Source organism: Flavobacterium sp., from assembly GCF_025352425.1.
Classification (GTDB): domain Bacteria; phylum Bacteroidota; class Bacteroidia; order Flavobacteriales; family Flavobacteriaceae; genus Flavobacterium.
Genome location: NZ_JANXTI010000026.1, coordinates 1 through 56,358 on the forward strand (window position 1 = coordinate 1; position 56,358 = coordinate 56,358).

At 37.6% G+C, this 56,358-nt stretch carries 61 protein-coding genes, 2 pseudogenes and 1 riboswitch (1 of these 64 only partly in view); of the genes and pseudogenes, 29 read left to right on the forward strand and 34 right to left on the reverse strand.

Translation table 11 applies throughout. The features are described from left to right. On the reverse strand, window positions 1-194 hold a 194-nt coding region (locus Q0Q99_RS02855; protein WP_367174966.1), incomplete at its 3' end, for an aconitase family protein. Between the two features lie 80 nt (window positions 195-274). On the opposite strand from Q0Q99_RS02855, the gene Q0Q99_RS02860 reads away from it, so the two are divergent. The 7 genes from Q0Q99_RS02860 to tsf all read left to right on the forward strand — a co-directional run bounded on the left by Q0Q99_RS02860 (window position 275) and on the right by tsf (window position 5,953). After that, entirely contained in the window at window positions 275-1,084 is an 810-nt protein-coding gene (locus Q0Q99_RS02860; protein WP_293891147.1) for a ferritin-like domain-containing protein, read from the forward strand. A gap of 235 nt (window positions 1,085-1,319) precedes the next feature. Continuing rightward, the gene (locus Q0Q99_RS02865) at window positions 1,320-2,060 is read left to right on the forward strand and encodes a ferritin-like domain-containing protein (RefSeq protein WP_293891150.1); all 741 of its coding nucleotides are present in this window, start codon (window positions 1,320-1,322) and stop codon (window positions 2,058-2,060) included. 25 nt (window positions 2,061-2,085) lie between these two features. Then, window positions 2,086-2,895, forward strand: coding sequence for a ferritin-like domain-containing protein (locus tag Q0Q99_RS02870; RefSeq protein WP_293891152.1), 810 nt, complete (start codon window positions 2,086-2,088; stop codon window positions 2,893-2,895). Between the two features lie 174 nt (window positions 2,896-3,069). Beyond that, entirely contained in the window at window positions 3,070-3,525 is a 456-nt protein-coding gene (gene rplM, locus Q0Q99_RS02875) for a 50S ribosomal protein L13 (protein WP_293891155.1), read from the forward strand. Next, window positions 3,525-3,911, forward strand: coding sequence for a 30S ribosomal protein S9 (gene rpsI / locus Q0Q99_RS02880; RefSeq protein ID WP_293891158.1), 387 nt, complete (start codon window positions 3,525-3,527; stop codon window positions 3,909-3,911). Before rplM ends, rpsI begins: the two co-directional genes overlap by 1 nt. Before the next feature lie 164 nt (window positions 3,912-4,075). Next, window positions 4,076-5,005: a 30S ribosomal protein S2 gene (gene rpsB, locus Q0Q99_RS02885; RefSeq protein WP_293891161.1), complete on the forward strand. Its 930-nt coding sequence runs from the start codon at window positions 4,076-4,078 to the stop codon at window positions 5,003-5,005. A 117-nt stretch (window positions 5,006-5,122) separates the two neighbouring features. Beyond that, window positions 5,123-5,953 (forward strand): translation elongation factor Ts, encoded by an 831-nt coding sequence (tsf, locus tag Q0Q99_RS02890; protein ID WP_293891164.1) that lies wholly within the window; start codon window positions 5,123-5,125, stop codon window positions 5,951-5,953. Between the two features lie 282 nt (window positions 5,954-6,235). Here tsf and Q0Q99_RS02895 read toward each other — a convergent pair whose 3' ends face one another. After that, the gene (locus Q0Q99_RS02895) at window positions 6,236-8,353 is read right to left on the reverse strand and encodes a M3 family metallopeptidase (protein WP_293891167.1); all 2,118 of its coding nucleotides are present in this window, start codon (window positions 8,351-8,353) and stop codon (window positions 6,236-6,238) included. Between the two features lie 99 nt (window positions 8,354-8,452). On the opposite strand from Q0Q99_RS02895, the gene Q0Q99_RS02900 reads away from it, so the two are divergent. Beyond that, window positions 8,453-9,103: a queuosine precursor transporter gene (locus tag Q0Q99_RS02900; RefSeq protein ID WP_293891170.1), complete on the forward strand. Its 651-nt coding sequence runs from the start codon at window positions 8,453-8,455 to the stop codon at window positions 9,101-9,103. Beyond that, entirely contained in the window at window positions 9,093-9,653 is a 561-nt protein-coding gene (locus Q0Q99_RS02905; protein WP_293891173.1) for a DNA-3-methyladenine glycosylase I, read from the forward strand. The genes Q0Q99_RS02900 and Q0Q99_RS02905 overlap by 11 nt, the downstream gene beginning before the upstream one ends. Here Q0Q99_RS02905 and aat read toward each other — a convergent pair. The 3 genes from aat to Q0Q99_RS02920 form a co-directional block, all read right to left on the reverse strand. Further along, on the reverse strand, window positions 9,616-10,293 hold the full coding sequence (gene aat / locus Q0Q99_RS02910) for a leucyl/phenylalanyl-tRNA--protein transferase (RefSeq protein WP_293891176.1): 678 nt from the start codon (window positions 10,291-10,293) through the stop codon (window positions 9,616-9,618). The genes Q0Q99_RS02905 and aat overlap by 38 nt on opposite strands. 113 nt (window positions 10,294-10,406) lie before the next feature. Continuing rightward, window positions 10,407-10,784 carry a DUF3127 domain-containing protein gene (locus tag Q0Q99_RS02915; protein WP_293891179.1) on the reverse strand — a complete coding sequence of 126 codons (378 nt, stop codon included), beginning with the start codon at window positions 10,782-10,784 and terminating at the stop codon, window positions 10,407-10,409. Window positions 10,785-10,786: 2 nt separating this feature from the next. After that, window positions 10,787-11,662: a flavin reductase family protein gene (locus Q0Q99_RS02920; protein WP_293891182.1), complete on the reverse strand. Its 876-nt coding sequence runs from the start codon at window positions 11,660-11,662 to the stop codon at window positions 10,787-10,789. A gap of 76 nt (window positions 11,663-11,738) precedes the next feature. Here Q0Q99_RS02920 and Q0Q99_RS02925 point away from each other — a divergent pair, with 76 nt between their 5' ends. Next, window positions 11,739-12,884 (forward strand): HAMP domain-containing sensor histidine kinase, encoded by a 1,146-nt coding sequence (locus Q0Q99_RS02925; protein WP_293891185.1) that lies wholly within the window; start codon window positions 11,739-11,741, stop codon window positions 12,882-12,884. 63 nt (window positions 12,885-12,947) lie between these two features. On the opposite strand, the gene Q0Q99_RS02930 is transcribed toward Q0Q99_RS02925, so the two are convergent. Together Q0Q99_RS02930 and greA are read right to left on the reverse strand one after the other, a co-directional pair. Next, window positions 12,948-13,337, reverse strand: a complete 390-nt coding sequence (locus Q0Q99_RS02930; RefSeq protein WP_293891188.1) for an HIT family protein — start codon at window positions 13,335-13,337, stop codon at window positions 12,948-12,950. Window positions 13,338-13,346: 9 nt separating this feature from the next. Further along, window positions 13,347-13,823 (reverse strand): transcription elongation factor GreA, encoded by a 477-nt coding sequence (greA, locus tag Q0Q99_RS02935; RefSeq protein ID WP_293891191.1) that lies wholly within the window; start codon window positions 13,821-13,823, stop codon window positions 13,347-13,349. Window positions 13,824-13,985: 162 nt separating this feature from the next. On the opposite strand from greA, the gene Q0Q99_RS02940 reads away from it, so the two are divergent. Next, window positions 13,986-14,411, forward strand: a complete 426-nt coding sequence (locus Q0Q99_RS02940) for a hypothetical protein (RefSeq protein ID WP_293891194.1) — start codon at window positions 13,986-13,988, stop codon at window positions 14,409-14,411. On the opposite strand, the gene Q0Q99_RS02945 is transcribed toward Q0Q99_RS02940, so the two are convergent. The 7 genes from Q0Q99_RS02945 to Q0Q99_RS02975 form a co-directional block, all read right to left on the reverse strand. Further along, entirely contained in the window at window positions 14,408-16,588 is a 2,181-nt protein-coding gene (locus Q0Q99_RS02945) for a TonB-dependent receptor (protein ID WP_293891197.1), read from the reverse strand. The two genes, Q0Q99_RS02940 and Q0Q99_RS02945, sit on opposite strands and share 4 nt — an antisense overlap. 82 nt (window positions 16,589-16,670) lie before the next feature. Continuing rightward, window positions 16,671-16,765: riboswitch (TPP riboswitch) on the reverse strand. A gap of 99 nt (window positions 16,766-16,864) precedes the next feature. After that, window positions 16,865-17,266, reverse strand: coding sequence for an alternative ribosome rescue aminoacyl-tRNA hydrolase ArfB (gene arfB / locus Q0Q99_RS02950; protein ID WP_293891200.1), 402 nt, complete (start codon window positions 17,264-17,266; stop codon window positions 16,865-16,867). Then, the gene (locus tag Q0Q99_RS02955) at window positions 17,256-18,857 is read right to left on the reverse strand and encodes a DUF4301 family protein (protein ID WP_293891203.1); all 1,602 of its coding nucleotides are present in this window, start codon (window positions 18,855-18,857) and stop codon (window positions 17,256-17,258) included. The genes arfB and Q0Q99_RS02955 overlap by 11 nt, the downstream gene beginning before the upstream one ends. Further along, window positions 18,824-19,441 carry a nicotinamide riboside transporter PnuC gene (pnuC, locus tag Q0Q99_RS02960; RefSeq protein WP_293891206.1) on the reverse strand — a complete coding sequence of 206 codons (618 nt, stop codon included), beginning with the start codon at window positions 19,439-19,441 and terminating at the stop codon, window positions 18,824-18,826. The genes Q0Q99_RS02955 and pnuC overlap by 34 nt, the downstream gene beginning before the upstream one ends. Continuing rightward, window positions 19,441-20,151, reverse strand: a complete 711-nt coding sequence (locus Q0Q99_RS02965) for a geranylgeranylglyceryl/heptaprenylglyceryl phosphate synthase (protein WP_293891209.1) — start codon at window positions 20,149-20,151, stop codon at window positions 19,441-19,443. The genes pnuC and Q0Q99_RS02965 overlap by 1 nt, the downstream gene beginning before the upstream one ends. 46 nt (window positions 20,152-20,197) lie before the next feature. After that, window positions 20,198-20,542 (reverse strand): hypothetical protein, encoded by a 345-nt coding sequence (locus Q0Q99_RS02970; RefSeq protein ID WP_293891212.1) that lies wholly within the window; start codon window positions 20,540-20,542, stop codon window positions 20,198-20,200. 43 nt (window positions 20,543-20,585) lie between these two features. Beyond that, on the reverse strand, window positions 20,586-20,900 hold the full coding sequence (locus Q0Q99_RS02975) for a hypothetical protein (RefSeq protein ID WP_293891215.1): 315 nt from the start codon (window positions 20,898-20,900) through the stop codon (window positions 20,586-20,588). Window positions 20,901-21,028: 128 nt separating this feature from the next. Between Q0Q99_RS02975 and ahcY the strand changes: the two genes are divergently transcribed. Both ahcY and Q0Q99_RS02985 read left to right on the forward strand, forming a co-directional pair. Then, entirely contained in the window at window positions 21,029-22,345 is a 1,317-nt protein-coding gene (ahcY, locus tag Q0Q99_RS02980; protein WP_293891218.1) for an adenosylhomocysteinase, read from the forward strand. A 598-nt stretch (window positions 22,346-22,943) separates the two neighbouring features. Continuing rightward, complete coding sequence (locus Q0Q99_RS02985; protein ID WP_293891221.1) at window positions 22,944-23,378, forward strand: hypothetical protein; 435 nt, start codon at window positions 22,944-22,946, stop codon at window positions 23,376-23,378. A 131-nt stretch (window positions 23,379-23,509) separates the two neighbouring features. On the opposite strand, the gene Q0Q99_RS02990 is transcribed toward Q0Q99_RS02985, so the two are convergent. Then, window positions 23,510-23,650 (reverse strand): hypothetical protein, encoded by a 141-nt coding sequence (locus Q0Q99_RS02990; RefSeq protein WP_293891224.1) that lies wholly within the window; start codon window positions 23,648-23,650, stop codon window positions 23,510-23,512. 388 nt (window positions 23,651-24,038) lie between these two features. Here Q0Q99_RS02990 and Q0Q99_RS02995 point away from each other — a divergent pair, with 388 nt between their 5' ends. Further along, window positions 24,039-24,593, forward strand: coding sequence for a hypothetical protein (locus Q0Q99_RS02995; RefSeq protein ID WP_293891227.1), 555 nt, complete (start codon window positions 24,039-24,041; stop codon window positions 24,591-24,593). A gap of 240 nt (window positions 24,594-24,833) precedes the next feature. Here Q0Q99_RS02995 and rpmA read toward each other — a convergent pair whose 3' ends face one another. Both rpmA and rplU read right to left on the reverse strand, forming a co-directional pair. Next, the gene (gene rpmA / locus Q0Q99_RS03000) at window positions 24,834-25,094 is read right to left on the reverse strand and encodes a 50S ribosomal protein L27 (RefSeq protein WP_293891230.1); all 261 of its coding nucleotides are present in this window, start codon (window positions 25,092-25,094) and stop codon (window positions 24,834-24,836) included. A 24-nt stretch (window positions 25,095-25,118) separates the two neighbouring features. Then, complete coding sequence (gene rplU, locus Q0Q99_RS03005; protein WP_293891233.1) at window positions 25,119-25,604, reverse strand: 50S ribosomal protein L21; 486 nt, start codon at window positions 25,602-25,604, stop codon at window positions 25,119-25,121. Window positions 25,605-25,829: 225 nt separating this feature from the next. On the opposite strand from rplU, the gene Q0Q99_RS03010 reads away from it, so the two are divergent. Continuing rightward, a complete protein-coding gene (locus tag Q0Q99_RS03010) occupies window positions 25,830-27,185 on the forward strand; it encodes a pitrilysin family protein (RefSeq protein WP_293891236.1) in 1,356 nt (451 codons plus the stop codon). Window positions 27,186-27,194: 9 nt separating this feature from the next. Continuing rightward, entirely contained in the window at window positions 27,195-29,249 is a 2,055-nt protein-coding gene (locus tag Q0Q99_RS03015) for a pitrilysin family protein (RefSeq protein ID WP_293891239.1), read from the forward strand. A gap of 48 nt (window positions 29,250-29,297) precedes the next feature. Here Q0Q99_RS03015 and Q0Q99_RS03020 read toward each other — a convergent pair whose 3' ends face one another. Further along, a complete protein-coding gene (locus Q0Q99_RS03020; protein ID WP_293891242.1) occupies window positions 29,298-30,164 on the reverse strand; it encodes a DMT family transporter in 867 nt (288 codons plus the stop codon). Between the two features lie 199 nt (window positions 30,165-30,363). On the opposite strand from Q0Q99_RS03020, the gene Q0Q99_RS03025 reads away from it, so the two are divergent. Further along, on the forward strand, window positions 30,364-30,738 hold the full coding sequence (locus tag Q0Q99_RS03025; protein WP_293891245.1) for a heavy metal-associated domain-containing protein: 375 nt from the start codon (window positions 30,364-30,366) through the stop codon (window positions 30,736-30,738). A 49-nt stretch (window positions 30,739-30,787) separates the two neighbouring features. Here the strand turns inward: Q0Q99_RS03025 and gldD are convergent, their stop codons facing one another. Genes gldD through mutY form a run of 4 tightly spaced genes read right to left on the reverse strand, consistent with a single transcriptional unit; the run spans window position 30,788 to window position 34,190 of the window. Then, entirely contained in the window at window positions 30,788-31,345 is a 558-nt protein-coding gene (gene gldD / locus Q0Q99_RS03030) for a gliding motility lipoprotein GldD (protein ID WP_293891248.1), read from the reverse strand. Beyond that, window positions 31,346-32,641, reverse strand: a complete 1,296-nt coding sequence (locus Q0Q99_RS03035; RefSeq protein ID WP_293891251.1) for a gliding motility-associated protein GldE — start codon at window positions 32,639-32,641, stop codon at window positions 31,346-31,348. A gap of 25 nt (window positions 32,642-32,666) precedes the next feature. Beyond that, complete coding sequence (locus Q0Q99_RS03040; RefSeq protein WP_293891254.1) at window positions 32,667-33,104, reverse strand: single-stranded DNA-binding protein; 438 nt, start codon at window positions 33,102-33,104, stop codon at window positions 32,667-32,669. 45 nt (window positions 33,105-33,149) lie between these two features. Continuing rightward, window positions 33,150-34,190, reverse strand: a complete 1,041-nt coding sequence (mutY, locus tag Q0Q99_RS03045) for an A/G-specific adenine glycosylase (protein WP_293891257.1) — start codon at window positions 34,188-34,190, stop codon at window positions 33,150-33,152. Between the two features lie 133 nt (window positions 34,191-34,323). Here mutY and Q0Q99_RS03050 point away from each other — a divergent pair, with 133 nt between their 5' ends. Together Q0Q99_RS03050 and Q0Q99_RS03055 are read left to right on the forward strand one after the other, a co-directional pair. Beyond that, the gene (locus Q0Q99_RS03050) at window positions 34,324-34,617 is read left to right on the forward strand and encodes an HU family DNA-binding protein (RefSeq protein ID WP_293891260.1); all 294 of its coding nucleotides are present in this window, start codon (window positions 34,324-34,326) and stop codon (window positions 34,615-34,617) included. A 310-nt stretch (window positions 34,618-34,927) separates the two neighbouring features. Then, window positions 34,928-36,475, forward strand: a complete 1,548-nt coding sequence (locus Q0Q99_RS03055; RefSeq protein ID WP_293891263.1) for a ribonuclease E/G — start codon at window positions 34,928-34,930, stop codon at window positions 36,473-36,475. Window positions 36,476-36,649: 174 nt separating this feature from the next. On the opposite strand, the gene Q0Q99_RS03060 is transcribed toward Q0Q99_RS03055, so the two are convergent. From Q0Q99_RS03060 to Q0Q99_RS03080, 5 genes are all read right to left on the reverse strand, one after another. Further along, window positions 36,650-36,982 carry a hypothetical protein gene (locus tag Q0Q99_RS03060; protein WP_293891266.1) on the reverse strand — a complete coding sequence of 111 codons (333 nt, stop codon included), beginning with the start codon at window positions 36,980-36,982 and terminating at the stop codon, window positions 36,650-36,652. Between the two features lie 460 nt (window positions 36,983-37,442). After that, the gene (locus Q0Q99_RS03065; protein WP_293891268.1) at window positions 37,443-38,066 is read right to left on the reverse strand and encodes an alpha-ketoglutarate-dependent dioxygenase AlkB; all 624 of its coding nucleotides are present in this window, start codon (window positions 38,064-38,066) and stop codon (window positions 37,443-37,445) included. Window positions 38,067-38,076: 10 nt separating this feature from the next. After that, window positions 38,077-39,438: an exonuclease domain-containing protein gene (locus Q0Q99_RS03070; protein WP_293891270.1), complete on the reverse strand. Its 1,362-nt coding sequence runs from the start codon at window positions 39,436-39,438 to the stop codon at window positions 38,077-38,079. 92 nt (window positions 39,439-39,530) lie between these two features. Next, window positions 39,531-39,872, reverse strand: a complete 342-nt coding sequence (locus Q0Q99_RS03075) for a hypothetical protein (protein WP_293891272.1) — start codon at window positions 39,870-39,872, stop codon at window positions 39,531-39,533. 184 nt (window positions 39,873-40,056) lie between these two features. Beyond that, window positions 40,057-40,848: a DUF4239 domain-containing protein gene (locus Q0Q99_RS03080; RefSeq protein WP_293891274.1), complete on the reverse strand. Its 792-nt coding sequence runs from the start codon at window positions 40,846-40,848 to the stop codon at window positions 40,057-40,059. 254 nt (window positions 40,849-41,102) lie between these two features. Between Q0Q99_RS03080 and Q0Q99_RS03085 the strand changes: the two genes are divergently transcribed. The 6 genes and pseudogenes from Q0Q99_RS03085 (at window position 41,103) to Q0Q99_RS03105 (ending at window position 44,651) form a co-directional block, all read left to right on the forward strand. After that, window positions 41,103-41,627: an IS1595 family transposase gene (locus tag Q0Q99_RS03085; protein WP_293891277.1), complete on the forward strand. Its 525-nt coding sequence runs from the start codon at window positions 41,103-41,105 to the stop codon at window positions 41,625-41,627. Continuing rightward, window positions 41,599-41,969, forward strand: a pseudogene (locus Q0Q99_RS12875) (IS1595 family transposase). Before Q0Q99_RS03085 ends, Q0Q99_RS12875 begins: the two are co-directional and overlap by 29 nt. Window position 41,970: 1 nt before the next feature. Continuing rightward, complete coding sequence (locus Q0Q99_RS03090) at window positions 41,971-42,915, forward strand: P63C domain-containing protein (RefSeq protein WP_293891280.1); 945 nt, start codon at window positions 41,971-41,973, stop codon at window positions 42,913-42,915. Window positions 42,916-43,127: 212 nt separating this feature from the next. After that, a complete protein-coding gene (locus Q0Q99_RS03095; RefSeq protein WP_293891283.1) occupies window positions 43,128-43,868 on the forward strand; it encodes a hypothetical protein in 741 nt (246 codons plus the stop codon). 358 nt (window positions 43,869-44,226) lie between these two features. Further along, window positions 44,227-44,391, forward strand: a complete 165-nt coding sequence (locus Q0Q99_RS03100) for a hypothetical protein (protein ID WP_293891286.1) — start codon at window positions 44,227-44,229, stop codon at window positions 44,389-44,391. 17 nt (window positions 44,392-44,408) lie between these two features. Continuing rightward, window positions 44,409-44,651 (forward strand): hypothetical protein, encoded by a 243-nt coding sequence (locus tag Q0Q99_RS03105; protein ID WP_293891289.1) that lies wholly within the window; start codon window positions 44,409-44,411, stop codon window positions 44,649-44,651. A 134-nt stretch (window positions 44,652-44,785) separates the two neighbouring features. Here Q0Q99_RS03105 and Q0Q99_RS03110 read toward each other — a convergent pair whose 3' ends face one another. Together Q0Q99_RS03110 and Q0Q99_RS03115 are read right to left on the reverse strand one after the other, a co-directional pair. Beyond that, entirely contained in the window at window positions 44,786-45,208 is a 423-nt protein-coding gene (locus tag Q0Q99_RS03110; RefSeq protein WP_293891292.1) for a DUF1810 domain-containing protein, read from the reverse strand. Between the two features lie 10 nt (window positions 45,209-45,218). Then, entirely contained in the window at window positions 45,219-45,893 is a 675-nt protein-coding gene (locus tag Q0Q99_RS03115; protein ID WP_293891295.1) for an SOS response-associated peptidase, read from the reverse strand. Window positions 45,894-46,133: 240 nt separating this feature from the next. On the opposite strand from Q0Q99_RS03115, the gene Q0Q99_RS03120 reads away from it, so the two are divergent. Together Q0Q99_RS03120 and Q0Q99_RS03125 are read left to right on the forward strand one after the other, a co-directional pair. After that, the gene (locus tag Q0Q99_RS03120; protein WP_293891298.1) at window positions 46,134-46,697 is read left to right on the forward strand and encodes a helix-turn-helix transcriptional regulator; all 564 of its coding nucleotides are present in this window, start codon (window positions 46,134-46,136) and stop codon (window positions 46,695-46,697) included. Between the two features lie 112 nt (window positions 46,698-46,809). Then, window positions 46,810-47,223 carry a hypothetical protein gene (locus Q0Q99_RS03125; protein ID WP_293891301.1) on the forward strand — a complete coding sequence of 138 codons (414 nt, stop codon included), beginning with the start codon at window positions 46,810-46,812 and terminating at the stop codon, window positions 47,221-47,223. Between the two features lie 61 nt (window positions 47,224-47,284). Here the strand turns inward: Q0Q99_RS03125 and Q0Q99_RS03130 are convergent. Both Q0Q99_RS03130 and dinB read right to left on the reverse strand, forming a co-directional pair. Further along, window positions 47,285-50,331, reverse strand: a pseudogene (locus tag Q0Q99_RS03130) (DNA polymerase III subunit alpha). 51 nt (window positions 50,332-50,382) lie between these two features. Continuing rightward, on the reverse strand, window positions 50,383-51,594 hold the full coding sequence (dinB, locus tag Q0Q99_RS03135) for a DNA polymerase IV (RefSeq protein WP_293891304.1): 1,212 nt from the start codon (window positions 51,592-51,594) through the stop codon (window positions 50,383-50,385). A 97-nt stretch (window positions 51,595-51,691) separates the two neighbouring features. Between dinB and Q0Q99_RS03140 the strand changes: the two genes are divergently transcribed. Beyond that, window positions 51,692-52,462 (forward strand): XRE family transcriptional regulator, encoded by a 771-nt coding sequence (locus Q0Q99_RS03140; protein WP_293891307.1) that lies wholly within the window; start codon window positions 51,692-51,694, stop codon window positions 52,460-52,462. 23 nt (window positions 52,463-52,485) lie between these two features. On the opposite strand, the gene Q0Q99_RS03145 is transcribed toward Q0Q99_RS03140, so the two are convergent. Together Q0Q99_RS03145 and Q0Q99_RS03150 are read right to left on the reverse strand one after the other, a co-directional pair. Next, complete coding sequence (locus Q0Q99_RS03145; protein ID WP_293891310.1) at window positions 52,486-53,238, reverse strand: SIMPL domain-containing protein; 753 nt, start codon at window positions 53,236-53,238, stop codon at window positions 52,486-52,488. 50 nt (window positions 53,239-53,288) lie between these two features. Continuing rightward, window positions 53,289-53,732 carry a nucleoside deaminase gene (locus Q0Q99_RS03150; RefSeq protein ID WP_293891313.1) on the reverse strand — a complete coding sequence of 148 codons (444 nt, stop codon included), beginning with the start codon at window positions 53,730-53,732 and terminating at the stop codon, window positions 53,289-53,291. A gap of 37 nt (window positions 53,733-53,769) precedes the next feature. On the opposite strand from Q0Q99_RS03150, the gene Q0Q99_RS03155 reads away from it, so the two are divergent. Then, window positions 53,770-55,569 (forward strand): 1-deoxy-D-xylulose-5-phosphate synthase, encoded by a 1,800-nt coding sequence (locus Q0Q99_RS03155; RefSeq protein WP_293891316.1) that lies wholly within the window; start codon window positions 53,770-53,772, stop codon window positions 55,567-55,569. Here the strand turns inward: Q0Q99_RS03155 and Q0Q99_RS03160 are convergent. Further along, window positions 55,566-56,358, reverse strand: the 3' portion of a protein-coding gene (locus Q0Q99_RS03160) for a deoxyguanosinetriphosphate triphosphohydrolase (RefSeq protein ID WP_293891318.1). It continues 542 nt past the right edge of the window; the window shows 793 of its 1,335 coding nt (coding positions 543-1,335); its start codon lies off the right edge, out of view — the gene reads right to left on this strand; it ends in the stop codon at window positions 55,566-55,568. The genes Q0Q99_RS03155 and Q0Q99_RS03160 overlap by 4 nt on opposite strands.

The following is a 56,358-nucleotide window of genomic DNA, read 5'->3' on the forward strand; positions in this document are numbered from 1 at the left end:
GGCACAATCCAGACTTCTACATCTGAGGCTTTTTGTTTGCCTTTAACAAACTCAGCTACCATGCGTAAATCTTCAATTCGGCTGTTGGTGCAACTGCCTATAAATACATAATCAACTTTATGACCTTTCATATTGCTGCCATCCTGCAAACCCATGTACTGTAAGGCTTTCAGGTAAGATAACTTTGGTTCAATATATCAATAAATTCATATTTGATAGACCAATAAACAATATTAAAAATCAAATTATTTAATTACACCCAACGGGTTATATCATGAATATTTCAAAAATATTAGAATGCTTTAGTGACGATAAACTAATGAAATCACCAAGCAACAGAAGAGAAAGTTTTAGCAATTTTGGACAAATTGGAAAAACAGTAGCTTTAGCATCAATTCCGTTTGGGCTTTCTGCTTTTTCAAATAAAGCATTTGCTGCAGACATTACTCCAACTCCAAGTACCCCAATAGGTGCACTGCAATTAGCATTGACGTTAGAATATCTTGAAAATGAATTCTATCAAATGGGATTAGCTTCCAATGTTATTCCACCCGGAGAAAACGGAGGAAGAGACTTAAAAGTTTTTCAGCAAATTGCCGACCATGAGGCAGATCACGTTGCTTTTCTGATTGCAGGATTAGGAGGAACAGCAAGCGCAAACTTTGTGGCAAAACCTACTTTTGATTTTACAGTTGGAGGATTGTTTGACCCATTTAATGATTATCCAACATTCCTGGCATTAGCACAGGCATTTGAAGATACCGGAGTAAGAGCTTACAAAGGACAGGCAGCCAATTTAATATCGACACCCGATTTACTTACCGCAGCATTGCGAATTCACTCTGTTGAAGCACGACATGCATCAGAAGTTCGAAGATTAAGAGGACAAAAAGGCTGGATTGTACGTAATGACAGAGGAGGGCTTCCCGCTCAAGCACAAGGATCTTATAATGGAGAAGAGAATGTGATACAAGCTGGTTACAACACTGCCGCTCTTTTTGGCGTAGATGCCGGAACCGAATCGTTTGATGAGCCATTAACTACACAAGAAACGGTTAACATAGCTAATTTATTTATTGTATAATTTATATTTAAGCTTAATCAAAGCCAACTTGCTCTTAAGCAAGTTGGCTTTTTTTGTTATCAAAGATTTCATTTTCGAAGCTAAAATTTCAATAGATACGCTACCATAGTCTTGCGTGGTAATTATACAAAAATACTAAATAGTTGTGTAAGCAAAGCATTTCGTTTAATCAGAACTTTACAAACATTCCTCAAAAATTAAAACTTAATATTATTTACAATCAAAAATTTAAATTATGGAAAACAAAGTAAAAATTTGCAAAGTGAGACCTTCTTTTACCAGTAGAAGAAGTTTTCTAAAACTCAGTGGACTCACAGTAGTTGGCGCAGGTGTATTAATGGCAACCGGATGCAGTAGTAATAGTGATGACAATAACCCGCATTATCCGGGACTCAGAAATGGGGTTTTTGATTTAGGAGAGGGCGATTTCGGGGTTTTGACCTATGCATATGCATTGGAACAATTGGAGGCAGATTTTTACACTAAAGTCGTAAATGCAACGGGATTCAATTCAAACTTTTCGCTTGAAGAAAGGACTGTCCTAACAGACTTGTATAATCATGAAGTGATTCACAGAGAATTTTTTAAAGCAGCTTTGACTGGTGCTTTACCAAATCCAACAAGCCAATTATTACCAACACTTGCATTTGATTATGGAACTTTAAACTTCAGCAATCGTACTCAGGTACTTGCCACCGCAAAAGCATTGGAAGACACAGGAGTTGCAGCATATAATGGTGCTGGAAAACTTCTTACTAATCCAGATTATTTATTATTAGCAGGGAAAATTGTTTCTGTTGAAGCCAGACATGCCTCTGCTATCAGAAGTTTGATTAATCCAAATTCAAAAGATTTTGCAGGAGATGATATTGTGAATACTGATACCGGATTGGATACTGTAAAAGATCCTTCGCAGGTTTTAGCTATTGCCGATGGATTTATCACCACTAATTTTACTGCTTTGTATTTACCTTAATTATTAAAAACTAAAAATATATATTATGAATATTTCAAAAATACTAGAATGCTTTAGTGACGATAAATTAATGAAGTCACCGAGCAACAGAAGAGAAAGTTTTAACAGTTTCGGACAGATTGGAAAAACGGTTGCTTTGGCCTCAATTCCATTCGGACTTTCTGCATTTTCAAATAAAGCATTTGCTTCAGATATTACTCCAACTCCAAATACGCCAATAGGTGCACTGCAATTAGCATTGACGTTAGAATATCTTGAAAACGAATTCTATCAAATGGGATTAGCTTCAAATGTTATTCCACCCGGAGAAAACGGAGGAAGAGACTTAAAAGTTTTTCAGCAAATTGCCGACCATGAGGCAGATCATGTTGCTTTTCTGATTGCAGGGTTAGGCGGAACCGCTAGCGCTAACTTTGTGGCAAAACCTACTTTTGATTTTACTGTCGGAGGATTATTCGATCCATTTAATGATTATCCAACATTCCTGGCATTAGCACAGGCCTTTGAAGATACCGGAGTGAGAGCTTACAAAGGGCAGGCGGGCAATTTAATATCCACGCCTGATTTATTAACAGCTGCTTTACGAATTCATTCTGTTGAAGCACGACATGCGTCGGAGGTTCGAAGATTAAGAGGTCAAAAAGGCTGGATTGTTGGAAATGACCGTGGAGGACTACCTGCTCAGGCACAGCCAGTTTATAACGGAGAAGAAAATGTCCTACAAGCTGGTTATAACACCTCCGCTCTTTTTGGTGTAAATGCCGGAACCGAATCGTTTGATGAACCATTAACTACACAAGAAACAGTTAACATCGCAAACTTGTTTATAGTATAAAACTATCATCTTCAAAAAGCCAACTTAGTTCCTTATTAAGTTGGCTTTTTTTGTTTTATATGGCATTGATTTTCAATTAGAAATAAAAATTAAAATCAAGTTTGCATATATGATAAATAATTGTACTTTTGCACTCCCTTTATTGGGAATGGAATGTTTAATTAAAAAAATATTATGGACGCATTAAGCTACAAGACACAATCTGCAAGCAAGGCCACTGTTACAAAAGAGTGGATCATTGTAGATGCTGATGGTCATAACTTAGGTCGTTTTGCTTCAAAGGTCGCTATGATTCTTAGAGGTAAATACAAGCCAAGTTATACACCTCACGTCGACTGTGGAGATAACGTAATTGTTATCAACGCAGAGAAAATCAACCTTACAGGTAACAAGTTGGATGACAAAACGTACATCAGACACACAGGTTATCCGGGAGGACAAAGAACTTTGACTGCAAAGGTTTTGCAATCAAAAAACCCTGCTTTGCTAATTGAAAAAGCAGTGAAAGGGATGTTGCCAAAAAATAAATTGGGAGCCGAGCTTTTCAGAAATTTAAATGTTGTTGTAGGAACTGAGCACAAACAAGGTGCGCAAAAACCTAAAACAGTTAACCTAAACGATCTTAAGTAATGGGAGTTATTCACAAAATCGGTAGAAGAAAATGTGCTGTGGCACGTGTTTACGTTTCAGAAGGAACTGGAAAGATTACTGTAAACAAAAGAGAATTTGAAAACTATTTCCCAACAGCTACTTTACAGTACAAAGTGATGCAGCCAATGTCTATGACAGAAAACGCAACTAACTTTGACGTAAAAGTAAATGTATTTGGTGGTGGGTCAACAGGGCAAGCAGAAGCTGTGAGAATGGCAATTGCAAGAGCAATGTGTGAAGTGGAAGCTGATAACAGAGCTATCCTAAAACCAGAAGGATTACTAACAAGAGATCCAAGAATGGTAGAACGTAAAAAATTCGGTCAGAAAAAAGCACGTAAGAGATTCCAATTCTCTAAACGTTAATATTTTCAGATTATTATTTTACAAATTAAAATTGAATTTAAACAAAGTTGTCGATATTCCTTAAGGGGAATTAGTTTAGCATCGAAATGCAGTCCAAAGTCTTAATATAATTAAGCGAAAAAGGTGACGCATTGCTAATCAAACGGAACGTAAACTATTACACAATGGCAAACAAAATTGAAGTTAAAGATTTATTAGAAGCAGGTGTTCATTTTGGACACATGACTCGTAAGTGGGATCCAAACATGGCCCCTTACATCTATATGGAACGTAATGGAATTCACATTATCAACCTATACAAAACAGCAGCAAAAATTGAAGAGGCTAATGAAGCCATGAAAAAAATTGCCGCATCAGGTAGAAAAATACTTTTCGTAGCTACCAAAAAACAAGCAAAAGACATCGTTGCTGAAAAAGCACTAGCCTGTAACATGCCATACATCACTGAAAGATGGCCAGGTGGTATGTTGACAAACTTCGTTACTATCCGTAAAGCCGTTAAAAAAATGGCTACTATTGATAAAATGAAGAAAGACGGAACCTTTATGACATTGTCTAAAAAAGAACGCCTTCAGGTTGATCGTCTTCGTGCAAAATTAGAGAAGAACTTAGGTTCTATCGCTGACATGTCAAGACTTCCTGCTGCATTATTTGTAGTGGATATCAAAGCTGAACACATCGCCATAAAAGAAGCACAAAAATTAAACATTCCAGTTTTTGCAATGGTTGATACTAACTCTGATCCACGTGAAGTAGATTACGTTATTCCATCCAATGATGATGCTTCAAAATCAATTGATAAAATTTTATCTCTAGTAACTGCTGCAGTTATTGACGGATTGGCTAACAAAACTTCTGATAAAGAAGGTGATGAGGCACAGGAAGTTGACGCAGTGGCTGAAGTTACTACACAGGAAGTTGTAGCGGAAGCTGCGGCTCCAGTTGTCGAAGAAGCGGCTCCGGTTGCTGAAGAGACCGCTGCTCCTGAAGTAGAATCTGTTGTAGAAGAAACTCCAGAAGTGGAAACAGTTGTAGAAATGGAAGCTGCTCCGGAAGTAGAAGCAGAAGCTACTGAACCTAAAACTGAAGAATAAAATAAAATAATTACGAATTATGAATTACGGATTACGAATTATTTCACTCGTAATTGACAATTTGTAATTCGTAATTTCATTTTAAAAGAATTTTAAAAACTTAAAATAAAAAATATTATGTCAACAATCACAATTACTGCTGCAGACGTAAATAAATTAAGAACAATTACCGGTGCAGGAATGATGGACTGTAAAAAAGCTTTGGTAGAAGCTGAAGGAGATTTTGATTTAGCAATTGAAAACCTTAGAAAAAAAGGTCAAAAAGTTGCTGCAAACCGTTCAGACAGAGAATCTACAGAAGGTGCAGCTATTGCAGTTGTTAATGCAGATAAAACTTCTGGTGTTGTTATCACATTAAACTGTGAAACTGACTTCGTTGGAAAAAATGAAGGTTTTGTAAAATTGGCTACTGATTTAGCTAATTTGGCTATTAACTTCGATACAAAAGAAGCTTTCTTAGCTGCAGATTACAACGGACTTACTGTTGCTGAAAAATTAATCGAGCAAACTGGTGTTATTGGAGAAAAAATTGAAATCGCCTCTTTCGAAAGATTGTCTGGTGCTTTTGTTGGTTCTTACATCCACGCCGGAAATAAGATTGCTACCTTAGTTTCATTGTCTACAAACGTTGCCGGTGCAGAAGAAGCTTCAAGAAACGTTGCGATGCAGGCTGCTGCTATGTCGCCAATCGCTTTAAATGAAGCTGGAGTTGATGCAGATATCATCGCTAAAGAAATTGAAATCGCTAAAGATTTACTTCGCCAAGAAGGAAAACCGGAAGCAATGATTGAAAATATCGCTAAAGGTAAATTAGGTCGTTTCTTTAAAGATAATACTTTGGTAAACCAAGACTATATTAAAGATAGCTCAATGAGCGTTGCCAACTATATTAAATCTGTTGATGCAGGTTTGACTGTAACTGGTTTCAAAAGAGTTGCTTTAGGATAATCATTATTTAATAAGGTCACAAGGAAACCCGAGCCATTTGGTTCGGGTTTTTTATTTTTTAGCAGCACACGTTTAGCCTTCTTTTCACTTCTGTTCCCGCTGTCCGCGCTACACGGTAGCTTGCTCCCATCGGGGCTAAAGACACGCAAGGTTTTCACAAGAAAACATCCCATTTCTAAATCCTCAAACATTAAAAAATCCCGTCAGTTATTTGACAAGTTATTTTGTACGAAGTTGAAATAAAAAAACCCGATTCAAACGAATCGGGTTTTTTATTTACTATTATTTCTTAACCACCGGAAAACCTCTCGCTCGCATCAATGCGTCCGTTGTAACATTTCTGCCACGGAATTTTCTATAAGCAATTTCAGGGTCAATTGTATTTCCAATACTGAAAACATAATCATGTAATCGTTTAGCAACTGCTTTATCATACAAACCATCTTTGGTTTCGGTAAAAGCTTCTGTAGCATCTGCACTGATTGCATCTGCCCACAAATAACCATAATAACCCGCAGCATAAGCATCGTCTGAAAAGATGTGTCCAAACTGTGGAATACGATGACGCATCACGATTTCTTTTGGCATTTTTAAGGCATCTAAAGTTTCTTTTTCGAATTGTTTTGGATTAATATTCGGGTTTTCCAACAAGTGTAATTTCATATCTACCAAAGCACTCGCAATCGTTTCTACAGTGGAAAACGCTTCGTTAAAGGTTGCTGCTCTGTTATTTCTTTCTACCAAAGCCATCGGCATTGGCTCACCTGTTTTATAATGCAACGCAAACTGATTCAACACCTGTGGCGTGGCTAACCAACGTTCCATGACCTGTGAAGGAAATTCTACATAATCTCTTGGGACATTGGTTCCTGATAAACTTGGATAAGTCACATCCGAATTCAAACCGTGTAAGGCATGTCCGAATTCATGGAATAACGTACTTGCATCTTCCCATGAAATCAATATTGGTTCTCCAGCTTTTCCTTTAATGAAATTGCAGTTGTTAGAAACAATGGTAATCACATCACCATTCACCCTACTTTGTTCTCTGGTAGCATTCATCCATGCACCCGATCGTTTTCCTTTGCGCGCATACGGATCAAAATACCAAAGACCAACAATTTTTTTCGTGTCTTTATTGTAAACTTCCCAAACTCTCACATCGGGATGAAAAACCGGAACATTGCTAACTTGTTTAAACCCTAAATGAAAAATTTCTCCCGCAACCCAAAATACTCCTTCACGCAATTTTTCCAATTGTAAATACGGCTTCAAATCATTTTGATCCAAATCATATTTTGCTTTTCTAACTTTTTCAGAATAATAGCGGTAATCCCAAGGTTCTATTTGAAATTTTCCGCCGTCGGCGTCCACCATCTTTTGCATGTCAGCAACATCCTGATGCACTTTTTCTACTGCCGGCGTCCAAACCGACATCATTAAATCTAAAGTTTTTTGTGGATTCTGCGCCATTGTATTTGACAAACTCCAATCAGCAAAAGTTTTAAAGCCCAATAGTTTAGCTTTCTCTGCACGCAATTTTAAAATTTGCACTAACGTAGTGTTATTATTATTGGCGTTGTCATTATCGCCTCGACTGGTAAAAATCTGAAACGCTTTTTCCCTTAAATCCCTGCGGTTCGAAAAGGTTAAAAATGGTTCGATAGAAGAACGCGTATTGGCAATGCAACCGATTACGCTAAGTTTTCTTTCTTTGGCATCAGATATCGCGGCATTTTTTAATTCATCCGGTAAACCGTCAAAATCGGCTTCGGTTTTTAATTCCAGATAATAATTGCTTTCGTCTGCCAATTGATTTTGGCTAAATTTGGTAAATAAACCAGCCAATTCCTGATTGATTGCGGCAATTCGTGTTTTGCTTTTCGCAGTCGCTTTGGCACCTTCACGAACAAAGTTGGAATAATACAACCAAACTAATCGTTGTTGTTCTTTGGTTAATTTTTTCTTATCCTGAGAATTGTAAACTTTTGAAATTCTGGCAAACAACTTCGAATTTTGATAAACTTTGTTCCCTAGATCATATATCTTAGGCGTCATTTCGGTTTCGATAGGCGCAAATTCCGGGCTGTTCATATTGGAACTGTAAATCCCAAAAACAGCATAAATTTGATTAAATTTCTTACCTGTTTTTTCCAACGCCACAATAGTGTTAGTAAAGGTTGCCGGTTTTGGATTATTAACGATTTTTTTGATTTCATTCAATTTCTCCTGCATGGCAAACTCCAGTGCAGGTTTCAAATCTTGCAGTTTGTAATCTGTAAATGCGGGAACGCCACCATAAGGTCCTGTCCAATCATTCAAGAAAGAATTTCGATTTGCTTGTGCATTTACTGTAATTATCGGGGCAATCATAATCAATGTTAAAATTATTTTTTTCATTATTTATTTGTTTTTATCAAAAGTATGAAAAATAAATTCATCTCACTCCTATCATAATCATAAACCAAAATTGTATAAATTTGAGAAAAATACAGCCCTATGTTTCAATCCAAGAAAGACACGGTTTATGTCGTACTTGCCGGAATATTTATAACGAATGCTGTTGTCGCGGAACTCATCGGCGGTAAGTTAATTGATGTCGGCCCGGCCGTAATGAGTATTGGCATACTGCCCTGGCCAATTGTTTTTGTCACTACAGACTTAATCAATGAATATTTCGGAGAAAGAGGCGTTCGCAAACTTACTATAATCACGGCTTGTTTGATTGCCTATACTTTTATCGTTTTGTTCTTTGCGATGAAAATTCCGTCTACCGGAATAAGTTCCGTTTCTGCCACGCAGTTTAATTCCGTTTTTGGTCAGAGCCAATTGATTATTGTTGGAAGCATTACCGCATTTCTAATTTCACAAATAATTGACGTCAGTATTTTTCATTTCTTCAAAAGGCTAACAGGCAACAAAATGATTTGGCTTCGAAGTACCGGCTCAACGGTTATTTCACAACTCTTTGATAGCTTTATCGTTTTGGGAATTGCGTTTTGGTTGCCTGGAATTATGGACACAAAAACATTCTTGCTATCTGCAATGACCGGCTACACGGTGAAACTTGTTATTGCGGTTTTAATGACTCCAATGATATACTTAGGCCATGGTTTAATTGAAAAATATATTGCTAAAGATGTCAACTAAAATACGATGCGCCTGGTGCGAAAAAGATGATTTGTATAGGGATTATCACGATAACGAATGGGGGAATCCGGTGTATGATGATGATAAACTTTTTGAGTTTTTGGTTTTGGAAACCTTTCAGGCTGGACTTAGTTGGTACACGATTTTGAAAAAACGTGATAATTTCCGCAAGGCGTTTGATCAATTTGATTACAGAAAAGTGGCCCAATATAAAGATAAAGAAATTGAAACCTTAATGCAGGATGCCGGCATTATCCGAAATGGTTTAAAAATAAAAGCGACGATTTCTAATGCTGTGGCTTTTGTAAAAGTTCAGGAAGAATTTGGAAGTTTCTCTAAATACATTTGGGAATTTACGGGCGGAAAACCTATCGAAAATAATATCAAAAAAATGAGTGATGTTCCCGCTACTACGCCACTTTCAGATGAAATAAGCAAAGACTTAAAAAAGCGCGGATTTAAATTTGTCGGTTCGACAGTAATCTATGCACATATGCAGGCCACGGGAATGGTTAATGACCATGTGGAAGATTGCTGGAAGCGAAATTAATTTCCACAGATTTCAATACCTTCATAAACGTTTCTCTCGAAACTTCAAAAGCGCCAAGTTTTTCTAAATGGTCATTGTGCACTTGGCAATCGAGCAGTTTATAATTGTTTTCTTTTAAATAATTGACCAAAGTCACAAATGCAACTTTACTCGCATTGGGCAATTTTGAAAACATACTTTCGCCACAGAAAATATGTCCCAAATCAACGCCATACAAACCGCCAACGATTTCATCATTCTGCCAAACCTCAACCGATTTTGCGATTCCCATTTCATGAAGTTTGGTGTATGATTCAATAATATCTTCGGTTATCCAGGTGCCATCTTGTTCTTTCCTCTCAACTTGTTGGCAATTGGTAATTACTTCCCTAAAGTTTTGATTAAATGTAATTTGAAATTTATTTTGGTTCAGCAAATTCCGAATACTTTTTGAAACTTTATAAATAGATGGAACAACTACCATCCTCTCTGACGGTGACCACCACAATATGGGTTCGTCTTCGTTAAACCAAGGAAAAATACCGCTACGATACGCTAAAAGCAATCGCTCGATAGACAAATCGCCACCAATGGCAAGAACGCCTTCTATGGAAGCTTCATCAACAGGTGGAAAATATAATTCTTTGGTTAGGAAATACATGTTTTAGAGAAAAGAGAAAAGAAACAAGAAGCAAGAGAAAAGATCAAATGAAAAAACCATTCATACAATTAAATGTTAGAATGGTCTTTCTTCTTTTTTCTTTCTACTTTTTTCTAGAAAGGTAAATCGTCGTGCTCTTCCTCATTGAAGTTGGTTGCCGGAGCAAATGCTTCTGCTGGTGGCATTGGAGCCATTCCTGCTGCTGACGGAGCTTCGGTTTGCAGTTTTTCAACTTTCCAGCCTTGAATATCATTAAAATATTTGGTTTCGCCTTGTGGGTTCACCCATTCTCTTCCTCTTAAATTGATTGACACTTTTACGGCATCACCAACATTGTGATTATTCAACAAATCACATTTGTCCTGCACAAAGTTGATGCTTATAAATTGTGGGTATTGCTCTTCTGTTGCCACAACCAATTCTCTTTTTTTAAAGCTGGCACTCACTTGTTGCTCAGCATTAATCACCTTAATTTTTCCGGTAACTTCCATAATTATTGTTTTGCTAAAAGCACTTTCCAAGCCGAAAGCGCGTCATTATTATTCAAATATTCTTTTGCCTTTTGGTGGATTTTCATTTCATCATCCGAACTCAAAACACCTTTAATTGCAAAATTTTGCTTTACAAATATAGTAATTTCTTCTTGTGTTGGCAATGCTTCTACATTACCTAATTTTCCTAAATCGTTCCCGTCAAAAATTATGCTTTTTTTGATGAAATCAGGAATTTCATCTACACCGATTCCCAGTGAGGTCAGTGGCTTTTCGACTTCAAACAGCCCTTGATTGGAACGCGAATACCAATTCCCGCCCAGACGGGATACCAAATCTATTTTGCTTTGGTCTATCATATTTTTGTCATCGAGTATGTTTTCGTGGATGTGGATTTTAACCACTTCACAAATAATTAAATTTCCCGCGCCACCTTGATTCCCTAAAGCAATAATTTCGTTGACTTTGCATTCGATCTGCACCGGACTTTCTGCTACACGATACGGTTTTACCATATCCGAAGGCAACATCGTTAAACCCGATTTCAGAAATTCGTTTACACCATCAGGATATTCCGTACTCGATAACGAGGCCTGTTGCACCATAGCATAATTCACAACATTGATGACTACTTGTTTCGTAGCCTGACAATTTTCGAGCGTGTGCTTCGTGGTATTATTTCTAACACGGCGTGCCGGTGAAAAAACCAAAATTGGCGGATTGGAACTAAACACATTGAAGAAGCTAAAAGGTGACAGATTCGGCTTACCATTCTTGTCCATAGTACTGGCAAAAGCGATTGGCCTTGGTGCTACAGCGCTTTGCAAATAGCCTTGTAGTTGCGCGGGCGAAAGTGTGTGTGGTTCAAAACTAAGCATCTTATTTTGATGTTTTTTACAAATGTAATAAGTTTAATCTCTAATACTTTTAATTATATTTATAAAAAATTTCTCCATGCAGTTTTCCGAAAAACCAAACCTTACACGCTGGATTATTATCATGGCTTCCTTTGTCATTGTGATTTTAATATTGTGGAATACCTATTCTTTTTTTCAGATTTTTAAAAACGATGAGCGCGTAAAAATGGAAGTCTGGGCGGAAAGTTTAAAAACCTTGCTCAATGCTCAACCGGAAGACGAAGTAGAGCTTCCGCGGCAGGTGATGAGTAATAACAAAACGATTCCAATCATTTTAACCGAAAACAATCTCATTATCAATACGGCAAATATTGACGACAACGTTGTAAAAAACAAAGCCAAACTGGGCGATTTTTGGGAGAAATTAAAAAAACAAAATGACCCAATTGTGATAAGAATCGGACCCGGACAAGTGCAGTATTTATACTATGGTAATTCTTCATTGCTCAACAAATTGAAATATTATCCGGTTGCTTTATTATCGATTATTTTTCTTTTTGGAGCTGTGGTATACAACTTTTACCGGAGTACCAAAATGGCAACCCAAAACAAACTTTGGGCCGGAATGGCAAAGGAAACGGCTCACCAAATAGGCACACCTTTATCCTCATTAATTGGTTGGCTTGAAATAATGAAGGCGGATAATGTAGATGAAACTACCGTTGCCGAAATTGAAAAAGACATCAATAGATTGCAGACCATCACGGATAGGTTTTCAAAAATTGGTTCTGAACCGGTTTTGAAACGCCTGAATATCATTGAAGAAACGGAACAGTCGTTTGATTATTTAAAATCGAGATTTTCAAAACAAGTGGAATTTTCCTTTGTAGCGCCTAATAAACCTATTATGGTTTCCCTAAACCCGGCACTACATAGTTGGACTGTCGAAAACTTAATCAAAAATGCTATCGATGCCATGAGAGGTAAGGGTAAAATATCAGTTGTGATTGAAAACGAAAATAATATGGTTAAAATTTTAGTTTCGGATACCGGAAAAGGAATTCCAAAAAATCAATTCCGACGGGTTTTTGAACCAGGATTTACTACAAAAAAGAGAGGTTGGGGATTAGGGCTTTCATTAACTAAACGTATCGTTGAAGAATACCACAAAGGGAAAATAAAAGTCCTGAATTCTGAAATTGGAAAAGGAACAACAATGCAGGTTTGTTATAAAAAAAGATAACGGTTTTTATTTAAAGTTAGTGAAGAAATCGATAGTTGATAAAATTTTTGAATTAAATCAGCATTACAAATTTGCACGAATGGCTGAAGCCAACTCCTCAAATTCTTCTTTCGTTAGTGACACTTTTCTCTGAAAACGCATATCATCCATATCGTGTAGAGGAATCAAATGTACATGCGTGTGCGGCACCTCAAGCCCAACGACAGCAACGCCAATTCGTTTGCATTCTATTGTTTTTTCTAGTGCTTTGGCTACTTTTCTGGAGAATTTCATTAAGCCCAAATACAAATCCTCATCCATATCAAAAATGGCATTGATTTCTTGTTTCGGAATACAAAGCGTGTGGCCTTTTGCATTTGGATTTACATCTAAAATGGCAATAAAATTTTCATCCTCGGCTACTTTGTAACCTGGGATTTCTCCATTAATTATTTTCGTAAAAATTGAACTCATTTTAACTGACTAGTCTCTCGAAATCTCTAAAACCTCGAAGTTTAATTTACCGTTTGGAACTGTAATTTCAGCAACCTGCCCAACCGATTTTCCTAATAATCCTTTACCAATTGGTGAAGTAACAGAAATTTTGCCTGTTTTTAAATCCGCTTCGCTTTCAGCAACCAGCGTATATTTCAACTCCATTCCGTTAGCCTGGTTTTTAATTTTCACATTGGATAAAACCAAAACTTTTGAAACATCAAGATGTGTTTCGTCTATTAGTCGGGCATTTGAATGCACTTCCTCAAGTTTGGCAATTCTCATTTCGAGCATTCCCTGTGCTTCTTTTGCTGCATCATATTCTGCATTTTCAGACAAGTCGCCTTTGTCTCTTGCTTCTGCAATAGCTTGTGAGGCTTTAGGTCTTTCGATGCTTTTTAATTGATCTAATTCTTCTCTCAACTTCTTTAATCCTTCTACTGTGTAATACGATACTGTACTCATGATTTCCTCCTTTATATAAATAGAAAAAATCCCATCGCAACGGGATTTCTTTTTTCAAAGATATTATTTTATTTTTATTTCGAAATTGTTGGCGTTTTATTAACGCTTGTCAAAGTTAATTAATTTAAATTTGTTTCGCTATAGTATTTTAATAAAATTAATATGAAAAAGATTTATATCATATTGCCGTTTCTGCCTTTTCTCTTCAGTTGTGATGGCGGAAGTCTTAATAACAGCAATCCTAATATTCCAAATTATCAGGTAAATCTGCAACTCAACCTGAGTTTGCCAGCTTACAGTAACCTGCAGTTCCCAAGCAATCATATCGTAGATTATTCTGCAACATCCGGCGCCAGAGGAATTGTTGTTTTTAATACCGGCAGTGGGTTTAATGCTTTTGATTTAGCTTGCCCAAATCAACCTTTCACTACCTGCACTTCACCAATGATTGTTACCGGTATTGAAGCAAAATGTTCCTGTGACAATACTACCTATAATTTATTTTCCGGTCAATCTCCCGGCCAACCTTATCCTATGAAGCAATACCGCACAGAAGTTAGCGGAGGTTATTTGTATGTTACCAATTAAAATTTAAGCGTTGCTCCGGCTAAAAAATTAATTCCGGCTTGTGGATAATATCCCACACCTTCAATAGTTGTTGTAACTCCCGGCGTAGAGAAATCATCATCATAAGTATAGAAATAGCCATTCGATTCATATCTGTAATCAAATATATTGTTTACTAATGCGGAAAAAAGAATGGATTTTATTCCTTTGTTGATATTCCATAAATAGGTTATGTTCAAATCGTGAACGTTATAGGCTTTCAAAACTGATTTTTGTGAATCTATGTTTCCCATGAATTGTTTTCCTACAAATTTATTCAAGATGCTAATATTTAGGTTTTTGATTGGCGAATAGGTTGTGGCATTTCCAAAAACAATTTCCGGAGAAAATGCAATGTTTGTATTTCCTAAATTCTCCAGTACGCCATTACGCTGAAAATAAAAATCCTTATTCTTATTCTGGCTTAAGGTAAGATTTGGTTGAAAGGTAAGCTTATTGATTACTTTGATTACCGATTCCAACTCAATTCCGTAGCGATAACTGTTTCCACTGTTCGTGAAAATTGGCGAGCCAACATCGTTTAAAGCGCCGGTTAAAACCAATTGATCTTTGTACTGCATATAAAAAACATTCGCATTTACAGTTGCCTTTTGGGCCTTGTATTTCCAACCCAATTCATAGTCAACTAATCGTTCGGGTTTTATGCTGCCGTTTTCGTAATCATCCCGTCTTGGTTCCTTATTGGCAACTCCGACATATACATAAAACGCATTCTTGGAATTTAATTGATAGGTCGCACCAATTTTCGGATTGAAAAATCGAAACGTATCATTGACTTCCCCAAAGACTTCACTAGTTGCTTTGTAAAAAACCATTCGGTATTGCAAATCGGCAAAGAAGTTTATTTTTCCGAATGCTTGTGATGCTTTAGCATAGAAATTCACATCGTCTTTATTTCCGTAATTGTCATAGTAATGGTTTTGTGTCGGAACATAAAACGCTGTCCGGATTACGGTTCCAAAATGCTTTCCTAAATACCTGTTAGCCGCACCGCCAAATAAAATATCCGTTTTTTTACTTTTATAATTTAATGAAAATGTTGATCCAAAAAAGTCATTATCCAACCATTTTTGTCTGACTAAATCAGCCGTTGAATTTCCTTGAAAATCCGGCAAATTATAATTGGCTAATGTTTCGTCTTCCCTATATTGTTCGTAATATCCTTTCCCTAACGTATAATGAAGCGCAACATTGGATGTCCATTTTTCCGACCATTTTTCCGACCAATGCAATTGAAAATGATGCTGCCAATAATTATCGGTTTCATTGTCATAGAATTTTGTATTCCCATTTTCATCAGTATACATTCCGACAGAATTGAACGTTCGGTCATGTTCTAAAAGATACGGATCTTCAAGTCCGTTCCAGGATTGATAGGTTTTTTCCTTTCCGCCAAAAGCAATGAATTTTAATGCTGTCGATTTCTTTATATAATTAACATTGAAAAAATAGCCAAACATCTTACTAAAAGCCCTGTCGATATAACCATCGGAAGCTATTTGTGAAATCCTGGCATTAAATTCCAGATTATCGTGCAAACCGGTTCCGAAAGCTAAAGTGTGTTTCCTTGTCCCGAAACTTCCACCGGAGTTCGCAATTTCTGCGTAAGCGTTTTGCTGAAATGATTTAGTCTGCATGTTTAGGCTTGCGCCAAAAGCACCCGCACCATTCGTTGAAGTTCCAACACCGCGCTGCAGCTGAATGCTTTCCAATGAGCTTGCGAAATCGGGCAAATCAACAAAATAAGTGCCTTGACTTTCGCTGTCATTAAACGGAACTCCGTTCAGCGTAACGTTAATTCTGGAACCATCAGTACCACGGACGCGCATATAGGTGTAACCAACGCCATTTCCCGCATCAGTAGTTGTAACAACCGAAGGTAAATAATTTAGTAAAATGGGGATGTCCTGCCCCAGATTTCGAGGAGCAATTTCTTCTTTGGTGACATTAGTAAAGGTAACAGGATTTTTTTTGTCGGCACGAACTCCGGAAACCAAAACGGCATCGAGTCGGTTGACTTTGGTGGTGTCTTGTACTTTTTCTTGCGAGAAAGAGAAGAAAGAAGAAAGAAGAAAGAGAAAAGAAAACAATGTCTTACTTCTTGCTTCCCTGCTTCTGATAATAAATAAATTTTCCATCCGTAAATTGTTTACGAATAAAAAGAGGTAATTATTCTTTGTTAAAAATTAAATGATACTCCTGACCTCAAACTAAAGTGCACTTAGTTTTTTGTCAAATCCTTAAACAGCATTACCTGTTCTAAGTTCATTGGGTATAATCTCAGCTCGTTATTTAGAGCACCCCTTTTGAGACAGGGCAAATATAAAGAAAGTATTAAGATTGGAGTATTAAGTATTAAGATTTTTACATGACTTAATAGTTAATACTTTGTACTTAATACTTTGTACTTAATACTACAACTTAGGCTTCTTTCGGTTTTCCTTAATTTCAGAAACCACAGATTTGTCTTTTAATCTTTTTTCGACTACCGATTTTGGGACTTTTGTCACCTTTCTTTTCTTGGGAACGATTAAGGATTTTTCTATTAATTCTACAAAACGTTTAGTGATGATTGCCTTGTTTTTAAGCTGGCTCCTGTCCTCGTCACAGTTTAAAATCAGCAAGTTTTCTATTGTTAATTTGCTCGCTAATTTGGTTTCGATTAATGCTTTTTCAACCTCATCCAATGCCTGAGAATTATTCAAATCAAAAGTCAATACTACTTTGGAAGAAACCTTGTTTACATTTTGTCCGCCGGGACCAGAGCTTCTGACAGCTTTAAAAGTTAGTTCAGCAATAATTCTTTCAGTTTCCATTTTGGGATTGATGTGCAGGTTTTAGCAAATCGTTGACTGTTTTCACGGGATTAAAAGTAAGCAATGGCACTTCAACAAAAACGGTAATCCATTTTGCCATTCCACCATTCCATAGCCCAGGCAGTTCATATCCTTTCAGTTCTTTGCCGTTTTTGTTTTTTGACACAATAAATCCGGTACTTTGATCTACATATTGCGTTAAATCAAACTTTTCGCCGAGATAATTCTTAGTACCACAAACCAAATCTACGGGATTAAAATGCGTGGCTTTCGCCAAAATTTGTGCCTGCTCTGTATTATGCGTATCTACCTGAGAGCTCTCTACAATTTGCAGCGAAACATTGCCTTTATAACTTTTTACCCAAAATGGGCCACCGCCGGGCTCGCCTTCATTTTTGACCATTCCGCAAACCCTGATCGGACGGTTTAATTTGTCTTTTATAAACTCTAATTTGTTCTTGATTGAATATTTGCAAAAATCTTCCAGGATATCAATGTTCAGTTTTTGTTCCATGAAATTCATGATTTCGGGAATGTTCTGTGCAGACACTTCATTATTATCTACCGCTTTCAGAATTTTAAAACCTTGTTGCTGCAAATCAATCAACACTCCCGCCAATGCCTTCTTATACAACGCAATTTCTTGAATATGATTCTGGATAACATTATCAATGTTTTTGATGAAAATTACATCGGCGTCAAGATTATTCAGGTTATTGATAAGCGCGCCATGACCGCCGGGACGAAAAACCAATTGCCCATTTTCATTGCGGAATGGCTCGTTATTAGAAGCAACCGCTATCGTATCTGTACTGCTGTCCTGATTGGAATAGCTAACGTGAACAGTGGTTTTAGATTTCTCTTCCACTTTGTGTTTTACCCGATCAATTATTGTCTGAAATAAATCTTCATCGTGATCCGAAACGGTAAAATGCAAATGCGAAACCGAATTCGAGCTCGCATAAAAAGCACATTCGTTCAGATGTTCTTCGGCCGGAGTTGCAATCTCTGTCCCGTATTTGTGGAAATCCAGTACCCCTTTTGGTTTATTGCAAAAATCAAAATGCTTCGGTGACAGCATCGCGTTAATAAACCGGTAGCTTTTCTCATGGCTTTCCAGGGAGTAATAATCTGAGTAAAGGGTTTTCAGGCTCGCCTTTATCTTGTCATAAAAAGGGAACTTTTCAATTCCGGCTAGGAAGATTGGCAGGTTTTTGTCCTTTTTCCTATTGATATAAGCATTTATGGTTTCGTTATCGTGGTCGAAGTCAATTAAGAATTCGCTTAAAAACTTAAACATTCTGCTCGCTGCACCCGATGCCGGAACAAATTTCTTGAGCTTCAGTCCGGGCTTTTGTGTGTCAAAAAATTGTGCGTGCTTTTGAAATTCATCATGTGACAATTTTCTAATACCGTCATCTATTTTAGCGGGTCTTTCGAGTGTAATCTTCGGAATCCCCATCTGAAACAACAAAAGTTCACCTTCGATTTTGTCCAGCGAAATACCCAAACCTTTGATTTGTTCAAAGTCTGCTGCTGTAAAACCGTGGTGTTTCGCTAAATTTTCTTTCGTTGTAACGTTTTCTTCCATTCAATATAACCAAATACGGCAATTATTGTAAAAATTAAATATTGGATGCTCGTAAACGAATATCCCTTGTAATAATACATCGGAATCGAAATAACATCACCAATAATCCATAAAATCCAGTTCTCGATTTTCCGCCGCGCCATTTGCCACATCGCCACAAAGAAAATTCCGGTGACTAATGTATCGACATACGATGTCCAGTGGGTAAATTTATCAAAAAATGTGTAAACAACTACCACAAAACCGATGGTTAACACAAAAATTAGCAAAGACCATTTCTTTTCTGACAAAGTCATTCGCGAAATCGGAAACTTAATTCCTTCTTCCTTCTTCCTCGTCCAGGTATACCAACCATAAATACTCATCACCACATAATAAAAATTAATCATCATGTCGCCAAGCAACGACCATTTCCATAGCAAATACACATAAATCGCGGTATTGATTATCCCTGTTGGAAAAACCCAAATATTATTATTCTTCGCATACCTAACGCTCAATAAACCAAACAGTATCGCGCTTACTTCAAGTACAATGTCATGCGGTGGATAGTCCTTATATTGGTCAAACAGGAAGTCGAACATCAGTCAAAAAAGTTTAAATCGTTTTCAAACGCCGTTCCAATCACAACCAAATCCGCACCTGCAGCATAAGCATCCTCAATCTGTTTCTTCGAACGAATTCCACCGCCAACAAGCAACGGTACCGAAATCCGTTCCGAAACGCTTTTTATGATTTTCAACGGTACCGCATTTTGAGCACCGCTACCCGCTTCGAGATAAATAAGTTTATTGCCAATGAATTCCCCTGCTTTAGCGGTTTGAGAAATGTATTCGATATTGGATATCGATAAAGGCTTCGTTTTGCTCACACGTTCTACCGCCGTTTCGCTTCCGCTTTCTATCAAAAGATAGCCTGTAGAAATTACTTCCAGATTGGTTTTTTCCAAAATCGGAACAGCGTCAATCTGATACTCCACCAGATAATCCGGATTCCTTCCCGAAAGCAGCATCAGGTATAAAATGCCATCCGCTTCCGCCGATATCTGCGATGGGTTTCCGGGAAAAAGCAATATAGGTAATGCTATCCTTTCCTTTAGTCCAACAATGATTTCATCAAGATGATGCCCATCAAACGAACTCCCACCAACAAAAATATGCGTTGCCGGCGACTGCTTTATTTTTTCTGCCAACACCGGAACAGCTTCCGTTGCTACTTTATCAGGATCGATTAAAATAGCAAGTAGCTTTTGGTTTTTCTGTTTGGAATTAAGTAATTCTTGGTATATCGTCATTTGATGTTTAACAGCGTCTTTTTCTTTCTTCTTTACTCTTTTATCTTTACTCTTCTTTCTTTTCACCCGAGGCGAAGCCGAACGGTACGGAGTAAAAAACACAGACAAACACATAGTTCTCAATCAAATCAAACACCGCCTCAAATCGTTCGGTTTTATCATTGAACTCCAACGAAACGCCACATTTCCTATCAACTAAATCAAAATCATCCTCAAAAATGTGGTCCTTAAAGCTAATTCCTATTTCATTCTTGATTTTAAAAACTGATTCCTTAATGCCCCAAACAACCGTAGCCTTTATCAGTTCGTCTTCTTTGTTTAGGTTTGCCAGATGCGAAACATCCATATAACGTGGCGCCAACTTAAGTGTTTTGTCCTTTAGGATTTCCATATCAAAGCCCACTTTTTGTTCACTAATTACCAATGCGGAAAAATCATGCGAATGCGAAATAGAGATATGAAGTTCTATGGAAGTTGGAAGGAGCTTCTTGCTTCTTGCTTCCTTCCTTCAAATGCGGCTTCCCAAACTCATCATAATACAAATCAAAATCGGTGTAGTCATTATGCTGAAGCAACATCCTTACCGCCAAAAATCCTTTCTTATGTTCTTCCGATTTCATTCCCTCAATGCGTTGCAGCGAGCTATCTTTTAACTTTACATTTTCCAAAAAAAAACCGATATCCTCGGTAATCTTCCAAAGATACAGTTTCGTGTTGGGTGACAACGATATGACTTTATGTAATGGCATTTAGTATTTTGCTGTTTTTCAAAAGATTAAAGGAGTAAGCATTTCATAATTTTGAAAATAAATTATTAAAATCAAAACCTATGTCGTAATTTTGCGCCAGAATTTAAAAACACAAATATACATAATAGATGAGTACACAAACATTACCTTTTGTAGCTTACAAAGTTAAGGATATTAACCTTGCAGCTTGGGGAAGAAAAGAAATTGAATTGGCAGAAGCTGAAATGCCGGGTCTAATGGCGCTTCGCGCTGAATATGGCGCAAACCAACCATTGAAAGGTGCACGTATCGCCGGATGTCTTCACATGACAATCCAGACCGCCGTTCTTATTGAAACATTAATCGCTCTTGGGGCTGAAGTTACCTGGTCATCATGTAACATTTTCTCAACACAGGATCAGGCTGCTGCTGCTATCGCTGCTGCGGGAATCCAGGTGTATGCCTGGAAAGGTCTTGACGAAGAGTCTTTCGACTGGTGTATTGAGCAAACCTTATTCTTTGGTGAAGACAGACAGCCATTAAACATGATTTTGGATGATGGCGGCGATTTAACCAATATGGTTTTCGACCGTTACCCGGAATTAATCCCAGGAATCAAAGGATTATCAGAAGAAACTACTACCGGAGTTCACAGACTATACGAAAGAATGAAAAACGGCACCTTATTCATGCCGGCTATCAACGTAAATGACTCGGTTACCAAATCGAAATTTGACAACAAATACGGATGTAAGGAATCGGCGGTTGATGCTATCAGAAGAGCAACCGACCTTATGTTGGCTGGGAAAAGAGTAGTAGTTTGCGGATACGGTGACGTTGGTAAAGGAACTGCGGCTTCTTTCCGTGGTGCAGGTTCTATCGTTACGGTTACCGAAATTGATCCTATCTGTGCTTTACAGGCCGCTATGGACGGTTTTGAAGTGAAGAAATTAAATACTGTTGTTGGAAATGCTGATATCATCATCACCACTACAGGAAACAAGGATATCGTTATGGGAAGCCACTTCGAGCAAATGAAAGACAAGACTATCGTTTGTAACATTGGTCACTTCGATAACGAAATTGACATGGCTTGGTTAAACCAAAACCACGGTCACTCAAAAATTGAAATCAAACCACAGGTTGACAAATATACTATCGCAGGAAAGGATATCATCATCCTTGCCGAGGGTCGTTTGGTAAACTTAGGTTGTGCAACTGGCCACCCAAGTTTTGTAATGAGTAACTCATTCACCAACCAGACTTTGGCGCAGTTAGAGTTATGGACAAACACTTCAGCTTACAAAAACGAAGTGTATATGTTACCAAAACATTTAGATGAAAAAGTAGCAGCTTTACACTTAGCTAAACTAGGCGTTGAACTGGAAACATTAAATGATGAGCAGGCTGCTTATATTGGTGTTGACGTTCAAGGACCATACAAGCCGGAGTATTACAGATACTAATAAGCACATTGTCACCCGGCTGTCACCCTGAGCTTGTCGAAGGGCTCCAAAGGACATATAATAAAAGAAACCCTTGCAGTAATGTGAGGGTTTTTTGATTATTTAATATCGTGAGACCTGTCAGGTTTTAGAAACCTGACAGGTGTGCAACGCATTTCATTGGGCGCTGGCTGCTTATATTGGTGTTGACGTTCAAGGACCATACAAGCCGGAGTATTACAGATACTAATAAGCACATTGTCACCCGGCTGTCACCCCGAGCTTGTCGAAGGGCTGTCAAAGGGCTCCAAAGGACATATAATAAAAGAAACCCTTGCAGTGATGTGAGGGTTTTTGTTTTAAACCATTCCACACTTTCCCCTTTGTCATTCCGAATCCCCAAACTCGTCATTGCGAGGAACGAAGCAATCTTAACTATATTATAGAAAACCCTCTCAGCGATGTGAGGGTTTTTTGTTTTTACTACTTATCTAATTTTATAAATTATATTAATTATATTTTTTTATAATTTAGCAAACACTTAAATATGTCACCAGCTGGGCAAAGCCTCACGAATCATATCTTTGTATAAGTAAATCATTTAAAACAAAAACTAACTATGACATCAACAGAGGAAAAAAATGGCTGGGATAAAGTTTATTGGGCATATTGTTCTGGAGATTTAAAAAAAATGTTAAGTGTTACAAAATTAGAAACAAGAGCTAGTAATCGGCATTTTTTACTTCAATCAATTATAAGAGATACGTACAAATTAAGAAGTGACGAATATTATCAACAACTATGCTTGAAATTTGGGGAGATCTATTTTGAAGAATATCCTGTATTTGAATTAAAATTAAGAGAACATTTTAAAGAAGATTTACCAAGAATTACAGCATTTGAACATTACGCAACTTTACTTACGGAATTAGGAGAATATGAAAAAGCGATAACTGTTTGTAAAATGGCTATTTCATTTAATCTTAATGACGGCACTAAATCTAACTATCAAGGAAGAATTGACCGGATAAATAAAAAAATAATAACTAAATAATTTGATAAAAATAATATCAGTTCTCTAAAGTGTAAGAACTTCGGAGCAAAAAAAATCAAATCAAATTAACCCCCCCGCTACCGCACGAATCCTTTCGTGTGGTAATTAACTCCAAAAACCACCCCAATCCCTTACCCCATAAGCCCTACACCCCATTTTGTAAATGCACCTCCTGAATCCGTAAACACGCCTCCTGAACGTATAAATGCACTTCCTGATTTCATAAACGCATCTCCTGAATTGATAAATACACTTCCTGAGTTTGTAAACACGCCTCCTGAGTTTATAAATCATCCTCCTGATCTTATGAATACACCTCCTGAGTTTATTAATCAGCTTCCTGACTTTGTAAATGCTATTCCACCCTTTATAATTGGGGTCTCGTGAGTATTAATGCCAACAGCCAATTCTTAAGATTAAATTAAAATTTGCATTAGGAAGAACATTATTACAATTGTGGCACGCACTTTGTTTTTATGGTAATATTAGTAACCAATAAAAAATATAGTCATGAATTCAAAATCCAGAGTTTCCTTTAGCTCACGTTTAACAGAAGGGGAAAAATTAATTGAGTACCTAAACACGTTCACCGGTTTCGACCCAGGTGATGCAGCACTTACAGCAGCAGCTTTTCAAACCCAAACTTCCGCACTACACCTAGTGCAGGACGAACACACAACAAAACACTACGATTATTCCAAAGCCGCATTCGACCGTCGCAAGTTCTTTGACAAGGAAACTAATTCCATCTCAAAAATACTTACGCAGATAGGAGCCAACATCCGAGGTCGATTAGGAAAGGATTCCCAGCAACATCACGATGTCCATGCTTTAGTTCTCAAAATAAGAGGACAAAGAAGGATAACAGTTACCGAAAACTCAACTGAAAATACCATCAGCCGTTGTGAAAACTCCTTTGGTAGCCGCATCATCTACTTCAGTGATATGATAACACTCTTAACAGGATTCGGCACAGATTACGCACCAATCAATGAGAAAATAAAACTTCGAACGATGCGTGATTTACTAACCCAGGCAACAACGGCAACCGCCACAGTATCACAAAAACTCGCCGTATACAAACCGTTAATCGCTGCAAGAAAAGATGGCTTCAAACAACTCTCAGCAACGGCCAAAAGGATTAAGGACATGGTCCTATCCCAATACGGTCAGGACTCCACAGAGTATAACTTAGTAAAAGGCCTAGTGATATAAAACAATACTTCCGTAATTCACCCTGCTTGCCCCTGAAAAACCCTCACATACTGCGAGGGTTTTTTTATTAATAACTTTGTCTTTCCCGGGAACGACTTGGTAGTCTTAAATTTTACTTCCAAGACCTGTCAGGTTTCGAAAACCTGACAGGTCTAAAGTGTCACCCTGAGCTTGTCGAAGGGCTAAAAACAAAAAACCCGACTCATTGAATCGGGTTTTGTATATAATTAAGAGTTGTTCTTATGCTTCAAAAGCAACCACAGAAACAAATGATTTATTATCACCTTTTTTCTGGAATTTCACTACACCAGCAACCCTTGCATGTAAAGTATGATCTTTACCCATGTAAACGTTTTCCCCTGGATTGTGTTTAGAACCTCTTTGTCTAACAATGATATTACCTGCAATTGCAGCCTGACCACCATAAATCTTAACGCCTAAACGTTTTGATTCTGATTCTCTACCATTCTTAGAACTACCGACACCTTTCTTGTGAGCCATGACGTATAAGTTTAAATATTGTTATTATTCTTGAGTATCTTCTTTTTTAGCTTTTGGAGCTGCTGCTTTTTTTGGAGCTGCTTCCTCTGCTTTTTCTACCTTAGGAGCTTTTGCTTTTTTAGGAGCTTCCACTTCTTCCGTTGCTACAGCTTTTTCTGCTTTTGGAGCTGCTTCAGCTTTCGCTGCTTTTTTGCCACCGGTTGCAGATATACCTTCAATCACAATTTGTGTAAGGTATTGTCTGTGTCCATTTCTTTTCTTGTAACCTTTTCTTCTTTTCTTTTTGAAAACGATTACCTTATCTCCTTTTAAGTGTGATAACACTTTGGCTTCTACTGAAGCACCTTCTATAGCTGGGGCGCCTAAAGTAATGCTACCGTTATCGTCTAATAAAAGAACTTTGTCAAAAGAAACTTTTGAACCTTCTTCATTAGTCAAACGGTTAACATAAACCTTTAAGTCTTTGCTCACTTTGAATTGTTGCCCTGCTATCTCTACGATTGCATACATAACATTAATGTTTAGTTAATTTTTTAAGTGCGCAAATATACGACTATTTATTATCCACACAACACTTCCCGCAAAAAAGTTTAAACTTGTCAGTCAAAGTGTTACGTAACGTTTTAGAAATCCACATATTATTGTTGAATATAAATAAAATAAATTACTTTTGGTGTAACAAAATTTAAGCTTAGTTTACTAACAACAAAATCAACTGAAAAATTTAAATTTTTTATGAAAAATTCATTAATCGCTTTAAGTTCAATGCTTATGCTTGGAGGAACAGCTCATGCCCAAAAGGTCGCTTTTGAGGAATACAACCTGCCAAATGGTCTTCATGTAATTTTACACAATGACCCTTCTGCACCTGTTGTAATTACCTCTGTTATGTATCACGTAGGTTCAAAGGATGAAAGTCCGGAAAGAACAGGATTCGCACACTTCTTCGAACACTTATTGTTTGAAGGAACAGAAAACATCAAACGTGGTGAATGGATGAAAACGGTAACGTCAAACGGAGGAACAAACAATGCCAACACATCGGAAGACAGAACGTATTATTTCGAAGTTTTCCCTTCGAACAACACCGAGTTAGGTTTGTGGATGGAATCAGAAAGACTGATGCATCCTGTTATCAACCAAATTGGTGTTGATACCCAAAACGAAGTAGTAAAAGAAGAAAAAAGACTTCGTGTTGACAATCAGCCTTACGGTCAGTTAATTGCCGAAGTAAAGAAAAACATGTTTAAGGTGCACCCTTACCGTTGGGCAACTATCGGTTCTATGGCACATTTAGATGCTTCAAAACTGGAAGAGTTTCAGGCTTTCAACAAAAAATTCTATTCACCAAACAATGCAGTTTTAGTAGTTGCAGGTCAAATCGACATCGCACAGACTAAAGCCTGGGTTGAAAAATATTTCGGACCAATTCCTAGAGGTGTCGAATTGCACAAACAAACATTCACAGAAGCGCCAATTACAGAAACAATCCACGCAACTTACGAGGATGCTAACATTCAAAAACCAATGGTTGTTGCTGCCTACAGAACTCCATCAATGAAAACACGTGATGCACGTATCCTTGATATGATTTCTACTTATTTAAGCAGCGGTAAAAGTTCTAAACTATACAAAAAGATTGTTGACGATAAGAAAATGGCGTTGCAGATTGGAGCTTTCAACTACAGCCAGGAAGATTATGGACAGTACATCCTTTACGGAATGCCACAAGGAGATTTTAAATCAACTGATTTAATCAGAGAAATTGATGAAGAAATTGTGAAAATGCAAAAGGATTTGATTTCGGAAAAAGATTTTCAAAAATTACAAAACATCAACGAAAGTAACTACGTAGACAGTAATTCAAGTATTGAAGGTGTTGCCGAAAACTTAGCTTCTTTCTACCTATTATACGGCGATGTGAATCTTATCAATACAGAAATCGAAATGTACCGTTCTATTACTCGTGAGGAAATTAGAGACGCAGCAAAAAAATATCTTAATCCGAATCAGCGTTTGATTTTAGATTACGTTCCTGCAAAAGACAAAGCTGAATCAAACGAAGGCGAACAAGCAAAGCAAAATAAATAAATTACGAAAATGAAAAAATCAATTATACTTTTATCAAGCTTGTTTTTAACTATTATTATGCAAGCACAAGACAGATCACAACCGAAACCAGGCCCATCGCCAAAAATAAATATCAATAAACCGGAAACTTTTTCGTTGCCAAACGGATTAAAGGTTTTAGTAGTTGAAAACCACAAGCTTCCAAGGGTTTCCTTTAATTTAAGCATGGACAATGCTCCGTATGCTGAAGGAAATAAAAAAGGTGTTGACGATTTAAGCAGCAGCTTAATCGGAAACGGTTCAACAAAAACCCCAAAGGATGCTTTCAACGAAGAAGTGGATTTTCTTGGAGCTGATATTAATTTCTATTCTTCAGGGGCTGCTGCCAATGGATTGTCTAAATATTCGAAAAGAATTTTAGAGTTAATGGCTGAAGGAGCTTTAATGCCAAACTTCACTCAGGAAGAATTTGATAAAGAAAAAGACAAATTAATCGAAGGATTAAAAACACAGGAAAAAAATGTTTCTGTAGTTGCGGGAAGAGTTGAAAACGTTCTGGCTTATGGTAAAAATCATCCGTCAGGAGAATATTTATCGGAAGAAACTATTAACAATGTTACGTTGGCTGATGTAAAAAACAACTATGCTACTTACTTCGTTCCCGAACACGCTTATTTAGTAATCGTTGGTGATGTGAAAACAAAAGACGTGAAAAAAAATGTTAAAAAACTATTTGGTTCATGGACAAAAGCTACTGCGCCAAGATTAACATATTCTAATCCAACTAATGTTCAGTACGCACAAATCAACTTTATAGACATGCCAAATGCGGTTCAGTCTGAAATCTCATTAATCAACACGGTAAACCTAAAAATGTCTGACGCTGATTATTTCCCTGTAATTTTAGCGAACCAGGTTTTTGGTGGTGATTTCAACAGTTATATGAATATGAATTTGAGAGAAAAACATGGCTGGACTTACGGTGCCCGTTCAAGCATTGGTTTCGACAAAAATATCTATAGCAAGTTCAAAGCTAATGCTCAGGTTAGAAATGCCGTTACGGATAGTTCTGTAGTACAATCTTTAATGGAACTAAACAGAATCAGAACTGAAAAGGTTAGTGACGAAATGTTGAACAGCGTTAAAGCTGGTTACATCGGACGTTTTGTAATGCAGGTTGAAAAGCCGGCAACAGTTGCCCGTTACGCTTTGAATATTGAGACAGAAGGTTTGCCTACTGATTTTTACGAAAACTACATCAGAAATATCAATGCGGTTACACCGGATGATATTATGAGAGTAGCCAATAAATATTTCTTAGCTGATAATATGCGTATTGTAGTTACCGGAAAAGGTTCAGAAGTTATTTCAAGCCTGGAAAAATTAAAGATTCCGATGTTCTATTTCGATAAATTCGGAAATCCAACCGAGAAACCAGCGATGAAAAAACCGGTTCCCGCAGGAGTTACAGTAAAATCAGTAATTGACGCGTATGTCGCTGCCATTGGTGGTGACAAAGCAGTGAAAGCTGTAAAATCTATTGCATACGTGGGTTCAACAACAATTCCTCAGGCGCCAATGCCTTTGTCTTACAGTTCAAAAATGGATAGCAAAGGAAGAATGATGGTCGAACTTGCTATGGCCGGAATGGGTTCTATAATGAAGCAGGTTGTAAACGGAAATACCGCATACATGATGCAACAAGGGCAGAAAAAAGTTATGGAAGGTGATGAACTTGCTAAGATGAAAGAGAATGCTATTTTATTCAATGAAACCTTATTGGCAGCCAAAAAAGGCGTAATGATTTCAGGAATTGAACCAATGAACGGAGCGGATTCGTATGCAGTTGTTGACGGCGATACCACTTATTATTTTGATGTAAAAACAGGTTTAAAAACTGCCGAAGCTTCTACTGAAGAGCAAGGCGGACAAAAAATGACCAGAGTAACAAACTTCAACGATTACAGAGTGGTAAAAGGAGTTAAGGTTCCTTTTAATACTATCATGAATGTTGGTTTTGAATTGGACATTAAAATGAGTGATGTAAAAATCAACGAAGGAGTTTCAGATGCTGATTTTCTTTAATTCATAAAATAATTTTATATAAAGAGCCTCGAGTATATCGGGGCTTTTTTATTTTCTGTTCGCCAGATAAACACCAATCAAAATGATGAATGCACCTAAAAACTGCAATGGCGTGAGCATCTCGTTATCCAAAAGTCCCCATAAGCAGGCAACAATCGGAATCAGATAAGTAACCGATGAAGCAAAGATTGGAGATGAAATTTGTATCAGTTTATAAAAAATCACATTGGCAACTCCCGTTCCAACTATTCCTAAAATCATAACATAAAGCATTGCCTGATGCGTTGCTGGTAAATACATTTTGGCACTGAAATCCGTAAAACATAAAATCACAATCGCAGGAACCAACATCACTAAAAAATTTCCAGTAGTGATACTCAAAGGCTTCACATCGGAAAGGTATCTTTTTATCAGATTGACATTCGTAGCATAACAAACTGTCGCTATCAGCACAAAAACGGAATACGAATAATCCTCTGAAACGCCCTGAGCTTTTCCGTTAAAAATCAAAACTGCAGTACCTATTAATCCTATTATGATTCCAAAGATCTGGCTTCTCTTAAAGTTCAGTCCAAAAGCAATCGCGCCTAAAATTAAAGTATTCAATGGCGTCAGCGAATTCAATATTGAACAAATAGAGCTACTGACTTTAGTTTCTGCAATGGCGAAAAGATAGGCCGGAATAAAAGTCCCAAACAAGGAAGTCAACGCTATATATTTCCACTGATGCTGTGCAATTGAAGCCAAACTCTTAAAACCAACTATCAATAGAAAAACAGCGCAAAAGATTATCCGCAAGGAACCCAATTGAAACGGATTCAATCCGTCCAATCCTTTTTTAATCAGTATAAAAGAACTTCCCCAAATCAGAGCCAGCGCTATCAGGATAATCCATTTTAATTGTAGTGATTTCATATGGAAATAGCTATTGATTTTTATTTGTCATATGTAATTCGCTCTTGAATTTTTTCTGTAATTCATTACTTTTGGATGAGCTCTTTTCATACTGGTTTTTACAAGACTTCAAATTTTGTAATTATTTTAAGAATAACAGCTTTTATTTTTTACTAATTTTGTTCAAGATTAAAAATAATCACCCTAATAAATCTTAATTATGAATTTCACCAAATCGTTATTGACTTTTGGTATTGCTTCTACCCTATTATTTAGTTGTAAAGACACTGCTAACAAACCTGTTGCAGGAACAGCGGAAACTAACACTAAAAAAGAAATTGCTGTTGCAACAAAACCCGAGATAGCAAGTTTTAAGATTGAAGGTATGACTTGTGCAATAGGCTGCGCGAGAACAATTGAAGAAAAACTTTCAAAAATGAATGGCGTTCAAAAAGCCACAGTTGATTTTGATAAAAAACAAGCAACGGTTGAATTTGATGCGGCGGTTTTAACTCCGGAAAAATTAACTAAAGCCGTTGAAACTACCGGTGATGGCGAAACGTATAAAGTTTCTGAAATGAAAACAAAAGGATAGTTATAATCTATTCAACATAAGTAAAAAGGAACTCGATTGGGTTCCTTTTTTATTTCCACTTTATTGTTTCAAGTAAACGCTGCATATCATTTTTGACATAATCTGCCGCCGGCATAATTGAATCAAACTTGGGCTTTGCATAAAAATAAATCGAACCTGTTACAAAATGTTTGATGCTATCCGTAGCATAAAACTGCGCATTTGTTGCCGCATTTCCATCAACGCGATAGAACATTCCATATACTTTTTTCTCGCTGTTTACATAGGGTTGTTCCAAAATATCATCCGCTTTTATAACGTGTTCATACGTTAGTTTTTGCGCATCCTTCAACAACAAATTGATGTCATTGTTCACCGTTTTATACGTCAGATAAATGGTAGCTTTCATTTTTGGATAATGAATTGAAAAGCCACAATTTTTATCTTCTTTGATAATGGCATTTTCATTGATTTCAAATTCAAAAGGACAATGATTGCTAAAAAAAGCATATTTGGCAACCGGATAATCCAATCGCAGCTGGCTTGCAGGTTTTGGCAACACTTCATCTTTGCAGCCGGAAACCAAAATCAACAGCGTTACCGCAAGAAAACCAAATGTTCTTCTCATTTATTCAAGAGTTACTTTTAATTGTTTTATTCTTTTTTTGTCCACAACTTCAATCGTGAAGAGCAAATTTGAAAAATGGATTTTCTGTCCCTTTTTGGGAAAATTACCTAAAATCTCTAATATAAATCCGGCCATTGTTTCCGCTTCTCCTTTTTTATTTTCAAATAGTTCTTCGTCAACATCAACAATCCTGTAAAAATCCTTGAGGTTTATTTTCCCTTCAAAAAGGTAATTCTTATCGTCAATTTGGGAGAAATTTAAATTCTCATCATCAAACTCATCCGAAATATCGCCCACAATCTCTTCAATTACATCTTCAAGCGAAACCAATCCCGAGGTTCCTCCATATTCATCAACCACGATGGCTAAATGACTTTTTTTGCTTTGGAATTCTTTTAACAAATCGTCAAGCTTCTTGTTTTCGGGAACAAAAAACGGCTCGCGTACCAGTGTATTCCAATCAAATTCCTTTTTATTAATATGTGGAATCAAATCTTTAACAAACAAAACGCCTTCAATATGATCGATGCTTTCCCTGTAAATCGGAATTCTTGAATAGCCTTTGTCAACTATCTTTTGGTAAATTTCTGCAAAAGTTTCATCCATTTCGAGTGCAAAAATATCAATTCTTGGGCTCATGACTTGCTTTGTATCTGTATTTCCAAACGAGACGATGCCTTCCAATATCTTTTGTTCTTCGGTAGTGGTATCTTCTGTAGAAGTTAATCCTAATGCCTGAGATAACTGATCGACCGAAATATTTGATTTTTGTTTTGCCAGTTTTTCATGCAAATAAATACTCACCGAACGCATTGGCAAGCTAATTGGGGAAAGCAGTTTGTCTAAAACTACCATTGGATTTGCAACAAATTTTGAGAATTTTATGTTGTTTCTACTGGCGTAAATTTTGGGCAAAACTTCGCCAAACAAAAGAATAAGAAATGTAACCAATAAAACCTCAACAATAAATTTCAATAACGGAGAAGCAATGGCTTCAAAGAGAGAATTTCCAACAAAAGAAAAAATTATCACAACGCCGATATGGCTGAAATTGTTTGCTACCAATATCGTTGCCAATAATTTCTTTGGCCGTTGCAGGAGTTTCGAAATCAGGTTCGCTTTTGAAGAATCTTCTTCCGATAAGGTGTTTAAGTCTTGTTGCGTTAGAGAAAAAAGAGCAACTTCGGCAGCAGAAACCATGGCAGAACAAAACAAAAGAAATGCAATAGCTATAATTCCAAAAAGTAAGTTGGTATCAATAGTGGCGAAAATAGTAGTACTGGGCTCAGCGTCCAATGAGGTAAAGATTAGTTAAACAATATCAGAACGGCAAATCATTTTCGGGAGCAGCCGGACTTGGTGCTTCAAAAGTAGTGCTTTTTGTTTCTAAATGTTGTGTTGTTTTTAGTCCGTCAACTTCTTTTTTGGTAGTCAAAAATGTGAATTCAGTAACTTGTATTTCGGTTGTGTATTTTGTAGTACCGTCTTCAGCCTGCCATTGGCGCGATTTTATTCTGCCTTCAACGTATATTTTATCACCTTTTGATAAATACTTTTCACAAATTTCGGCAGCTTTATTCCTCACTACTAAATTATGCCATTCGGTAGAAGTAATTTTTTCATTGGTTTGCTTGTTGATATACACTTCATTAGTAGCCAAAGGGAAACGTCCAATACAATTTCCACCTTCAAAATAATGCATCTTTACTTCGTCACCAAGATGACCAATTAACATTACTTTATTTAAGGTGCCATTCATTTTTTAAATAGTTAGCTTCCTTCAAATTTACTACTTTTTTAAAAATCAGCGCCATTCTTTTTCAATAAAATTATAAATTACAATTGGAAATGGAAATTTAGAGGCTGATTCACAATCAATTCCGTTGTCAAGTGTTCCTTCTACCTTAACTTTCCAGAATTTAATTGCCAAATGTTGGTGTGAAAGTTTGTGAACGATGCTTTCATTATTATATAATTGAATTCCAAGAATCTTGTTTTGGAGAAAGTCTTGATTTTCAATTAATTCCAGGACAGCTATATCGGTTTCTGCTTTTTCGGTTTCTATCAATGGAAACTCGTATAGATTATGCCAGATGCCTTTTTGAGTTCTTTTACTAATAATTGTATCGTTATTCTCGTTCGAAAAAACCAAATAATTAAAATAGCGTTTCGTTACTTTAGTTTTTTTAGATTTTAGCGGAAGCTGCGATACTTTTTTCTTTTGCAAAGCCAAACAGCTGTCATTAAAAACACAAACACGACAGTCGGGATTTTTGGGAACGCATTGCAACGCGCCGAATTCCATTATGGCCTGGTTGAATATATTGGCTTTGCCTTTTGGCAATAAATCTGCTGCTAATTGTGTAAATTCTTTTTTGGCTGCAGCCGATGAAATGTCGGTTTCTACTTCAAAATAACGTGACAGGACGCGATAAACATTGCCATCAACTACCGGAACATTTTCATTATAGGCAAATGAAGCAATGGCTGCCGCTGTATATTCGCCAATTCCTTTTAAATGCAATAAGGCTGCATAAGTCTTCGGGAATTCTCCGTTGAACTCAAAGGCAATTTTTTTTGCTGTTTTATGCAGATTTCTGGCTCGGGAATAATAGCCCAAACCCTGCCACAATTTTAATACTTCTTCCTCATCGGCGCTAGCCAAATCAAAAACCGTGGGAAATGCTGTTGTAAAGCGCAAAAAATAGGGTAATCCTTGTGCAACCCGCGTTTGTTGAAGCATGATTTCTGAGAGCCAAATAGTATACGGATTCGTGTCATTGCGCCAGGGCAAATCACGTTTGTTTTGTAAATACCATTGTATAAGTGCGTTAGGAAAAATCATGGCTAATTGTGGATTGCAAAAATAAATCTTTATGTGATTAAATTTTAATAGATTATGCTTGAAATATTGTTTTTTTAATTCATATATTTGCAACCTCAAAAAAATTACATAATTAATATAAAATACGAAGAAAATGACGAAAGCAGATATCGTAGCAAAGATTTCAGAAAGAAAAGGACTTGAAAAAGGTGATGTTCAAGCAGTAGTTGAAGCGTTTATGGAAGAAGTGAAAAATTCTTTAGAAACTGGTGACAATGTTTATTTAAGAGGTTTTGGTAGCTTCATTATTAAAACCAGAGCTGAAAAAACTGGCAGAAACATTTCAAAAAATACGACAATCAAAATCCCAGCACACAATATTCCAGCATTCAAACCTGCAAAAGTATTTGTAGAGGCAATAAAAACCAATACTGAAGTAGCGGTATAACTTATTTATTAATCACCAAAAATCATCCTAGTATGCCAAGTGGTAAAAAAAGAAAGAGACATAAGGTAGCAACGCACAAACGTAAAAAACGTGCGAGAGCTAACCGACACAAAAAGAAAAAGTAGTTCTAAACTACTTTTCTTTTTTTTAACAAACGTTCATTGAAATTGAAATCGAGAGATTTCACCGGGTAAACAATACCTGTTAAAATGTTTAATCCATCCTAACATTTAGTTATGAGTTATGAGTTATTAGTTGTAAAACTTTTGACTTTTATTTTCGACTAAAAGTCAGGATAAAAATTTACAAAGTGAATAAAGAACTAATCATTAGATCTAGTGCTGACGCTGTAGATTTTGCCTTATTAAAAGATGGAAAACTAATTGAATTACACAAACAAGAAGAAACAAGCAACTTCCAGGTTGGCGATATTTTTATTGCCAAAATAAGGAAGCCGGTTGCAGGACTTAACGCTGCTTTTGTAAATGTAGGCTACGAAAAAGATGCCTTTTTACATTATCAGGATTTAGGTCCAAGTTTTGCTTCTTATTTGAAATTCATAAAACTTGTAAGCGCAGGTAAACTAAAAGATTTTTCCCTAAAAAACTTCCAGTTTGAGAAAGAAATTGATAAAGATGGTGCGGTAGCAGACATACTGACCGCCAATCAATCAATATTAGTACAAGTAGTAAAAGAACCTATTTCTACAAAAGGGCCAAGAATAAGCTGTGAGCTTTCATTCGCTGGCCGATTTTTAGTTTTAGTGCCTTTTTCAGACCGGGTTTCTGTTTCGCAAAAAATAGAATCCAAAGATGAAAAAGACCGACTTAAAAAACTAGTACAATCAATCAAACAAAGAGGTTTCGGTGTTATTGTGAGAACAGTAGCAGAAGGCAAAAACATAGCCGAATTAGAAAAAGATTTGCAGAACTTAATGAATAGATGGACTGCAATGAGTAAAAAATTACCAACTGCACATCATCCATCCAAAGTGTTAGGAGAGCTAAACAAAGCATCTTCCATACTTAGAGATGTATTTAACGATACTTTTACCAGTATCCAAATTGATGATGAAGAGTTGTACCAGGAAACAAAGGACTATTTAGCCGAAATAGCTCCTGAGAAACAAAAAATTGTGAAATTTTATCAGTCGAAAGACACGCAATTGTTTGAGAAATATCATATCGAAAGACAAATAAAAACTTCTTTCGGACGAACAGTATCGATGAGTAAAGGTGCTTATTTGATAATAGAACATACTGAAGCTTTGCACGTTATTGACGTGAATAGCGGAAACCGTTCTAACAAAGCCAACAATCAGGAAGATACTGCTTTGGAAGTAAATATGATAGCTGCCGCAGAAATCGCAAGACAGTTACGTCTTCGTGATATGGGCGGAATTATCGTTATCGATTTTATCGATATGAAAGATCCGGACAATCGCCAAGTGTTGTTCAACTTCCTTAGGGATGAAATGAGCGATGATAAAGCCAAACACAAAATCTTACCCCCGAGTAAGTTTGGATTAGTCCAAATTACAAGACAAAGAGTAAGACCAGAAGTAAATATTGAAACAAGAGAAGAAAATCCAAATAACCTGATGAGCGATGTTGATGCGCCAATTCAGATTATAGATAAAATTGGTTTCTCTCTTGAAAAAATTATCAACGGCCATAAAAAGGTAACACTAAATGTGCATCCCTTTGTGGCAGCATACCTTAAAAAAGGTTTTCCATCATTACGTTCAAAATGGTTTTTTGAACATAAAAAGTGGGTAAAAATCATACCTCGTGACGCTTACACGTATTTGGAATATCATTTCTTTGACAACAAAGGAAAAGAGATTTCAGAAAAATAAAAGAAACCGCCTTTCGCAAGATCGGCGGTTTTTTTGTTTCTATTTTGAAGCTATTCCGGCTATACGTTTCAATCTTTTAAGAATTGATGTGCCTTCGCTAACGCTCAGGCCAATCCTTAAAAGGATTTCCACTGCTATCCGGGCTAAAAATCACAAACCAAATGAATTTTTCACTCATGTATCCTGAGCTTCTCGGTTATCCGGGTTGTCCTGCGTGATGTATTTCTCCGTGTTTTTCGTATTAAAAGCTCGTTCATCTTCGGGAGAACGATACGCGCTTTCTTTTCCTGATGTCTCTGCCGGACCTTCGGAAAAATTATTTTCATCGTGCTCATTATTTGAAGTATTGTCGTTGTTATAATACCGATATGGATCAGTGTCCGACTTAAAATCTTCCGTCTTTCTCTCCGAATCAACATTTAAACGTGCCATGTCTATGTGTTTTTCTTTTTCATTCTGTGGATTACTGTCGTCATGACCATAATTCCCATTGCCATTGTTTTCCATAATTTGATTATTAAATAATTGTAAAATTAGCATCTTTACGGGCTGGGCGAATTACAAGATTTTTATAATTACTTACACTGTTTAGCATTCAAACAGTTCGGTTTCCAATCCCAGTAAGAGGTCGATATTCTATAATATTTAGAATAAATCGTATAAGCTGGTTAAATCCCCGTAAAATAAATTTGTACTACAAGTTAGTTCGTGAGTAACAAATTTCTGTCGGTACGAAGACGAGGGATGACAGTTCGTCGAGGAGGCTGTAACGGGGCATGCACTTTCCATCCCTTCGTGCATGTAATAACCTAACGTCGGCACACTTGTGGATTACCAGGTCGGCTTTTGCTAGCAAAAATACCTGAAGCCCACTGGGCTTCCTCCTCTTAATCTCAAATGTGGAAACCGGTCAGCAACACGGCGGTTCGACAGAAAACTAAAGTCCTCGTTTCGGCGGGGACTTTTTTTATTTCTCCGTTTTAACCTGCCTGAAAGTGAGATTGATTCTTGGCAAAACATCCCTCGCCGTTTTTGGAACCTGATGCTCCCAATACGTATTGCTTGAGCCCGCCATTAATAGAAATGAACCATGATATAACGGAATTTCAATGTTCGGTATATGTTTCATAAACTTATGACGCAAACGGAACAGGCGCGTTTCGCCAAAGGTTACCGAAGCAATGTTCATATCCTTGTTGGTGCTAGTTGTCTTATCGCTATGCCAACCCACACCATCCGTTCCGTTCCGATATAAATTCAACAAAACAGCATTGAATATTATTTGGGTTTCATTTTCAACCCGATGCTTTATTTCGAGCAATTCGGTCGGCCAATTGGGATTGGATTCCCGTTCAGGCCGGTTCGTATCGCCGTACCAGGAAACCATACGTGGAGCGGTAACCACTTTGTCATACATTGGCATCTCGTACTCATGCCAATGGGTCTCTTGAAGCAGTGTAGTATAATATTCATCAGCTTCCTCCTTAACAAAGAAGTTATCAATCAATAACAAATCACAATCGGGCACATCATAAACTTTTTTGCCACGCATCCCAGAGGTGAACATCTCAGTATCATTGAATAAAATCATAATTCCTTTTCTATTTGAGGACTTTCCCGGGATATTTCTCTGCATGGCCGTAAATCAGCTGCATAATGTATTGATTGCTCCTATAAGGTGTAACATAATCCCGCACCTCTGAGGCTTCGCCGAATGCGAGATCCGATGCAACGTAACCCATTCCATAAAAGTGCCCCTTTTCCACCCAGATGCAACTTCGTTCCTCCGCGTTCCTGCCTTTGTCCATAATGGCAAAGCTTGGCCGGTTTTGTAAAAAGAAATCGATGGCACTTTCAATCTGACCGTTATGATAGGCCACTTCGGGTAAGTTCACAGTATCGGTTTGGATAAACGTTTCGCCTTCACCGGGACTTCCATATTTGCAGAACCGGTAGTCAATTTGAAATTGTTCCATCAACTGCCGCAGCAAATTTATTCCGTCGTGCTCGCTATTAAAAACCTCAATACAGTGCTGACTTTTATTAACTTTCGCTATGGCGAGATAGAGGTAACCATTACGCGCTTCATATTGATAAAGTCCATATTTTGGGTCAAATCGTTTTAGAGCCCTGTTATAAGTGGGCCATAATTTCTTTATTTCATTACATTCAAGCAGCAGTGCCATAAGTTCTGTAGCACAGGCTTCAAAGGAAATGTTGTAAATATCCTTTAGGAAATTCTGCCGTTGTGGATTGATATTATGACCTGTGAAATGCGAGGCAACGCGCTTTTTTATGTTGACCGCTTTCCCGACATAGATTACTTTTTTTTCCTTGTTATAGAAATAATACACACCGGGCTTTTCGGGTAACTGCTCAAAGACGGCTGGCGGTAAGTTGGGAGGCAGTCGTTGGTCCTGTGCCGTTTTCTTTATCATCTTCTCCATTACTCCTTCTTCGTCCCATTCCAATAACCGCGAAAACAATATGGCTGTTGCATCGGTATCACCACCTGCACGGTGCCGGTTTTCCAATGGAATGTCTAACGAATGGCAAAGGTTCCCCAGGCTATAGGAATTCAGTCCCGGCCTTATTTTTCTTGCCGCTCGCACGGTACACAGTTTCTTTGCTGTCCATTTGAATCCCGACCTTTCGAGTTCGTGCCGGACAAAAGAGTAATCAAAGTTGACGTTATGTGCTACGAAAATCCGACCGGTAAGCATTTCCAAAATTTTTTCTGAAACATAGTCAAAGGTGGGCGCGTCACGAACGGTTTCGTTATTGATTCCCGTCAGTGCGAAAATAGCAGGCGGTATATCCTTTTGGGGATTGACAAGCGTTTCCCAGCGATCAATTATGCGTGTACCGTCATGGATGATAATAGCGATTTCCGTAATACGGCTGCCACTCGCATTGCCGCCGGTAGTTTCGATATCGACTATCGCGAATTCCTGCTTCTTCATTTATTAAATTGTGGTTCAATGTGGTACACAAAATTATGATATTACCGCACTATAGCAACAATAAGTTTATTGACAAATCCTCACATTAACATTTAAGCAACCGCAGCTAACTGCACCACATAATATTGTTCATTGCCACACTCCCACTCCTGCGTAATCACCAAGTTGGAATTCCTAATGCTGCTAAGTTGACTGCTGACGTCTTTCTCTATGCTGTTGCTCTTACCGATTTCTGTGATAACATAAAAGTTGACGTAGTGTTCCGGTGAAGGATTGGCATCGCTGTAATCGCATTGGTTGTCCAATTCGTATTCATAGGGGCGTACGTCAATTAAGTTGGTAGAATTTTGTTTTGCCAATAAACGGATGATTTCCTCCGTAGCAGATTGTGTTCCTATATGACCAGAGGTCCTGTAGTGTAAGATAGCTTCCATAGTAGTAGATTTTTAGGTAAAATTACTGTGTTGTAGGCACTTGACTCTTATATCATTTTCGGGAAATTTTACTGGGACGCAAAGAAGTAAGGGGAATTTCTTATATATTTGGATAATTATTCTTGCGAGTGACAAAAACTTCGCCTATTAATGAGTTAGCAAACATTGCTCCAGACCGTAATAATTAAATATTATTGGTTTCTTTATCCATCATCAAAATAGTTTTATACTCATTTGGCTCAATCTTCATGTCGCCGGTAAACGGATGATCTAATTGGACAATAATAAAAATAACTAGTCCAATAAATGCGCCCAACAATGTATTTATTAATAAATGGATTCGTAAACTTTCTACATCAAGTAATAAAGCAAAAATCATCACAATAATTCCTCCCAACAAGAGTGGAATCCATATTTCAAACGGTATTGAAGATGAGTTATTTACTTGTCTAAGGCTTCTACGCATGCTTAATTCATTCAACTGATTGAGAATTTGAGCGGAATATGCGTTTTTCATACCTAACTTACCTACCAGTAAAAAAACTTTATTTAATGCAGTTCTACTATTTTTATCAAGCGGTTCCATTTTTTCCATAGCAGGAAAATCATGTTCAATAACAGTGTGTACATATTTCATGTAAGCTGTTTTTATTGGTAAAATTTCTGTTTTAGAAGGAAAATAATTAATGTCTCTATAAAAGGCTATTGCTGAACTTCCTTCATAACTGGTATCTATCTGAGCATTATCAGACGAACCCCAAACCATAAAGACAACAAAACCTAAAAGTAATGCGTAAAAACCTCCAATTATAGCAAAAATATAACTTACTGCTTCATTATGCTTCTGTTTTGGAGATATCTTCACGTATTTGCGAAAACAATAAGTTATTAAAAAACTTATTCCAGAAAATATAAGGACAATAATTATTAATAATATTAATGGTGGAATCTGAAGTAGTTGATAGATAAAACTCATGGTGTTCGATTTGTAACCAAAAGTAGTTAAAAATATATGGATAATTTAAACGTCTCCATTTGAGCAACGTTTGCTAACAGCCGTTTCTCGCAATTGCGAATTTTGTGGTAAGTTCACGTTCACGTTTCGCAAGAAATATTATCTTAGTGGAAAATAATGGTAATGTCATAGTTAAAGGTAGTAAAATAATTGCCTAAAAATTTTGTCGTTTGAGTTTAAGTAGTTACATTTGTACTACCATTAAATCATACAGGATGAATATTATACAAGTTTACAAACAGTTCCCAACACAACAAGATTGCATCAACCATTTAGAATTAGTAAGATGGAACGGCGAACCTACCTGCCCTTACTGCAATTCTAAAAACCAATCTCCTATGCCAAAGGAACAACGTTTCCATTGTAATACTTGCAACACTTCTTTTAGTGTTATTGTTGGAACGATATTTCACAAAACAAAAATTGATTTACAAAAATGGTTCTTGGCTATTTCTTTAGTGCTTAATGCAAAAAAAGGATATAGCGCACGTCAGTTAGGACGTGATTTAGAAGTAACAAAAGACACCGCTTGGAGAGTGTTTATGCAGATAAGACGCGCTTTAGTTGACGATAAACAATTAATGACGGGAATTGTTGAAGCTGATGAAACTTATATCGGAGGAAAAGATAAAAACCGCCACAATGATAAAAAGAAACCTGGCGGACAAGGTGGCGCAAACCACACGCCTGTTATTGGAGTTTTACAGCGTGATGGTAAGGTTGTGGCTAAAAAAAAATGACACCACTAAAAAGACCTTAAAAAGGTTTTTACACGATAACGTTGCCAAAGGTTCTGTTCTTTCAACAGACCAACACAAAGGTTATGCAGGAATGAATAAATGGTACGACCATAAAACTGTAAATCACAATATCGGACAGTATGTTAAAGGAATTGCGCACACAATACTTTAGAAGGATTTTGGTCTTTATTCAAAAGAGGTATTTACGGACAGTACCACCAAATTAGCGATAGATATTTAGACAAATACCTTGTAGAGTTCTGTTTCAGATACAGCAACCGTTCGGTTGATACAAATGTATTATTCGCTCAAATTATAAATAAATCAGTAAATCTATATTAATATGAAAAATAAAAATTTAGAAGCTAAGTATGGCTCTTCGGACTCTCCTTTAATGATAGGAGATATAGAAATACCTTGTTACGTGTTAGAAGATGGAAAAAGAGTAATTGTGCAAAGAGGCTTGTTTAAAGCCTTAGGCATTAATTATGGAGGCACAACAAACAAAGAACTCAAGGAGTTTGGAGGTGCTGCAAGGCTGGTCGCTTTTATGGATAATAACTCTATTTTCAATGCAAATAATAGCGCAGAGCTTAATGAAATCAAGCTGCTGCTAAAATCCCCTATAAAATTTGAACTTAACGGCGTGATACACTTCGGGTATGAAGCCACATTGTTACAAGAAATAACTAAAAGCATATCAAAAGCATATTTAAAAGGTACTTTACCCGCAAGAAATAATGAAATTGGACGTAATGCCGAAATATTATATGATGCTTTTGCAAAGGTTGGAATTATTGCGCTAGTTGATGAGGCTACAGGCTATCAAGAGGTAAGAGAAAAAACGGCGCTTAAAGAATTCTTGGCGCAATTTCTTAAAGATGAAAAAGGGAAATGGGTTCAAACGTATGACGATTCATTTTTTGAAGCTATATTCAGAATGAAAGGATGGAATTGGTCAATTGCAAACAAGGGCAAAAAACCTCAAGTTGTAGGGCACTATATAAATAATTATGTTTATTCAAGATTGGCTCCGCAAATTTTAATTGAATTGAGAAAACTAAATCCTAAAGATGAAAAAGGAAATAGGAAAGGAAAATTTACACAATGGATCGAACCTAACTTCGGACATCCAAAATTAAAAGAACATTTGGCAGTTTTAACAGCTTTAGCGAAAGCCTCTGGGCATAATTGGAAGAATTGGGAGAGAATGGTCGAAAGGGCATTGCCAAAATTTGGAAGTGATGGAAGCCAATCTCCAGAATTACCCTTTGATGAGGTTGATTAAATCAAAAACCATATATTTGTAATGACATAGTGCTATTATTATCGCTTTAACCTGAAAGTACCACATCAATTTTAAAGCAAGACAGATAATGATTATAGTGCGCCAATCCGGCGCGACTGTATATCGTTGTTTTGTTGGGCGGGCTGTACTGCCTAGGTTAAGCGTGATATTAGTCGCGCTTTTTTTATTTAATAACCTAAAAATGTACCACAATGAAAAAAATTATTTTATTATCGTTGCTTTTGCTATGCAACCTTTCTTATTGCCAAAGCAATATTAATGGCATTGGAAGATTTAAAGTTGGGATGAACATTTCAATAATAGATTCTTTAAAAAATGAGGGTTACGCCTATAAAGAATTTGACAAGGTTAAAGACCAAAGATATTTCGGTTCAGAGCAGGATTTAGTGAATAGATTGTCAAGAAACGAGAGCAAAAAGATAATGAAATCTGAAATGACTATTTACGAAAAAAAAGTGTCCGACAATTATCAAGATTATGGATATTCTCCTTTGGTAAAAGAAAAGAGGGTGTTCATTATAAAATACTATAATGTTGCTGACATTGATATTGATTTAATGGAGCTGGATTTTTATAATGATAAATTATATGAAATAAAAATATCTGAAAATCCCTTACTAAATCTTTCTTTAATGAAAAAATATAAATATGAAAATAAGGTTGAGTTGGGAGAAAAATACAATTGCTATAATGCATATCGCGAAATAGAATATCAGGAGCAAACTTTAAAAACAATATTTAGAAACGACGAAATATATGCCTATTCCCTACAATCAAGAAGTTATCACAACTGCAAAGAGTTAAATATATTACTGTGCGTCGTAAATGATAAAACCATTTCCGAAAATGTGTTTCAGATAGAAAAAAAGATTTTCATTGATTTAATGAACGACCCAAACAGAAGCGATTTACAATCATTAAAAAAGCTTTAGGTCAATAGTGTTTATAAAACGAAACTTACCGAATCACGCGCGCCTATATAGGTTAAAATTTGATGTAACAAAAGTTTCGTTCTCGGTAACACTTTTAGCAGATGTCAGGCATAACGCCTTAGACTTTTTTATGAAGTGTTTTTTACTGTCAATGTTAGTTATTTGATAGACGAACCGTTTATTGTGATGCCGTGCGAAATCAGAAAAGGGTTCGTATGCTAAAACATTATTTCAATCACTACCTTTAACTATGACATTACCAAAATAATTCGTTCCGAAGTTCGCAACTGACGAGAAGCGGCGGAACGTTAAACAACTAGCAAGACAATATGTTACATTTGTAAATAAATTTAACAAAATGAATAAGCAAGGTGCAATCATAATCGTTGAAGATGACAAGGATGATCAAGAAATCTTTGGTGAAGTATTCAAAGATTTAAATTATACAAATGAAATTATTTTCTTTAATGATGGACAAGAAGCACTCACCTATTTGATTGAAATACCGCGGAGCCCTTTATAGTATTTTCAGATATAAATATGCCAAAATTAAATGGCAAAGAGCTGAGAAAGCAAATTATTGAAAATGAAAACATACGGCTCAGAACCATCCCGTACTTATTTTTTACAACTAGTGCTGCGCAAGAAGATGTGATTGATGCGTACTCAAAATCTATTCAAGGTTTTTTTGTCAAGCCGTCAAGATTTGAAGATTTTAAACGTTTAGTGAAGACAATAGTTGAGTACTGGCAGGATTGTGTGTCTCCAAATTATGTAAAATGATTTCTCTCTAAGGCTGACCGCGAGTTTTATAGAATTGCCTTCAACGGAATAGCACCAACGGATATCAGCCGTTTGGGCAATAGCTCATAATTTGCTCAAATTTACCGCTACTGCGCCAATCGGCGGCACGTAACCTAGAGGTTTAAAAATTCCACCGTCCTCTCATCCTCCTCCGCATCATAATACTTTTCCAACACTTCCCTAAAAACCGGGTGCGAATCCTTAACGTTAGCAAAAAGCGTCATACAAGACCGTAACTTCCTATCATCCGGTTTACCAAAAATTTTATTTGCTGTTTTACCTTCAATCACCAAAACTGCCTCTGAAATCTCAATCAGATGTTTTCCTAAAACAGGATGTTGCAAAAAGCCTTCAGCTTCTTCAAGATTATTTATCGCATAAAATCGTGCGGTGTCGCTGTTTGCCAATCCCTGTAGCTGCGGGAAAATATACCACATCCAATGCGAAGTTTTTTTGCCATTTTTGATTTCTGTAAGTGCCCTTTGATAGGATTGGTTGTGCGCTTCGAGAAAGCGGGTGAGATTGGGTGCGGGCATTTTGTAGACTTTAAAATAAAAATAATTCCTGTCCCGGTTTCGGAAGCGGCGTCGCCTCCAGCTCAATCTCCTTCCTGCAAAAATAATGCTCCATGGCATCATCATTCAGCCATAGCTCCTCTTCATCCTTATGCAGGACCACCGGCATTCGTTTTTTGGTGTTGTGTATTTCTGCCATTAGCGTGTTGGCTTCGGTGGTGAGTATGGTATAGCTGTCAATCAATTCACCGGTGTTTGGATCTTTAAAGGGAGAATAGATTCCCGCCAATGAAAATAAGTCTTTCCCGGTTGCCTTGATGTTGTGCAGGATTTTTACCTTCCCTTTTTCATCCATCCATTTGTATTCGTAAAATTCGCTTACCACAACCAGGCAGCGTCGTTTTAAGCTGTCGCGGTACGAGGGTTTTTCCGCAACGGTTTCTATCATGGCATTTAAGGTATTCGCACCTTTCCGAAACTGTGAAATATCCTTCGCCCAATGCGGTATTAAACCCCATTCACCCAAAACTATTTCTTTCTCCTGCTGCTGTTTGATAATAGGAAGCCGCGGATGGCCAAAGCCATTAATCATTCCGGAAGGTGATGGTGGGCGCTTATCCCAATACTGGACAGGCGGATGGTGCTTGACGCCGTAGTGGTGCTCTATCGTTTCAAAGTCGGCATCGAGTCCGTAGTAGTAACACATACATCCTAAATTTAAAACCCTAAGGTACAAAATTTTCCAAGCATATAAAATGTATAGTAAAAGTGTACCTGCAATTTCCAAAAATGTGTATTACTGCTGGCACGATCCAAAATTTTAACATTTCTGGCGCAGGATTTACGCATTTGAAAATGTTGCGCCAAATTTTGTGGCATGATTTTTTCTTACTAAAAAATTGCGCCAAATCTGTTAAAGAAAATTTTTGATTTAATCTTTATACAGATGAAAAAAACTCAAGCCCTCCGCGACCTTTTAGGATTTAGCCAAACAGAATTGGCATTAGTCCTAAACGTTTCCAGAAGCCAATTTTCGAAATTCGAGATAGGAACAAGGGATATTCCTAAAAATGCAAAATACCTTCTTGCTGAAATGTTGAGTCATATACAGTCTCCTGATATTCCATTAAAAAGAACCGCCGTCGTGCAGGAACAAATGGTGCAATTGCAACTTCAATTGCAATGCATGCTTAAGGAAAATGAATATCAATTATTGCATACAGCCCGTAAAATTGAGGCCTCAGAGAAAATCTACAGCACGAAAGTAAGGGTGCGGCATCTTGTTGATTTCCTATCCTCACGCACTGATTCGAATGAAATTTCCAAAGCAGCAGCATTGAGGGCAATACGTCATACGGCAGATAAAAGTTTGCAGGAGCATGGATTAACATCCATAACAAAACTCAAGATCAAATTGGAAGTATTACAACTCGAAAAAATATTTTTGGATGCGGAATTGCGAAAATTATTGTTAGATACCGATTTTATTGGCAATAAAGACTTATTCTAATTTGTAATATTATACTTGTTATGTTAAAGTTTTCATAAAATCATATTCCTACAAATTTTTGGCACGGCTCTTGTCTTTTGGCAGACAATATTAACCATTAAATATTTTTATTATGAACACAATTACAAATTTGACGCAGATTGCCGATTGCAACGCGTTACTTGCCTGGGCAGGTAAAGAGAAAGCCGACTTGACTTTCAAAAAAATTTCAGATGAGCGTTTAACTGTACGTTATGCAGACACGGCTCAGGAGCTTGACGCCTTATTAGGAGGCGTAATTGCCGAACTTACGGCAACAGAAACCATCATCGCAGTATTGCCTGATGGACCAACGAAAGATGATGCCATTAACAAAAAAACCAGACTTGAGTACAAAAAGTTCTTACTCGAAACCCGTAAGGAAAGTTACGGTGTAATAGCACTGGTTGAAAAGGAAATGGATTTGGAAAGAGTAAATCGTGAGATTGAAGTAGTGGACACCTTTATTGCCGCTGTTGAAGCTCAGAAAGTCACTCTTGCCGCGTAAAAAACTACTCTTGATGTGATTTTGATTGACGCTGAGGCTGCCCGAAAGGGCAGTCTCTTTTTTATGCCATTTTGTGTCGTGGTAAATTAATTTCCTGAGGATAAGGCTCACGGTGCGTCATACTCACATCTTCCCGTATTTGGTGTTGCATTTCATAGCGCTTTTCGTCCGTTGCGGCATAACGTGGGTCGGGGATAAAAGGCATCTTAGCCATGCGCGTTATAGTAACCGTCGGGAAATGGTAATCGACCTCAACTACTCCCTGTAAAAGATAGCATCCTCCTCCCTGAAAAGGATATCTTTTAAGGCAGTCGGCAAAATGCGCCGTATCAAATAGTTCCCCCTCTACATCAATCCACGTTCCGAAATACATATCACCCATCTTCGTGGGTACATGCTTTCGTGAAATAAGATAGGCAAGCATCTTCACGGTTCTTTTGTGATAGCGCACTAAATCCCTGGCCATCACATCGCCGCGATAACGCGTCTGCAACAAATTAAAAGGGGTAACCGATACCGGAAAAGTCAGCAATTCAATTTCATCAAAGGCGTCCTCAAAAGGCGAACGCGCCAATACCGGAAGGGTGTATTCCTTATAGGGCTCTTCAAGCAGCAGCCAGCCCCGATTTTCGGGTTTGAAATTCATCATCAGCATGCGCGCAATAACCAAGAGTTCGCTTTTGGTTTTACCTGTAAACCGAAAGGCACCAATTAAAATCAGTATCTGTATCCCTTCTATCCCTATTGCAATGCGGTTGATAAAATCTTCAATCGATTTAAATTCCCCATACGTTTCGCGGTTTTCCTCTATCGCATAGGCAATTTTGGACTGCAGGCTTTTAAGGTGCTGAAACCCCAGATACACATTCTTGCCGTAGACTGTAGTTTGAAACAAACTTTTATTGACGCAGGGGTTGTGGATGTTAGCCCCCGACATTTTAGCTTCGTGTACATACACTTCCGTGCGGTAAAAACCGCCAAAATTATTGATGGCAGCGGTCATGAATTCGATTGGGTAATGCACTTTCAGGTAAAGGCTTTGGTAACTTTCTACCGCATAGGATGCAGAATGTGCCTTGCAGAAGGAATAACCCGCAAAGGATTCTATCTGCCGGTATATTTCCTCGCTCAGGGTTTCGGGATGTCACTGCGCTTTACAGCTTTCCAGAAAATCATCTTTAATCCTTGCCAACTGCGCTTTGGAACGCCCTTCCCACTCATCGCACGCCGCAAAATATCCCCGTCGGAAGCCGGAAGCCCGCCATAATGCAGCGCAATCTTTATTACATCTTCCTGGTACACCATAATACCATAGGTTTCACCAAGCTGTTCCTTAAAAACATCATGGAAATATTCAAAACGGTCGGGATAGTTGTGCCTGAAAATGTATTCCTTCATCATTCCCGACTGCGCCACGCCGGGGCGGATTATAGAAGATGCCGCAACAAGCACCTTATAATTATCACATTTGAGTCGGCGCAACAATCCCCGCATCGCAGGGCTTTCAATATAAAAGCACCCTATCGTTTTGCCAATACCCAAATAAGCGTTGCAGGAAGCTTCATTTTTTGAAATACGGGTATCCCGGATATCCACATCAATCCCCCGGTTTTTTTTGACCAGCTTTACTGTGTCGTCAATAGTGGCGATACCGCGCTGACTTAGGATATCAAACTTCTCAAAGCCGATATCTTCGGCAACATGCATGTCAAATTGTACAATGGGATAGCCTTTTGGGGGCATTTCCAACCCGGTAAAATTAGTAATGGGCTCTTCGGAAATGATAATTCCGCAGGAATGCATGCTTCTTTGATTGGGATAGCGTTCGAGCATCATCCCATACTTCTGGACTTTTTTGACCACCTCATTCGGATGATGCCTTGTCATTGGATTTTTGGCAAGCACATCCAGTTCTTCCTTCGGCAGTCCGAATACCTTTCCCACCTCCCGAAAAATGGAACGGTATTTAAATTCGACATTTGTCCCGCAGAACGCTACATGGTCACGACCGTATTTATTAAAAATATAATCCAATATGGTGTTGCGCTCCTGCCACGACCAGTCAATATCAAAATCAGGCGGTGATTTTCGGTTCAGGTTCAGGAAACGCTCAAAATACAGGTCGAGTTCCAACGGGCATATATCCGTAATTCCCAAGCAATAGGCGATAATGCTGTTGGCTCCACTGCCACGTCCTATATGCAGAAAACCCTGACTGGTGCTGTACCTCACGATATCCCACGTAATCAGGAAGTAACCGCTGAACTGCAATTCATCAATTACCTTTAATTCTTTTTTAATCCGTGCTATGGCTTCTTTATTGTCCTTTTCATAACGCCGTTCCAAACCCTCATAAGCTAATTTGGTCAACAATTCCAAATCAGTCCGGTTGTTTTCGGTAAAGTGTTTTTTATTTCTTGGAATGCCAAACTCATACACAAAATGGCATTGCTCCATCAACCATTCTGTGTTCTGGAGTATTTTGGGATACTCGGTAAAACCAGAAATCAATAGTTCCAAAGGAATCATTATTTCGGATTCCCTGCAATAATCGGTTTCCCTGAGTTTGGAACCTAAAATATTTAAGTCAATGGCGCGCAGTATTTTGTGCAGGCTGTATTCGGTTTTGGTTCGGTAGGTCACAGGTTTTAGAATCACCATCTTATCCAGCCAACGCTTCCAATTGTGATTGAATAGTTTGGACAGCTGTTCGGGGCGGATACCCACAAATTCATTTTCATTTAATTCCTCGGGGATGTTTTCGAAAGGGTAAATGACAAATACATTTTTAAATGCGGGTGCTCTTTTGGGCAAAGGCGTGTCCGCAAAATTATGCTCCGTAATCAGGCCGTTCATTTCGGCAATACCCTCGCGGTTTTTTGCCAGTCCTATATACTCCTGTTTATTTTTATTCCTGAAATCAATTCCGACAATGGGTTTGATGTTGACCTCCCCGCATAATTTGACAAAATCATAAATTCCCGTAATGGTATTGATATCGGTCAACGCCATTGTCTTTACGCCATGCAACGCGGCTTCCTGCACTAAGTCCTGAAGCGGGATAGTGCCATAACGCAGCGAATGAAAGGAATGGCAATTGAGGTACATGAAAAATAAATTACGAATTACGAATTAGGAATTACGAATTAGGATTCGGGATTATTGATTTTTATAATAGAACTCGCCTTTCAACGGGTCAGGTAGTTTTTGTTCTTCCTCATCTTTTGATTTGAGTTTGGTTCCCGCACAGCGGCTTACCGCATCAGCGCCAAAACGGTTTCTTATTTTGTCCATCGTTTGGTATAAAGACATCATTTCTACCGTGTCCTCAAACATATTTACCTGATAGCTTCCGCGGGCTAATCCACTAAAGCGGATACCAATAAGTCGGATGCGCATCCTACGGTTGTACAGTTTGTCAAACAGTTCCAAAATGTAACGGATCAGGATATGGTCGCAGGAGGTATAGGTAATTTTCATCTGCCGGACTTCGGTATCAAAATTGGCGTATCGGATTTTCACTACTACTAAGGAAGGAAGCCATTGCTCTTTCCGAAGTTGGTAGGCTAATTTTTCAGCCATGCTTATCAAATGTGATTTAACCTTCTTAATATCAATGGTATCCTGCAGGTAAGTATGCTCGGTTGAAATGGATTTCCTTTCCACATAAGGCTGTACCGGCGTGTTGTCAATACCATTTGCTTTTCTCCATAATTCCAATCCAATCTTCCCAAACATACTGTGCATATAATGTTGCGGCATTTCAGAAAGCTTCTCGATGTTGCGGATTCCAAGCTGTGAGAAGGATTTAAAATTCTGCTCTCCAATTCCAGGAATCTTTCTTATAGAAAGCGGATTTAAAAAGGACTGCACCATTTTTTCAGGAACTTCAAGATTATCTTTGGGCTTTCCTTCACCCGTAGCAATCTTGGATACCGTTTTATTTACGGATAGCGCAAAGCTTATAGGCAGGCCTGTTTCCTTTATAATGGTTTGGGACAATTCATTTGTCCATTTATAGCATCCATAAAACTTGTCCATTCCTGTAATATCAAGATAGAATTCGTCAATACTGGACTTCTCTACAATAGGGGCATTTTCTTCAATAATCTGGGTTACCTCCTGTGATTTATTGGTAAACAATTCAAAGTCTCCCTTAATGACTTTGGCTTCGGGACAAAGCTGCAAAGCCATACGGATAGGCATCGCCGAACGCACGCCAAAGCGTCGCGCTTCATAGGAACAGGACGCCACAACGCCTCGCTCACCACCACCCACAATTATTGGAATACCATTTAATTGCGAGTTCTGAAGCCTTACACAAGACACAAAAAAAGTGTCCAAATCCATATGTACAATTGACCTTGACATCGCTAAGTTTCTGAGGATAAAATATTTCTACAAAAATATGCGGATTTATCACTTTAATAATTATATTTGAAGTGCTAAATCCTCACATTAACATATCATGTCGTTATTTTCCGATAATATAAAAGTCCTAAGAACGAAAAAAGCCGTGACACAACAGGTAGCTGCGGCGGAATGCAGTGTTCCCAGAGATCGTTACGTAAAATACGAAGGTGGGATTAATCTTCCGCCACCCGATTTTCTATTGGCTGTGTCGAGATATTTTCATATCAGTATTGATATCTTATTGTCAGTAGACTTGAGGAAAATTCCAGTTGATGATTTACTTAAATTGGGTGATAACCGGATTTTATTGCCAATAACGGTTGACAAAAACGGAAATAATTTTATAGAGATTGTTCCCCATAAAGCACGGGCAGGTTATCTGACCGGCTATGCCAATCCCGAATTTATTGAGAATCTGCAGCAGATAGCATTGCCATTTTTAGGCTCCGGTAAAATGAGGGCATTCCCAATTGGTGGCGATTCGATGCCGCCGCATACTGATAAGAGTTTTATTGTAGGACGGTATATTGAAAACCTTGGCGAAATCAAAAAGGACAAAACCTATATCATAGTGACACTCAGCGAGGGAATTACATATAAAAGACTCAATAGTAAAAATGACGACTCCATAACTGTTGCTCCCGATAATATTATATACAGCCCTTATGATATAAAGCTTTCGGATGTTTTGGAAATATGGGAATATGTTGCCCACATTGGTCAGGAAGACAACAAACCGGAGAATTTTGATGCCGAGAGCTTTCCCGGGATATTGAAAATCCTGCAAAGTGATATTGCGGCTATAAATGCTAAAATTGGGAGGTAAAGTCTCAATACTTAGAGCTTTTTTTAATCCAACTCATATTCCAACCTAACCGTAATCCGTGCCGTTTTATTTTTACTGTATGTATCGTTGATTCCGCCATAACTATCATCTTCTGTAGAACCTTGGCCTGTAATCTGAAAAACGCCCATACTGGCTCTTTTAAGTTTTCCCAAATCGCCATCTGCCGTTTTTACAATTTTAGTGGCTCGCTCATTGGCGTCTTTGGTCGCCTTTTCAATCAGGCTTTGCTTTAAGCTTGGCAAATCTGAAAACGTGTACTGAATGGTATTAGAGGACAATTCGATTCCGGAATTTACCAATTCAGATGTTTTACTTGATACGCTTTCAATACGCTGCATCAAATCGGAATTCTTTTTAGCAGAAAAAGAGATGGTCTGTGTTGCCTGATACCCATCAAAAAGCTGTTCGTAACGAGTTTGGTTGTCAATTCCTTCACTTCTGACTTCTCTAAACTTTTTCTGGAAATTTACGGCCCCAAAACTAAATTCATTCGATTTAAACCCTTTACCCAAAAAGAAATCGGAAACAATTTTCTGGTCGGAAACAATCTTATTGTAAGCCGTTTTAATATCAAAACTAGTAGTGGTAAAACTACCTGACCATAGAATCTCATCTGAAACAAAGTCTTTTGTTCCCAATCCGATTACGGTAATAGAATCTAAATTTTTATTTCTGTTTTGGAATGACTTCCCTAAAATCCATGCGGTAATGATGATGGCAACGCCAATAATTATAGAAGAGCTAATTTTGTTCATAGTTTGCTGATTTAAGTTATATAACGGGAAAAAATGATAATTATTGTATCTTAATTTCTTCTGGAGGCAAAAAACCGAAGCATCAACTCCGAACACTCTTTAGCCAAAACGCCCTGAATTACCTGAGTTTTTGGATGGATTGTGGTGCCAAGATTTTGATAGCCCCGTTGTTCGTCCGAAGCACCAAAAACTATCTTTGAAATCTGGCTCCAGTACAAAGCTCCCGCGCACATTTGGCAAGGCTCGACCGTCACATAAAGGGTGCATCCTTTTAAATATTTTCCCCCTATGAAATTCGCCGCCGAAGTAATGGCCTGCATTTCGGCATGAGCCGTAACATCATTGAGCATTTCGGTCAGGTTGTGTGTCCGCGCAATGATTTTATTGTCGATCACAATTACAGCTCCAATTGGAATTTCCCCTTTTTCAAAAGCGAGTTCCGCTTCCTGCAAAGCTTTCTTCATAAAGTATTCGTCGTTGAAAGGGTTTTCCATAAAACAAAAATACAATTTCAATTCGTACATTTGCCTTATGTCAAAAAAATTGCTTGAACACATTGTCATTCCCGCTGACCTGAGAAAACTGGACGTTTCACAATTGCCACAATTGGCAAAAGAACTGCGCGATTTTATTATTGATATCGTATCGGTAAAAGAAGGGCATCTTGGCGCATCGCTTGGTGTGGTTGAGTTAACGATTGCCTTGCATTACGTTTTTGACACACCAAATGATTTGTTGGTTTGGGATGTTGGCCATCAGGCTTATGGACATAAAATCTTAACCGAACGCAGAAAAAAGTTTGACACTAATCGACAACTTGGCGGAATTTCCGGTTTCCCAAAGCGTAGTGAAAGTGTATATGATACTTTTGGCGTTGGACATTCCTCTACCTCTATTTCAGCTGCTTTGGGAATGGCGATAGCTTCTCAGTTAAAAGACGAAATAAAACACCATATTGCGGTGATTGGCGATGCTTCGATTGCCAGCGGAATTGCTTTTGAAGGATTGAATCACGCGGGCGTTACTGATGCAAATTTGCTAATCATCCTTAATGACAACGCTATCGGAATCGACCCAAGTGTTGGTGCGTTAAAAAATTATCTGACTGCAGTCAAAGAAGGAAAGAATCCAAAACAAAACAATATAATCAAGTCGTTGAATATTGATTATTCAGGTCCGATTGACGGGCATGATATTGGAGGTTTAATCAGCGAACTAGAGCGTTTGAAAAAAGTAAAAGGGCCAAAGTTCCTCCACATCGTTACTACTAAAGGCAAAGGTTTACAACAAGCTGAAGAAGACCAAGTGAAATACCACGCGCCGGGAAAATTTGATGCTTCAACAGGAGAATTAATCAAAGCGTCTACTGAAAATTTAGCTCCTAAATTCCAGGACGTTTTTGGTTTAACATTAGTAGAATTAGCTAAAAACAATCCAAAGATTATCGGTATTACTCCTGCAATGCCAAGCGGAAGTTCTATGAAATTTATGATGAATGCCTTTCCGAAAAGGGCTTTTGATGTTGGCATCGCCGAGCAACATGCGGTAACACTTTCCGCCGGAATGGCAACTCAGGGAATGGTTGTTTTTTGTAACATATATTCCACTTTTTTACAACGCGCCTATGACCAGGTGATACATGATGTAGCGTTGCAAAATCTGCCGGTAATTTTCTGTTTAGACCGCGCCGGTTTGGTTGGAGAAGATGGGGCTACACATCACGGTGTTTTTGATTTAGCGTATTTAAGATGCATTCCGAATATGATTATTTATGCGCCAAAAGACGAAACCGAATTGCAGAATATTTTATTCACGGCTTCTCTGGGATTAAAAAATCCTATTGCCATTCGGTATCCCCGTGGGAGAGGCAAAAATACAGATTGGAAATTCCCGTCCGACTTTCAAAAGATAGAAATTGGAAAATCTAAAAAACTTAAAAAAGGGAAAATTGTTGCCATTCTTTCTACAGGAACTATAGCCGATAATGTTACCCAAGCATTAAATGGTATTGAAGATGAAGGTCATTTTGCGCATTATCATTTTGGTTTTGTAAAACCGCTAGACGAAAAGAAACTGCATAAAATCTGTGATAAATTTTCGACCATCATTACTGTTGAAGATGGTGTTACCACCGGTGGTTTTGGAAGTGCAGTTTTAGAATTTTCTGCTAAAAATGATTATGTCAACGAAATCTTCCTTTGTGGTGTTCCCGATTATTTTATCGAACACGGAACCGTTGATGAACTACAGCAATTTTGCAACATAGATGTTGATGGTTTACGCTCACTTTTTTCAGGCTTGCTTGAGGAAGAAGAGGAAGATGAAGATTAAGCTGTTACAATCTTGTTATACAATACCGCTTTTCCATCCGTTAACATAGAGATGAAATGACAGATATGCAGTAATCGGTCGTACAAACTTTCCTTTTCCAAGTGGTGTTTCTCCGGCAAGATTTTCAATAGTAATTTATCGTAATTGGTGGCTTTCCCTTCGTGATTGTTGTTGTATGCCGTGATGAATTTGTCCAGTAAATTATTAATAATCTGATAACCCGAAAGTTCTTTTTCAATGACTTCCCGACTTTGGTAAATGTTCTTTACGCTCAATTTGATGATATCATCCATTTGCGCTTTGTACTTGCTTTTGTCCGTCAGCGCAAAATGAAATTCGCCTTTAAGAATGGCTTCTTCGTTTTCGATAAAAACTTTCACAGCGTCATTGATAAGATTTCCAATTGCAAGCGCACGCAGATAACTAATGCGGTCTTCTTTTGTTGTCAACGTTTGGTATTTGGCGGTGTCAATGGTGTCTTTTACCAATTTGATTAAATATTCTAACGCATAATCTTCCGAAACCAAACCAAGGTTAATACCATCTTCAAAGTCAATAATGGTGTAGCAGATATCATCGGCAGCCTCTACTAAAAATGCCAAAGGATGCCGCTCAAAACCAATATCATTTCCTGTCTTATTCGAAATCATTCCCAATTCGGAAGCAACTTCCTTAAAGAAATCCTTATCGGACTGGAAGAAACCATATTTTTTATCTGATATGTTTTTTGTTGGTTTTTTGGGTAAACTTTCTTTTGGATATTTCATAAACGCTCCCAAAACCGCATAG

Excerpts from the sequence above, each read along its gene's own strand:
- Q0Q99_RS02860 (WP_293891147.1), top strand. The coding sequence starts at position 275 with ATGAATATTTCAAAAATATTAGAATGCTTTAGTGACGATAAACTAATG.
- Q0Q99_RS02865 (WP_293891150.1), top strand. The coding sequence starts at position 1,320 with ATGGAAAACAAAGTAAAAATTTGCAAAGTGAGACCTTCTTTTACCAGT.
- Q0Q99_RS02870 (WP_293891152.1), top strand. The coding sequence starts at position 2,086 with ATGAATATTTCAAAAATACTAGAATGCTTTAGTGACGATAAATTAATG.
- rplM (WP_293891155.1), top strand. The coding sequence starts at position 3,070 with ATGGACGCATTAAGCTACAAGACACAATCTGCAAGCAAGGCCACTGTT.
- rpsI (WP_293891158.1), top strand. The coding sequence starts at position 3,525 with ATGGGAGTTATTCACAAAATCGGTAGAAGAAAATGTGCTGTGGCACGT.
- rpsB (WP_293891161.1), top strand. The coding sequence starts at position 4,076 with ATGGCAAACAAAATTGAAGTTAAAGATTTATTAGAAGCAGGTGTTCAT.
- tsf (WP_293891164.1), top strand. The coding sequence starts at position 5,123 with ATGTCAACAATCACAATTACTGCTGCAGACGTAAATAAATTAAGAACA.
- Q0Q99_RS02895 (WP_293891167.1), bottom strand. The coding sequence starts at position 8,353 with ATGAAAAAAATAATTTTAACATTGATTATGATTGCCCCGATAATTACA.
- Q0Q99_RS02900 (WP_293891170.1), top strand. The coding sequence starts at position 8,453 with ATGTTTCAATCCAAGAAAGACACGGTTTATGTCGTACTTGCCGGAATA.
- Q0Q99_RS02905 (WP_293891173.1), top strand. The coding sequence starts at position 9,093 with ATGTCAACTAAAATACGATGCGCCTGGTGCGAAAAAGATGATTTGTAT.
- aat (WP_293891176.1), bottom strand. The coding sequence starts at position 10,293 with ATGTATTTCCTAACCAAAGAATTATATTTTCCACCTGTTGATGAAGCT.
- Q0Q99_RS02915 (WP_293891179.1), bottom strand. The coding sequence starts at position 10,784 with ATGGAAGTTACCGGAAAAATTAAGGTGATTAATGCTGAGCAACAAGTG.
- Q0Q99_RS02920 (WP_293891182.1), bottom strand. The coding sequence starts at position 11,662 with ATGCTTAGTTTTGAACCACACACACTTTCGCCCGCGCAACTACAAGGC.
- Q0Q99_RS02925 (WP_293891185.1), top strand. The coding sequence starts at position 11,739 with ATGCAGTTTTCCGAAAAACCAAACCTTACACGCTGGATTATTATCATG.
- Q0Q99_RS02930 (WP_293891188.1), bottom strand. The coding sequence starts at position 13,337 with ATGAGTTCAATTTTTACGAAAATAATTAATGGAGAAATCCCAGGTTAC.
- greA (WP_293891191.1), bottom strand. The coding sequence starts at position 13,823 with ATGAGTACAGTATCGTATTACACAGTAGAAGGATTAAAGAAGTTGAGA.
- Q0Q99_RS02940 (WP_293891194.1), top strand. The coding sequence starts at position 13,986 with ATGAAAAAGATTTATATCATATTGCCGTTTCTGCCTTTTCTCTTCAGT.
- Q0Q99_RS02945 (WP_293891197.1), bottom strand. The coding sequence starts at position 16,588 with ATGGAAAATTTATTTATTATCAGAAGCAGGGAAGCAAGAAGTAAGACA.
- arfB (WP_293891200.1), bottom strand. The coding sequence starts at position 17,266 with ATGGAAACTGAAAGAATTATTGCTGAACTAACTTTTAAAGCTGTCAGA.
- Q0Q99_RS02955 (WP_293891203.1), bottom strand. The coding sequence starts at position 18,857 with ATGGAAGAAAACGTTACAACGAAAGAAAATTTAGCGAAACACCACGGT.
- pnuC (WP_293891206.1), bottom strand. The coding sequence starts at position 19,441 with ATGTTCGACTTCCTGTTTGACCAATATAAGGACTATCCACCGCATGAC.
- Q0Q99_RS02965 (WP_293891209.1), bottom strand. The coding sequence starts at position 20,151 with ATGACGATATACCAAGAATTACTTAATTCCAAACAGAAAAACCAAAAG.
- Q0Q99_RS02970 (WP_293891212.1), bottom strand. The coding sequence starts at position 20,542 with ATGGAAATCCTAAAGGACAAAACACTTAAGTTGGCGCCACGTTATATG.
- Q0Q99_RS02975 (WP_293891215.1), bottom strand. The coding sequence starts at position 20,900 with ATGCCATTACATAAAGTCATATCGTTGTCACCCAACACGAAACTGTAT.
- ahcY (WP_293891218.1), top strand. The coding sequence starts at position 21,029 with ATGAGTACACAAACATTACCTTTTGTAGCTTACAAAGTTAAGGATATT.
- Q0Q99_RS02985 (WP_293891221.1), top strand. The coding sequence starts at position 22,944 with ATGACATCAACAGAGGAAAAAAATGGCTGGGATAAAGTTTATTGGGCA.
- rpmA (WP_293891230.1), bottom strand. The coding sequence starts at position 25,094 with ATGGCTCACAAGAAAGGTGTCGGTAGTTCTAAGAATGGTAGAGAATCA.
- rplU (WP_293891233.1), bottom strand. The coding sequence starts at position 25,604 with ATGTATGCAATCGTAGAGATAGCAGGGCAACAATTCAAAGTGAGCAAA.
- Q0Q99_RS03010 (WP_293891236.1), top strand. The coding sequence starts at position 25,830 with ATGAAAAATTCATTAATCGCTTTAAGTTCAATGCTTATGCTTGGAGGA.
- Q0Q99_RS03015 (WP_293891239.1), top strand. The coding sequence starts at position 27,195 with ATGAAAAAATCAATTATACTTTTATCAAGCTTGTTTTTAACTATTATT.
- Q0Q99_RS03020 (WP_293891242.1), bottom strand. The coding sequence starts at position 30,164 with ATGAAATCACTACAATTAAAATGGATTATCCTGATAGCGCTGGCTCTG.
- Q0Q99_RS03025 (WP_293891245.1), top strand. The coding sequence starts at position 30,364 with ATGAATTTCACCAAATCGTTATTGACTTTTGGTATTGCTTCTACCCTA.
- gldD (WP_293891248.1), bottom strand. The coding sequence starts at position 31,345 with ATGAGAAGAACATTTGGTTTTCTTGCGGTAACGCTGTTGATTTTGGTT.
- Q0Q99_RS03040 (WP_293891254.1), bottom strand. The coding sequence starts at position 33,104 with ATGAATGGCACCTTAAATAAAGTAATGTTAATTGGTCATCTTGGTGAC.
- mutY (WP_293891257.1), bottom strand. The coding sequence starts at position 34,190 with ATGATTTTTCCTAACGCACTTATACAATGGTATTTACAAAACAAACGT.
- Q0Q99_RS03050 (WP_293891260.1), top strand. The coding sequence starts at position 34,324 with ATGACGAAAGCAGATATCGTAGCAAAGATTTCAGAAAGAAAAGGACTT.
- Q0Q99_RS03060 (WP_293891266.1), bottom strand. The coding sequence starts at position 36,982 with ATGGAAAACAATGGCAATGGGAATTATGGTCATGACGACAGTAATCCA.
- Q0Q99_RS03065 (WP_293891268.1), bottom strand. The coding sequence starts at position 38,066 with ATGATTTTATTCAATGATACTGAGATGTTCACCTCTGGGATGCGTGGC.
- Q0Q99_RS03070 (WP_293891270.1), bottom strand. The coding sequence starts at position 39,438 with ATGAAGAAGCAGGAATTCGCGATAGTCGATATCGAAACTACCGGCGGC.
- Q0Q99_RS03075 (WP_293891272.1), bottom strand. The coding sequence starts at position 39,872 with ATGGAAGCTATCTTACACTACAGGACCTCTGGTCATATAGGAACACAA.
- Q0Q99_RS03080 (WP_293891274.1), bottom strand. The coding sequence starts at position 40,848 with ATGAGTTTTATCTATCAACTACTTCAGATTCCACCATTAATATTATTA.
- Q0Q99_RS03085 (WP_293891277.1), top strand. The coding sequence starts at position 41,103 with ATGAATATTATACAAGTTTACAAACAGTTCCCAACACAACAAGATTGC.
- Q0Q99_RS03090 (WP_293891280.1), top strand. The coding sequence starts at position 41,971 with ATGAAAAATAAAAATTTAGAAGCTAAGTATGGCTCTTCGGACTCTCCT.
- Q0Q99_RS03095 (WP_293891283.1), top strand. The coding sequence starts at position 43,128 with ATGAAAAAAATTATTTTATTATCGTTGCTTTTGCTATGCAACCTTTCT.
- Q0Q99_RS03100 (WP_293891286.1), top strand. The coding sequence starts at position 44,227 with ATGAATAAGCAAGGTGCAATCATAATCGTTGAAGATGACAAGGATGAT.
- Q0Q99_RS03105 (WP_293891289.1), top strand. The coding sequence starts at position 44,409 with ATGCCAAAATTAAATGGCAAAGAGCTGAGAAAGCAAATTATTGAAAAT.
- Q0Q99_RS03110 (WP_293891292.1), bottom strand. The coding sequence starts at position 45,208 with ATGCCCGCACCCAATCTCACCCGCTTTCTCGAAGCGCACAACCAATCC.
- Q0Q99_RS03115 (WP_293891295.1), bottom strand. The coding sequence starts at position 45,893 with ATGTGTTACTACTACGGACTCGATGCCGACTTTGAAACGATAGAGCAC.
- Q0Q99_RS03120 (WP_293891298.1), top strand. The coding sequence starts at position 46,134 with ATGAAAAAAACTCAAGCCCTCCGCGACCTTTTAGGATTTAGCCAAACA.
- Q0Q99_RS03125 (WP_293891301.1), top strand. The coding sequence starts at position 46,810 with ATGAACACAATTACAAATTTGACGCAGATTGCCGATTGCAACGCGTTA.
- dinB (WP_293891304.1), bottom strand. The coding sequence starts at position 51,594 with ATGTCAAGGTCAATTGTACATATGGATTTGGACACTTTTTTTGTGTCT.
- Q0Q99_RS03140 (WP_293891307.1), top strand. The coding sequence starts at position 51,692 with ATGTCGTTATTTTCCGATAATATAAAAGTCCTAAGAACGAAAAAAGCC.
- Q0Q99_RS03145 (WP_293891310.1), bottom strand. The coding sequence starts at position 53,238 with ATGAACAAAATTAGCTCTTCTATAATTATTGGCGTTGCCATCATCATT.
- Q0Q99_RS03150 (WP_293891313.1), bottom strand. The coding sequence starts at position 53,732 with ATGGAAAACCCTTTCAACGACGAATACTTTATGAAGAAAGCTTTGCAG.
- Q0Q99_RS03155 (WP_293891316.1), top strand. The coding sequence starts at position 53,770 with ATGTCAAAAAAATTGCTTGAACACATTGTCATTCCCGCTGACCTGAGA.